Here is a 57,671-nt window from a genome sequence, read left to right as displayed (position 1 = left end):
GCGGCGCCAGGTCGCCAGGACGCAGGTCATCGGGTACACGGCGAGCACGGGAGATCCCACCGCGGGTCACGACGCAGCGTTGAGACAGGCAACCGCCGCACTGGCTCCCTCAACGAGTACCGGCCTCATGACGCCACGCCCTCGGCCGCTTGGAGGAACGCACCGTGCGACGACTGGGCCAGGCCCGCGAAGTCGGTGTAGGACATCATCAACGTCATCCCGGCCTCGGCCGCGGCTCGCACGTCCGCGGGCGGGACGAAGCTGCCGACGGCGATGCCTGCGCCTCGCCCATGGCCCACCACCGTGCGCGTCGCGTCGGTGATGACCGGGTCGTGGTCGTCCACGCCCAGCTCGGCGGCGAGATCGTGCGGGCCGAGGAAGATCCCGTCCAGGCCCTCCACGGTCGCGATCTCCTTCGCGTTGGCGACACCGGCCTTCGTCTCGATCATGGCGAGGACGACGACCTCGTCGTTCGCCGTTGCTCGGTAGGACCTGCTCGCGAGTCCGTAGCGAGCGGCACGACCGGTCCCGGTCCCGCGCATACCGAGCGGCGGGTACTTGCACGCGCTGACGAGTGCCGCAGCCTCATCGGCGGTGGAGATCGAGGGCGCGAGGATCCCGGCGGCGCCGAGCTCGAGCACCTGCTTGATCAATCCCGCCTCCGCCGATCGCACGCGCACGACGGCCTCTGCCGGCGTGGTCGACACGGCGTCCAGGCAGTGCCGCAGGCTCTCGAGGGTGAAGGGCCCGTGCTCCCCATCGAGGATGACGGCGTCGAACCCACTCCAGCCCAGGATCGTCGTGATCGCCGGATCCGGGATCGACTGCAGGGAGACGAGCAGAGGGGCGCCGGATCGCATCCGGTGCCGGAGGGTGCTGTGGGTCGTTTCCGCCCGAGTGGTGACGTCAGCCATCGAATCCTTCTTCCCGTGGTTTCGCCACCCCGTGGTGGCATTCAGAGCCGTCGTCGAGCTCGAACGTCATTTCCGGAGGTGGTCGTGCTTCTTCATCCGCCGCCGAGGGCGACCCTCGCCGGCGCGCTCACTGTCCGGGAGAGGCGATCCGGAGATGGGCGGCCGGCGCACGGCAAACGGCCAGCAGGGCCTCGAAGAGCTGCTCGACGACCACCTCGTGCGACCAGCCGAACTCCCGGCGCAGTTCCAGGAGGAGTCGCTCGTCCAGCAGGGTGAACCACATGAGGATCACGTAGTCGGCCGACTGCTCGGGGATGGCCCGCTCCTCGATCAGGGCGTCGACGACCGGGCGCAGGGCCGCGTAGAGCTTGGCGGTCCGAGGGTTGCCGGATCGCAGCCTGGCGACCACCGCCGTCGATGGGCGCACCCGCGCGGCCGCCGCCCCCCACCTTTCACCTTCCGCGACCCAGACGTCGCACATCCGCCACAGGCGTTCGGTCGCCGCTCCCCCGTCGGGCACAGCGTGCAGCGCGTCGGCCAGGCGGGCGACCAGGCGTGACTGGTAGGCCTCGATCGCGGCCGCAACGTCCTTGAAGTGTCGGTACACCGTCGGCGCCGACACGCCCGAGCGCCGGGCCAGGTCGGGGATGCCGAACCCGGGCCCATGCTCCTCGATGAGCTCGCCGATGACGTCGAGCAGGTGCTCGCGCGTGCGAAGCGCGTCCTTGCGGTGAACCGACCGCTCCCGCACCACGGCCCCTCCTTCCCGGTCCCCGACCGCACATCGGTGGCGGCCTGGCTAGTGATGAGCGCTCAGAGCCCGCGTCAGAGCGACCCGCGCGTCGTTCCGGATGTCATGATCTCCTATCGGACGTCCCTCCTGTCCGGCGGATTGACGAGATCTCCGGCCAGCTGTCAACAGCGGCGAGGAAGAGGTCGTTGTCGCTTGGCGTCGCGATGGTCACGCGACAGCCGTCCGACGTGTACGGACGCACCAGGACCCCCTGCGCCTCGCAGTGCGCCGCGAAGCCGGGGGTCAGGTCACCGAGCGGGAGCCAGACGAAGTTCGCGTGGGACTCCGGAACGCCGAGCCCTCGCCCCCGCAAGGCAGCGATCACACGCCGGCGTTCCGCCCGGAGGCCGGCCAGGCGGTCGCGCAGGTCGCCCTGACAGCCGAGCGCTGCGGCCGCGGCGGCCTGTCCGAGGGAGTTCGCCGCGAAGGGCACGGCGGCGGTCCGCAGTGTCCCCGCCACCTCCCGGGACGCGATGGCGTAGCCGATCCGCAGGCCGGCCAGCCCGTAGGCCTTCGAGAACGTCCGCAGGATGCAGACATTCGTGTGCTCGCCGAGGATCGAGACGTCCCGGATCGCGTCGTCGTTCACGAACTCGGCGTACGCCTCGTCCAGCACGACCAGGATGTGCTCCGGCACGGCGCGGCAGAATGCTCGGATCTCCTCCGGGGACAACAGGCTCCCCGTGGGGTTGTTGGGGTTGCACAGGAAGATCGCCTTCGTGCGCGGGCCGATGTGATCGAGGATCCCGTCCAGGTCCAGGCCGTGGTCCTTCAGCGGGACCGGCACCGGCCGTCCTCCCGACAGCCGGCTGAAGACGGGATAGGCCTCGAAGCTGCGCCAGGGGAACAGGATCTCGTCGTCCTCCGCCCCGACCACCAAGCGAAGCACCTGCCCCAGCAGCGCCACCGAGCCTGTGGCGACGACGAACTGGTCGGCTGACACGTCATAGTGCTCAGCCAGTCGTTCGCGCAGAGCGCCGGAGTGGGAGTCGGGGTACCGGTTGATCCGGCCGAGCTCGAGCGTCAGGGCCTCGGCCACGCCGGGAAGCGGCTCGTACGGGCTCTCGTTGGCGGCGAGCCGCGCGTAGGCTCGGCCCGCTTCGGGTCGCTTGGCGGCGGTGTAGGCCGGAAGCCCCGCGAGGTGCTGGACGAAGGCGAGGGTCATCGAGTCCGCCCGGCGTTCAAGGGGCGCAGCCACGCCATGCGACTCGCCACCCGGCCGTGCTGCACGTCGAGGAGCCGCTCGCGCAGCGCCGAGGTCACCGCACCCGGCGTCCGTTCACCACCGATCCGTGTGTCGTGCTCGCCGTCCTTGATCCGGCCGATCGCGGCGACACCCGCCGCCGTCCCGCAGGCGAACATCTCCCGCAGCCGGCCGTCCTGGGCCATTTCGTGCAGGTCCGCGATCGCCAGACGGTCCTCGACGACGCGCAGACCGAGGTCACCCGCGAGCTCGATGACGCTGCGCCGAGTGACGCCGTTCAGGATCGTGTCCGAGGCGGGTGGGGTGCGGAGCACCGTCTCGCCGTCCTCGACGACGACGCAGAACACGTTCATGCCGCCCAGCTCCTCGACGTACGCGCGATCGTGGGCGTCGAGCCAGAGCACCTGGTCGCAGCCCTCGGCGACCGCCCGGGTGTGGGCCAGGAGGCTGCCGCCGTAGTTGCCCACGCACTTCGCCGCGCCCGTACCGCCGGGAGCCGCTCGCACATGCTCGTGGCTGACCCAGACACTCAGCGACCCGACGCTCTCGTCGTAGTAGCTGCCGGCCGGCGTGCCGAACAGGCAGAAGCGAAACTGCCGGGCGGGCCGGAAACCGAGCGTCTCCTCCGTGCCGAACATGAAGGGCCGCATGTAGAGGGACGTGCCACGGCCCGAGGGCAGCCAGTCGCCGTCGACCGAGGCGAACATCTCCAAGGCCTCGATGAACAGCTCTGCGGGCAACGGCGGCATGGCCATGCGCTCGGCGGAACGACGGAACCGGGCCGCGTGCAGGTCGGGCCGGAACGCGACCGCGCCGCCCTCCTCCGTGCCGAAGATCTTCATGCCCTCGAAGATGCCCTGCCCGTAGTGGAGCGCCCGCGAGGTGGGGACCACCTCGAACGGTCCGTAGGGACGAACGCGGGCCTCGTGCCACCCGCGATCAACGTGGTACTCGATCGTGATCATGTGGTCGGTGGGTGCCGCTCCGAAGGAGAGCTCGCGGAGGGCGGCGTCGCGCCTCCTCTGATCCGTCTCCGCTCGGTCGACGATGAAGGTCAAGGTCATGGGGCTCCGCTTCCTGAGCTGCGTGTGGGGCGTGCCGGCGAGGAGGCGTCCTTCAGACACCGATGATCCGATCGGTGATCTCACCGCCGGCGAGGTCGCGGAACCGCGCGATGAGCCTGTCCTCCGTGAGCGCGGTGCGCTCCCGCCCTGAGATGTCGTCGACGATGCGGCCTTGCGTCATGATCAGCACGCGGTCGCCGTACAACGCGGCGTGGCGCATGTTGTGCGTCACCATGACCGCGGTCAGGCCGCGTTCGCGGACCACGGTGTCCGTCCTGTTCATCACCAGCTCGGCCATGCTCGGATCGAGCGCGGACGTGTGCTCGTCGAGGAGGAGGACGGCCGGATCCCCCATGGTGGCCATCACCAGCGACACCAGCTGTCGCTGGCCACCGGACAGGAGGCCCGCCGGCCGCTTGAGACGATCCTCCAGGCCGCAGCCGAGATGGCGAAGCTCGGAGTGGAACTCAGCCGTGCGCCGGCGGCTGAGGATGCGCCTGAAGGGCGAGCGCCCGCGCTCACGAAGCGACGCCAACGCCATGTTCTCGGCGATCGTGAGGTCTGCGCACGTCCCGGCGGTCACGTCCTGGAAGACGCGGCTCACCCGCCCCGCCCGTCGATTGTCGGGCAACCGCGTGACGTCCGCCGACCCGATCCTCACCTGGCCGGCGCTCGGGATGACGGCTCCGGCGATGACGTTGACCAGCGTGCTCTTGCCCGCACCGTTGGATCCGATCACCGTCACGTACTCGCCGGCCTCGATCGAGACGTCGATGTCGTCGAGCGCCGTGACGCGCTCGGCACGGGTGCCGTAGGAGACGGTGACTCCGTGCAGCGCGACGGACGAGCTCATTTGACCGCGCCTTTCGGGAGGAGCCGTGATGCGATCGACGGGCGGAATCGCCACCGGACGCCGGCACTCTTGCGGACGAACACGGCGGAGAAGACGACCACCGCCGTGATGGCGTTGAAGTAGTTCGGGTTGACGCCCAGCCGCAGGACGTAGCTGATCAGGCACCGGTAGAGGATCGTGCCGATCACCACCGCGATGACGCCGTGGAGCACCACGCTCCGACCGCGCAGGACCAGCTCTCCCAGCAAGACCGCCGTGACCCCCACGATGATGGTGTCGATCCCCATGTTGACGTCGCTGAACCGCTGCTGCTGTGCGACCAGGCTGCCGGCGAGACCGCACAGGGCGTTGCCGGCGACGATGGTGATGAACAGCATCACCGCCGGGGAGACGCCGACGCTGCGCACCATGCGGGGGTTCATCCCGCTGGCCCGCAGGGCGGCACCGGTCTCGGTGAGCAAGAAGAAGCTGAGGATGGCGACGACGATGGCCGTGATGCCCCCGCCGAGCAGGATGTTGGCGTATTGGGTGTCGTGGATGCCGGTCGCCCGGGACCAGGAGGCGAAGATCGTGCCGGCGGAGAAGAAGTTGGCCTGCGGAGCACCGAGGATCGCCAGGTTCACCGAGAACAGGCCGACATTGACCACGATGCTGGCGAGCACGAGCGAGAGCCCCAGCAGCCGCATCGCGGCGAAGGTGATGGCGCCGGCGGCGCCGGCCACCACTGCCGAGATGACGAGGGCGGCCCACGGGTTGTGCCCGTGGAGGAGCCACGTCCCGGTGAGGCAGGCACCCATGGTGAAGGTGCTGCCCACGGTCAGGTCGAAGTCGTCCTGGAGGCGGAAGACCATCCATACGCCGAGGTACGCGATGGCGAAGGGCATGCCCGTCTCGAGCGCGTCGAGGAGGACACCTATGTAGTTCATGGCCGTGCCTCAGTCGCCGACGGCAGTCGCTTTGGCTGCCAGTTCGTCGGATACCTTCAGGCCGAACGAGGCGGCGACCTTTCTGTTCACCGTCGCCTTCACGAGGTTGAGCGCGCTCGGCAGCGCGACGGGGATGTCGCCCGGCTTCTTCCCCTCGAGCACGTCGGCGGCAAGGTCACCGGCGACCTTCCCCAGCTTCGCGTAGTCGGGGCCCAGTCCGATGAGTGCGCCCTTGCCCGCCTCGGCCGAGCCGTTGAAGACGACCGGGATGCCGGCGTCGGTGGCCGTCTTGATGACGACGGCGTCGGCGCTGGACAGGGTCGAGTCGGCTCCGATCAGGATGACGTCCGCACGGCCCTTGAGTGAGCGGATGGCGGGGACGATGTCGTTGGTCGTCGGCACCGGCGCGGTCACCGGGTCGAGGCTTCGCTTCCTGGCCTCCGCCGCGAAGGCCTTGATCTGCGTCGCCGTGTTGGACTCGCCGATGTTGCCCATGAGCGCCACCCTCTTGGCGCCGGGCACGGCGAGCTGCAGGTAGTCGAAGTAGGTGGCAGGGTCGATGAAGTCGCTCGTACCCGTCGTGGTGCCGCCGGGGTGCTTGAGGTCGGGGATGAGGCCGGCGCCCACCGGATCGGTGGTCAGCCCGAAGATCACCGGCGTCTTCGTCAGCTGGGCGAAGGCGAGGTTGAGGTCGGTGCCCAGGGCGTAGATGAGGGCCGCGCGCTGGCCGACCATCGAATGTGCGAGCAACGAAATGTTCGACCGCTGGCCGTTGGCGTCCTGCTGGACGAACTTGACGTTCTTGCCGTCGACGTAGCCCCGTTGGGCGAGCTCCGCCTTGAAGGCGGCGACGTTGTCGTCGATGACGCTGAGTCGGCTGATATGGGCGATCGCGATCGTGCGCTTGCCCTTGGCAGTTGGGGCCCCGCCGGAGCAACCGGACAGCGCTGTTGTGGTGAGTGCCGTACCTGCCAACACGGCGGCGAGGCGGCGGAGGAGACGTACTCTAGGTTCTGCCATGGGCAGGCCTTTCACCCACGAGAGGCAATGACCCTCTCTACTAGGGGCCCAATCTCACGCCTCACCGCCCCCATAGTCAAGAGAAAGCTTAAAAATCTTTGTGCTTCTCGTGGGCTCTTAGTCGGCCCGGGTGCGGCGACCCGGCCCGCCGATCGGTCCTCCACGCCGACCGAGGCGGAACCACGCGAGCGGGCCGAGCACGAGGAGGACAAGGGTCAGGATCTCGAGTCGGGCCGCACGCTCACCCCGACCGCGAGGCCATGGCGACGCGCCGTACGGCTCGGTATCTCAGCAGTCGACCAGTTCGGGTTTCTGGTTAAGGATCTGAGCGCGGGCGGTGATGAACTGCCGGTACGCGCGGTCGGCGCCAGGCCGGAAGACGGCGACGCGGTGGCAGTTCTGGAAGGCCAGTCGTACGCCGAAGTGGTTCTCCAGAGCGGTGCGCATGGCGATACGGTCGAAACACCACTCTTGTCAGATGACCGACCGGCCGGAGCGTCGCCCATGACCTCGCACTCGACCGAAAACCGAGAGCGGCGCGTCCCCGCGGTCGGCCGGGGAACCCGTGTGCGAGGGACCCGGCAGGCCGAGGCATTGAACCAGGTGCTGACGGACCTGCCGGGGTTCAGCAGTGCCCAGGACATTCACGCCGAGCTGCGCCGGCGCGGCGAGCGCGTCGGACTGACCACCGTCTACCGCCATCTGCAGGTCCTCAGCGAGGACGGTGCGGTCGACACCCTCCGCGACGAGACCGGCGAGACGCTCTACCGTCGCTGTGAAACCAGCGTTCACCACCACCACGTGACCTGCCGCTCGTGCGGCCGCAGCGTCGAGGTCGAAGGGCGCACGGTCGAGCGCTGGGCCGAACGCGTCGCCGCCGAGGCCGGTTTCACCGATGTCGACCACACCGTGGAGATCTTCGGCCTGTGCCCCGACTGTGCCGGCCGGCGCCACTGATCTCCCCCGGGCGATGAAGTCGCCGCCGGAGTCGTCCTATGCGCGCTCGGCGTGCTCGGCATCGCCACCACCTGGCGCCCCAACGACACGGGAGCCATTGCCGAGAGAACCCACGAGCACGATCACAGCCATGGACGGGCTGCATGGCTGCTCCTGCTCCCGCCGCTCCTGATCGCCGCGATCGCGCCCGCGGCCTTGGGCTCCTTCACCGCGTCACGCGCCACCGACCAGGCCCCACCGCCGGCCGGACACGACCTGGCCGCACTGTCCACAGGCCGCCCTGCCCGGATCTCGCTGACGGAATTCATCGCCCGCGCGTTCCAGGCCAAGGCCGGGCACGACACCTTGAGGTGTGTTCGCCGGGCAGGAGGAGACGCCGGCGCCTACGCCGCGACGTATCCGGCAAAGTGGGGAAGCATGCGGGTAGGCGTTTTCTTGCTGGCGGCCAAGTTCCCCGGGCATGGCCACAACGGTAGAACGCACCGGCATCCGCCACCTGATCCTCATGGTGGAAGGCACCGGATCCCCGGACCGGACCCGCGAGAACATCACGCGACTCGGCACCGAGGTCCTCCCTCACCTCCGCGCACGCTTCGGAAGCCGATAACAGCGAAACAGGATTCGAACTCATCGATCAAGTCGTCGCGGCCACCGGCCCGTATTTGACGCACGCAGGGAGCGGAATCTGCGCTCCCGCTCCCCGCGGCCCCATCGGCCTGGCCCGTCCCGTTCAGTACGGGTCAGGTGAAGTTGACGCCGTTCATGGCGGGCTGGAGGGTCCCCAGGGTGAGGCTGTCGCAGATCGGCGGCTGGTAGCCGTCGTCGAGGCCGTGGTAGGTGAGCGGGATCCAGGTGCTGTGCCAGGCGACGCCGAGGCCGTCGGTGGTGCCGCCGGGGCAGCCCTTCGTGGTGTGCCACTTGGTTCCGGCGAAGGCCGAGCGCCCGGGCCGCAGCGTGATCCTCATCCCCGCGCCTGGGTAGCTCACCCGAGTCGCGGGAATCGCGGTGTAGTTGTTCCGCCCGCCCTTACCGAGCGGCGCCCAGCCGGCCGGCAGGTAGCAGGTTTCGCCCGACCGGTTGGTGAGGATCAGCGTGGCGATCGCCTTTTCCGCTTCCGATTCATTGGCACCGGGATCCTGAAGCTGGAGATCGGCTTTCAGCTCGGATGCCATGCAACTCGGCGTGTCACTCTGACCGGTGTACGCCGCCGCTTGCTGGTCAGGCGTTCCATTGGCGGCCGACGTCGTGTTCGTCGACGCACTCGACGCCGCCGGCGCCGCCTCCTTGTCGTCGGCGTTGCAGCCGGTGAGGGCGAGAGCGATCATCCCGCCACCACAAGCCAGAGCAGCGGTCGTACGCAGGCGCTTGAACGGCATCGGTAAAACCTCTCCGGTTGTTTACTGACTCGGTTGATAACTCCGATGCCCGGTAACGGCATGAGGTTCGCCGGAGAAGCCGAATCCTTCGTTCCCTCTGCCGTGATGGATGTCACCCGAACCCGGAGGGCCGACAAAGCATCCACAAAGAGGACTACGGCCCATAATCCCGGGTTCAGGTGGCGAGGACGGCTCGCTCGGCTCAGCGCTCGACGACGAGGTGCTCCTGGCCCGCGTGGCGGGCGGCAGGACGCGACTCCGCGAAGGCGCCGAAGCCGAGGAGCAGGGACGCCACCAGGAACGAGACGGCTCCCGAGACGATCACCCCGGCGAGGACCCCGATCCAGTCTCCTCGTGGGGTCTCCGCGATGAAGGCGAAGATGCTCCCGGGCGCCGGGGTCGCGATCAGTCCGACGCCGGTGACCATGAAGATCGTGATCCCGGCCGCGCCGCCGGCGATGGTGGCGAGGATCAAGCGCGGCTTCATCAGCACGTACGGGAAGTAGATCTCGTGAATGCCGCCGAGGAACTGAATGATCATCGCTGCGGGGGTGCTCGGCCGCAGCGCCCGGGGACCGAACAGCAGGTAGGCCAGCAGCACCCCGAAGCCGGGCCCGGGGTTGGACTCCAGCATGAACAGGATCGACTTGCCGTGCCCGCTCGCCTCGGCGACTCCCAGCGGCCCGAGCACGCCGTGGTTGACCGCGTTGTTGAGGAACAGCACCTTGGCCGGTTCGATCAACACCGAGGCGAGGGGCAGCAGGTGGTGGTTGATCAGCCATTCAACGCCGGTGCCCGCGGCGGCGGTGGCGTGGCGGACGACCGGTCCCACTCCCCAGATCCCGAAGAGCGCCCCCGCCGCGCCGACGATGCCCGCGGTGAAGTTGTCCACGAGCATCTCGAAGCCCGAGGGGGTCACCCGGCCGGTGAACTCGTCGACCCGCTTGACCACGTAGGCCGCGAGCGGGCCCATGACCATCGCCCCCAGGAACATGGGGATGCCCGAGCCGACGACCACGCCGACGGTCGCGATCGCGCCGACCACGGCGCCGCGCTGGCCGTGCACCATCCGGCCGCCCGTGTACCCGATGAGAACCGGCAGCAGGATGTTGATCATCGGGTCGACCAGCACGGCGAACTGCTTGTCGGGCAGCCAGCCGGTCGGGATGAACAGCGCGGTGATCAGCCCCCAGGCGATGAATGCGCCGATGTTCGGCATCACCATCGCGGCGAGATAGCCGCCCAACCGCTGCGCTCGTACCTTGAAACCGCCGTCTGTCGCCTCGGGGACGTTCGCCATGGCCATTCGGTTCTCCTGAATGAGTCGGCACGGAGGGGTGGCGGCTGGGCGCTGTCGCACCCACCGCACCCGTTACCAACGCAGGTGTGACTCCGGGGACGGACAAGGCGGTCTGGTGATCGAAGGGTCGATCACCAGACCGCCTGACCGCGTCCCCGCATCGGACGGGACATTAGGAATTCCTAGAACTGACCTTCATAAGGCCGCACGATGCGCCCTACTATGCACCTTCGGACGGAGATTAGTCGACCCTCTCGCCCCAGCGACCGACCAGCCAATCGCCCAGGTCACCGCCGACAGCGGGGCAGCGGCCGAAGCGGACGCCCCACGCCCGATCCATTGACGTGCACTACCAGGGATCCCTATCCTCGGATTTCTGTTGCATGGCCCCGAGGCCATGCAACAGAGGTTTGCATACCCCTCGTGCAATTGCTGGAATGATTTTCCGGTCCAGAGAGCAAGCGAACGGTGGCGACGCGAATGCCATCCAAGGATGGTCTCGGCCCACTCCGGTTCGGTGGCTGGTACAGCTACCGCGAATGGGCTGAGCATGGCTTCACGCCGCGGGCTGCGCACGCCGATTCCGACGAGCCGGAGACGGGGCGGCCCGGCGGTGCCGGAAAGAAAAATCCTGCGAGTGCACTGAAGCCGGAAAAAGATCACGCTAAGGCGACCAAGAAACGCCCGGCACCGCCTAGCCCGGCGCCGCCCAGAGGCGTTCCTCCCATGGAGGCCGTCCCCGACGCCGGCCACGCACCGCCCGCACCCGCCCCGCCCCCGCCCCCGGCGCGATCCAACCCTGCCGCCCCCTACCGGCTCCCGCCCGGCCAGACATCGCCGCCGCTCCCGCCGGCGCCCCCGGTCGCCGCCCCGCACGCCGCGCCAGGTGCTGCCGCCCCCTACCGGCTCCCGCCCGACCGGACATTCCCGCCGCACCCGCCGGCACCCCCGGACGCCGCCCCGCACCCCGCCCCGGGTCCTGTCGCCCCGCCCGTCCAGAACCGGCCGGACGAGCCACTGATCCGCCCGTACGTCATCACCGGCGGTCGCACCCACGCGGGACGCGAACTCGCCATCGAGGCGCTCACGCTCACCACCGAGAAGGGCCGTGCGCTGGCTCACATGCTGGTCAGCGAACAGGCGGCCATCTGCCGGATGTGCGAGACCCCCATCTCGATCGCCGAGGTGTCCGCGCTGCTGGCCGTCCCGCTGGGCGTCGCCCGGGTCCTCATCGCCGACATGTCACACGAGGGGCTCGTCTCGGTCATCACGCCGCGCCAACAGGACGGCCACCCGATTGAGGTGCTGCAGAAGGTCCTGGAAGGACTGCGCAGACTTTAATCTTCGAGGTCCGCCGAGCCGACGAAACCACCGGCGAACGGCCAGGTGAGTGGCAGGGCGCCCGGGACTCGAACCCGGAGCCGGCAGCCCGACGGGACACCGGGTGCTGCCGGGGCGGTACCGCGACATGCGAGCACCCACGGAGCACCTGAACCGGCCATTGGCCGTGGACGGCCATGCATCGCACCTCTCCTGACCAGGTCACCCTGCGCGCACGGCAGCCGAAGTCGCGGACCTGCCGGCCCCAAGTCCAAGAACGCCTCACCAAACAGGTCGCGGACTGGCTACAGACCCACCTGGAACCCAAAGGCGTGGGCGTGGTCATCGAAGCCGAGCACACCTGCATGACCCTGCGCGGGGTCCAGGCCACCGGCTCCCGCACCCTGACCTCCACCCTGCTCGGCGCGCTGCGCACCGACGCCCGCTCCCGCAGCGAATTCCTCGCACTCACCGAGCTACGCAGCCAGTGAGAGCTTGTAACCGCGCTCTACCGGGAACTCGGACTTCTTCGACCACCCTGGCCCCGTACTGTGCCGGCGCCCGTGACGAACCGGCCGGTCCATGGGCTCTTTCGGTGTGGGCGTGCGCGCGGCATCCCGCCGTCACCCAACGGCGGATCGGCCTGTGGCCTGCGCTCGGTACCGCCCCGGTGTCGTGCCGAACTCCCTCTCGAAGGCGTGTGAGAGTGCGTACGGGCTGCCGTAGCCGACTCGGCCGGCGATGGTGGCCAGGGTCTCCTTGGTGTCGCGGAGCAGGGTGGCGGCGAGGATCACGCGCCACCAGGTGAGGTAGGCCATCGGACTGCGGCCGACCAGGGCGGTGAACCGGCGCGCCAGGGTGGGACGGGAGACGCCCGCCTCCGCGGCCAGGCGCTCGATGCTCCACGGCGCGCCCGGTTTCGAGTGCATCGCCCGCAGGGCGGCGGCCGTCACCGGGTCGCCCAATGCGGTGGGCCAGACTCCGCCGGCCGTCTCGGCCTCGGTTTCGGTCATCCAGGAGCGGATCATGTAGACGAGAAGGAGGTCGAGCAGGTTCGGTAGCACCGCGCAGGAGCCGGGCCGCGTCTCGTCCAGCTCACCGGCGAGCAGGTCGATCGCGGCACGGAGTTCGAGGTGGCTGCCCACTCGGCTGGGAAGGTGGACGATCTCGGGCAACTCTGCCATCAGCGGGTGCATGCGGCTGCAGTCGAGCCAGTACTTGCCGCAGAGCAGCTCCGTGCCGTCGCGGTCGGGCCGGGCTCGCGCCCCTGTCTCCCCGAGCCATTGCTCGAACGACACCGTCTTCTGCGCCACGACCGCGGCATCGATGGGGGCATCGGCGATCACATGGCCGGTGCCGTGAGGCAGCAGCACCGCATCACCCACGCCGAGGGACACCTGTGCGCCGCCATCGGTCCGTAGCCAGCAGTTGCCCTTCAGGACGACGTGAAAGCCCGCACCGTCGTACGGGTCCAGCCGCGCGCACCAGCTCCCCCTCGTCCGCACTCGGTGGAACGACGGGTGCCCGAGGCGCACGGCAGAGATCGCGTCACTCACCACGTCCATCTGTCCAGAATACCTATCTCGCCTAAGGCGTGAGACGAATTCGTATTTTATTGAGCTTCACAGGCATCGAGGGAATCATTCGATCTCTCTACGGTCGAGCACATGACGAGCGAGAACGAGCGTGTGCAGAGCATGGTGCTGGGGGATGTCGAGGTCATCCGGGTCGTTGAATGGCACGAGCCGTTCCTGCCCACCTCAGGCATGTTCCCGGCGGTCGCCGCCGAGGTGTGGAAGGACAACGAGGGCTGGCTGGCACCGGACCACTGGGAGCCGGACGGCGACCGGGCGGTGCTCGCTCTGCAGACCTGGGTACTGCGCAGCGGTGGGCGGACCGTCCTGGTCGACACCGGCGCGGGCAACGGGCGCGAACGACCGGGCATGGGGCCCTTCCACCGGTCTCAGAGTGATCTTCCCGGCCTTCTGACGGAGGCCGGTGTTCGCCCGCAGGATGTGGACGTGGTCGTCAACACCCATCTCCATGTCGATCACGTCGGCTGGAACACCGTCGACGCGGACGGGCAGTGGGTACCGACGTTCCCCAACGCTCAATACCTCATTCCGGCCGCCGACGACTTCCATTACGGTCCGGACAACGCGTACGGCAACGGCGCGCAGGAGGTCGACCGTCTGATCTACGAAGACAGCATCGCGCCCATCCACCAGGCCGGACAGGCCGTGCTGTGGGACGGCCTCCATCGCATCGACGAACACCTCACCCTGGAGTCCGCGCCCGGCCACACCCCCGGCTCGTCCGTGCTGCGCCTCGCATCCGGGAGCGACCGGGCGGTTTTCGTCGGAGACCTGCTGCACAGCCCGGTGCAGATCCTCCAGCCCTGTTGCAACAGCAGCGCCTGCCTGGCCCCGGAACAAGCGGTGGCCAGTCGCCGTCGGATCCTCGGCAGGGCGGCCGATGAACGGGAGCTGCTCGTCCCCGCGCACTTCGGTGGTGCGGGCGCGGTGGAGGTCCGGCGGGCGGGTGATGGATTCGCCCTCGGCGCATGGGCGACAGGCGGCCCGGAGAAAAGTGGATCCGCCTCTGAGTGAGCTCGGCTGGCACCCCGCTCATCACTCCCGAGCGCGAGGCCCGCAACGCCTCGACGGACGGCGCGACCGTCGCCACCTGGCTCAGCCTGTGAAAGTCCACGGGCCGAGCCGGGTGGACCCGGCATCCCGCACGGAACAACCCACCCCCCGGCCTGGAGACCGTCCCTCATGACGCACACGTCGACCGACCGGCCCGCCCCCACAGCGAGCGGAGCCTTCGTCCCGGTGCTCGCCTTCATGGGCATGAGCAGGCGGTGTCGACGCTGACCGACGGGCAACTCGATCGCCTCGGCGAACGCGGGTTCCTCGGTGAGGAGCCGGTGCGCCATTCCGGGCCACTGCGCGCCGTATCCGGAGAACACCCAGGCCGGCGCCGAGGCTCCGACGTCCGTGCCGGTGACGACGGCGGGCGAGGGACGCCCGGTGTGCAGCGCTCGCAGGCCTGCGGCGAGCGTGTCGCGGTCGCGTCCCACCACGGCCGCGCCGTACCGGCCCCGGCCGAACCGGCGCGCGAGCGTGCACGCGACGTCCGCCGGCTCGCCCAGGTCACCGGCGAGCAGCCCGGCGTACTCACCGACCCGGTCGGCCGCGACGTCGGAGAGCAGGAGCGTGTGCACCGTTGTGCCCGTTGGTGCCGGCCTCGCCGATCGAACAACCCGCCACGGCGACGAGGGTCACGGCCGCGGCCAGATGGGTGAGCTTCATTCGAGGGGTCTCCAGGATGTGCTACGAACTCAAGTAGAAGGTCAGGGGCGTTCACAGCCAGGCAGTCCGAACCGGCCGCCGGCAAGCACGGTGCAGACCCGGACGCCCGCGGGAGGCTGGTCGGTGCTCGCCCGCGCGACCGTCGTCTCCGAAACCGGCGCCGTTCGCGGTCCAGGCGTGCCGCTCCCGTGTACCCGGCAGCCGGACGTGCGAGCCGAGCAGCGGATGGGACGATGCCGCCTGTGGGCGGCCGGTCCGCGCCCAGTGCCGTTGATGCCGCCAGGGCGGGCTCGGCAGGTCGACGATCCGCCCGCCGGTGGGCAGCCGGACGGGCAGGCCGCCGAGCCGGAGCGCGGCCAGCCGGGTGTGGAAGGTGATCGTGTCGTCGGCCCGCTCCCCCTCCGCGGGACGCCGCAGGGTCGGGACGACCAGGGCGTCCTCGACGGTCTCGGTGAGCGCGTGGGTGAGCAGGGGATGCGCGGAGATCTCGACGAACGTCCGGTGCCCGTCTTCGGCGGCCGCCTGGACGGCGTCGACCAGCCGGACCGGATTGCGCAGGTTGGCCGCCCAGTAGCCGGCGTCGAACGACGGGACGCGTCGCGGGTCGTCGAGCACGGTGGAGTAGAACGGCACCCGGGGGCGGGCGGGCCGCAGGTCGGCCAGCCGCAGGCGCTGTGCGGCCTGCTCGGCCTGCCCGCCCGCGCCACCTCCACCGAGGTCTCCGCCGCGGTCACGCGCCGCATCGTACGGCCGCTGACCGAGGGCGCACGCCGGCACTCGGCGGGCGACACGACGTCCGGGCCGCTGCCGTTCTTCTGCGTGCACGCGGCGGGTGGCGACAGTGGCGTGTACCGGCAACTGGCGGCGCTCCTCGGACAGGACCAGGTCTTCTACGGTCTCGACCGGTTCGACGACGCGCCGGAGGTCGACGAACGCGCCGCTTTCGCCTGGCATCTCGCCCGTCGACGGCCGATGGTATGCGCGGTCTCCATGCCGGGTATCACGGGATCATGGGGACCGGTTCGATCGACGGGGACGGCGGGCGGTTGAGGTTCTGGTTGCAGGCGCTTCGCTGGAGAACTACTTCTTGAGCGCGCCTGGATCCGCCGTCCCGTCCGCCGCCTTGCGGTGGCTGGCGGGCGCTGTACGGCCGCTGACCACTCCGCTGGTTCCAGATGACTATCTCGCGCTATTCGACCCACTATGGTGCGGACGGGAGTTGCGGGGCCGAATTGAGGCGATCCATCCGGAGACCGCGGACGCGGCGACGCTGGTGATCCGTCCGGGCCGTGGTTGGGTTCGGCACCGGGCGGGGCAGTGGGTCCGGGTCGGTGTCGATATCGAGGGGGTGCGTCACTGGCGGACGTTTTCGCTGTCCTGCCCGCCGGGAGGCCCGGACGAATGCATCACCATCACCGTCAAGGCGGTCCCGGACGGGCTGGTCTCACACCACCTGGTACGGCAGGCAGCGCCTGGCATGATCGTCCACCTGGCTGGGCCGGACGGGGAGTTCGTCCTCCCGGAACCGCCACCGCCGCGTCTGCTGTTCCTGACGGCCGGCAGCGGCATCACGCCCGTACGGGCGATGCTGCACGGCCTCCTGTACGGCCCGGCCACGAGGGGTGCGGCCAGGCCCGGAGCCGCCTCACCTCGCCGAGATACCGGGTGCCGTGGGCTGCCCGATGTGGTCCTGCTGCACTCGGCGCCCACACCGGCCGATGTCATCTTCGGCGCGGAGCTGCGGGCCTTGGCGGTGCGATTCGCGAATCTGCGGCTGTACGAGCGGCACACGCGAACCGGGGGGCGTCTCAGGCCGTCCGACGTGCCGGACCTGTGCCCGGACTGGACCGAACGCACGGCCTGGGTCTGCGGGCCGCCCGAGATGCTCCAGGAGGCCGAGGACCACTGGGCCGGATCGGCTGATCGGCTGCACGTCGAGCGCTTTCGCCCGGCCACGCCGACGGCGGGGGGCGAGGGGGGCCGGATCCGGTTCACCAGAAGCGGGCGGCAGACCGACGCCGACGGCGGCACGTCGCTGCTGATCGCCGGGGAGCGGGCGGGTGTCCTGATGCCGAGCGGCTGCCGGATGGGGATCTGTCACACCTGCGTGGGACGGCTCGCCTCGGGGCAGGTCCGTGACCTGCGCACCGGCCAGATTCACGGCGAACCGGGCGACCTTGTCCAGACCTGCGTGTCGGCCGCCGCCGGACCAGTCGAAATCGAGCTATGACGCCGAGGGGGACCATGTCGACCACCGCGCTTGCCAGTCCGACCGACATCGAGGACTTCGGACGTGAGCTCGACGAACTCCGCGACGAGATCATCGGGACCCTCGGTGACAGGGACGCACAGTACATCCGCGGCGTCATCGCGACCCAGCGCAAGCTGGAGCTGGCGGGCCGGGCACTGCTGTTCGCCTCCTGGCTGCCGCCCGCCTGGATCGCCGGGACCGCGGCGCTGGCCACCGCGAAAATCCTGGAGAACATGGAGATCGGCCACAACGTTCTGCACGGGCAGTGGGACTGGATGCGCGACCCGAAGATCCACTCCACGACCTGGGAGTCGGACCTCGCCTCACCATCCGCCCAGTGGAAACACTCCCACAACGTCGTCCACCACACCTGGACGAACGTGCTGGGCAAGGACCGCGACATCGGCTACACGCTCTTGCGGGTCAGCCCGGAGCAACCCTGGCACCGGGTCTACCTTCTCCAACCGGTCTACAACGTGTTCCTCGCGCTCGTCTTCGAGTACGGCATCGCGCTGTACGACCTTGAGGTCGAACGCATACCGGCCGGGGACAAGAGCCTGAAAGAGACCTGGACGCAGCTGCGCGCCATTGCCGGCAAGGTGCGGCGCCAGATCATCAAGGACTATCTCGCGTTCCCGATGCTGGCCGGCCCCGGCTTCATGCCCGTCCTGCTCGGCAACCTCACCGCGAACCTGACCCGCAACGTATGGGCGCACACCATCATCTTCTGCGGCCACTTCCCCGAAGGCGCCGAAGTCTTCACCGAAGACCAGTTGGAGGGCGAGACCCGCGGCGAGTGGTACGTCCGCCAGCTGCTCGGCTCCTGCAACATCGACGGCGGCCGCCTCTTGCACCTCATGAGCGGCAACCTCAGCCACCAGATCGAGCACCACCTGTTCCCCGATATGCCGAGCAACCGGTACGCCGAGATAGCACCGCGAGTCCGCGACCTGTGCGAACGATTCGGACTCCCCTACACCTCCGGCTCACTGGCCCGTCAGACCGGCTCGGTCTACAAGCGGATCCTGCGACTCGCCTTCCCCGGGCCCCGACATCACCGCACCGCACCGGCAGAACCACCAGCCACAGACCTCCGGGCGCTCGCCTGAAGCACGATGCGTAAGCCGCGTAAGCCCGCCGGCACCCTTCCAGGACTCGGAGACCCACGGCGGCCACATCGTTTCGTCACCTGGTGGACGGGCGCAACAGCGGCATGCTGCGGTCGACACCGGTGATACGCAGCAGCCGGGACATGCTCGGACGGGGCGCGGTCAGGGCGACGGTGATCCCCATCGATCGCGCGCGGTTCTGGATGCCGACCAGGATGCGCCAGCCCGAGCCATCGCAGAACGTCACGCCGGACAGGTCGAAGATAAGCGTCCTCCTACTACGCAACAGGACGCTCAGCAAAGCCTCGCGCAAGGGCCGGGCCGGTGAAGCGATCGATCTCACCGGACAACTGGATGGTCGTCGGGGCCGACGGGTCGGCCCTGCCGAATGGGGCGGTATCGACGATGGTCACTCGCGGTGCCCCTCTCGAAGACGGGTGACGGGTGCCGGCCAGTCGGCCGCCGGCGGTTTCGGGCACAGTCCGAGTCACCGCAGGCGATGCCCGTGCCAGGACATGGTGTGCCCTGTGGTCGTCGTCGCGATCCGCTGTGTCGTTCTCATCACCGGCCGATCCATGACGGTCCGGCGTGCCAAGGCCGGACGAAGCAGACGGCGGGCGGTGGTGAGAAAGATCGAGCGGACGCAGGTCAAAAGTGCCCCCGAATGCAGTGCCGAACCCAGCCGCCACCGGACCGCCCGTCCTGTCCGACGGCATGGTGACCAGGTTGACGGCGTCGGTCCCCGCGAACATCAGCGTGACCAGGCGGGGATCAGTGCCGTAGAGCCGGCCCACTTCGATCTGGCGTCCCCGGGCCGGGATACAGCCGGGGACGTGCTCCCAGGCGTCGGTGTGCAGGCAGATACGAAGCGTGGTCCGGCCCAGCCGTTGATCGACAGCGGCGATGAGGCCGGGTAGTTCTGCCGCGGCGTCCTGGGAGTAGGGCCACCATGCCCCGTCCAGCGAGCCTCGCCCGGCACGTACGGGATCCAAACCCAGTCTCACCGGGGAGTCGACCACGGGGAGCGCACTCGCGACCGCGTTGAGCGGCGTGCGGTGAGAAAGTAGCGTCGGCATCATGACCGCCTGGCCTGTCCAGAGCCTGCGAAAGGTTCGATCTCGGGTATCGCCGGGGGCGACGCCGACCTGAATGCCAACGCACGAAAAGTCCTCGGTGGTTAAAGACTATCTCTGATCCTCTTGATCACTTCGGTTCGAGAGGTAAAGACCGCGTTGAGCACACGTTCGCCTCGTCACGGACTGAACGCGCAGAACCAGAGGGCGATGGGACCGCCGACTGCGCCGCGGAGTCTCCGGGGCGGATGCAGGTCTACGGCGCTGCGCTGGTCCGCTCGCTGAGGCGTTGGCCCGCGGCGTGGTTGCCGACGGTGCCACCGCGCCATTCGACCAGGAAAAGGGTCGCATCATCGGTGGTGATCCCACCCCGTTCCCTCATCAGCGCATGAGACAAAGCTCGCACCATCTCCCGCACGCCCTGACTGACGCGCCCAGCGCTCTCAACGAAGTCGATCAAACGTTCCTCACCGAACTGCTCTCCACCCGCCTTATGCTCCTCGACGAGACCGTCGGTGAAGAACAGGACCCGGTCGCCACGATGGAGCATTTGCTCGCTGATCCGCGGCTGGTCGCCCCCGAATCCGACCGGCAATGTTCCGGGGCCCTCCAGCCTCTGGATCACCTGGTGATCGCGGATCAGCAGCGGTGCGGGATGCCCGGCGTTGACCCATTCCAGATGACCTGTTGCGATGTTCAGTCGCATCATCTGCGCCGTAACGAACTGGTCCGGACCGAACTGCTCGTCGATAGACCTATCCATGAAGGCGTACAGTTCAGCGAGCCCGATTCCGGCGCGCCTGGCGTGCCGATAGGCGCCGATGGCGACGGTGGCCAGTACCGCCGCGTTCAGACCGTGGCCCATCGCGTCGATGACGGCCATGTGAAAGGTGTCGTCGTTGAGCGCGTAGTCGAAACTGTCGCCAGCGACGTCGTAGGCCGGCTCAAGGATCCCCGCCGCCGCGACCTGCGGGGTGACCATGGTCAGCGGGGGCAGCAGTGACCACTGGATCTCCGCGGCCACGCTCATCTGCTCGCGGCGCCGGGTCCTGAAGAACTGATCGGTGTAGCTGTTCTTGGTGACCAGCATGTCGGCGACAAGGCCGGCCAGTCGCCACAGCAACCGCCGGTCCTCGTCCTTGACGGCGTCGAAGGTGACCGCCATGACCCCCACTTCGTCGCCGCCGTCCAGGAGCGGCAGGAAGATTCGTACGCCGTTGGGCACTGGCTGTTCGACGGGAATCGCGTGGAGGAACGCCCAGCCGGCCGGGGAGCCATCGATACTCTCAGCGGCGCCCACTCTGAGTCCTTCGCCTGGTAGAGGGACGAGCATCAGCTGGTCATAGTCCTGCAGTAGGACCGAAATGTCCCGACCGCCGATTCTGGTGACCTCTTCCGCGACCAGTGGGGCGATCGATTGGGGCGTCATCCCGTGAGCCCGGTCCAACAGCACGCCCAACAACCGCTCGCCGAACCCTTCCGAGCGGTCCACCGCGGCCTGGTGAAACATCGGCTCATTTTCCATTTGCCCACACCAGCCTTTGTTATCAACGTCTCCTGGGTCAGCGAAGGGCGGGACATCGACGCATCTCGGTGCCTCCAACCTATACTCATCGGCGGACCTGCAGCTGATGGAAGACCTTTGATCGCAAGCTCATCGATCTTGTGCCACTCTTCCGGACTCCTGTATTCGCTGACTGTGGTGAGCACCTTCTCCTCTTCGACGGTCAGGTGCTCGACGAGCTTTCGCTCCAGCCGATCGAGACAGTCGGCGAGCATCTCCCAGGTGGCGACGTCAACGGCGTCACGCCATGCCGTGCGGAGCGCCGCTGACTCCGACAGCAGCCGATCGATCTCTTCGCAGCGCCATGGCCAACAGGCTCTCCCGCGTCTTGGACGGGCCGGCAGCCCGCTGTGCCGAAGGAAGTTCCCCTCGTCCGCTGGCTCAGACACGCGTTGGTGACCACCATCCGTTCAGGCACCGGACCGATGGCCAGCCGGAGCGCGACCATGAGAGCCTCCCGCTGATCCTCGCGCAGCTCGTCGAACCGGGAGGGGATGTTCCCATGGCGGCAGCCCGGTCGGCCGCGGCGTCCTGCAGGACGGTCTTCCCCACCCCTGCCTCTCCCGGGCGGCGGCAGGCACTCGCGGGTGCCGGCCAGGATGAGCTCCCGGATGAACTCCGCCAAGGCTGCGAAGACGTGGACGACTAGCCCCCGCCGGGCGTGGTGGTGTCGAGGTTCTCATGCAGCAGATGAACCCGATCTCGGGTGGGCTCGACAAGGTCCGCCAACCTGAAGGAACCACAGGTCAACGGCCAGATGAGCCTGGGACTCGAACCCAGAACCTATGGATTGAAAGTCCACGGAAATGCGCGATGCCTACTCGATGCGCTACCGCGTCTTCCTCCACAGTGCCACTACGTGTCACCCGGTCCGCGTTCGCCATTCGCTTCACGGCATACCAGCCCGACGGGGTGCCGCGTGGTGCCGGACGATACCGCGACGTACGACCACCCGCCGAGCACCCGAACCGGCCGTTGGGCTTGGATGGCTATGCATCGCGCCTGCTCCTCCGCCGGCCTTGGCTCGGCGGTCGATGACATGGCGAGCGGCTCAGCGCGGCTGCCCGTTCGGATGCAGAACGACCTTCGTCCAGCCGGGGTCCCGGTGGTCGAAGTGCTCATAGCCCTCCGGCGCCTCCCCCAGCGGGAGCTCGTGCGAGACGACCCACGACGGCCGGGCCCGGCCCGTATGAATGAGGCGCATGAGTTCGCGGTTGTATGCCTTGACGTTGCACTGGCCGTTTCCGACGCTCTGGCCCTTGAACCAGAACAGGCCATAGTCGAAGGCGACCTCGCCCTCCTTGTAGAGCGGGTCGGGACTCCCCGGGTCCTGCGGCAGGTACACGCCGACGACTCCGATGGAGCCGGCGAAGCGTACGGACCTGACCAGGTTGTTCAGCGTCAGGTTCGGGTGCTCATGCCCCTCCGGGTCATGTGCCTGGTAGCCGACGCACTCGCAGCCGCGGTCGGCGCCCATGCCGTCGGTCTGGTCCAGGATCGCCTCGACGGGCGCCACCTTCGAGTCGTCGATCGGGATGGCGCCGATCTCCTCGGCGAGCTTGAGCCGGTCTGGATGCCGGTCGACGACGAAGACCTTGCTCGCGCTCTTGAGCGTCGATGACAGGGCCGCCATCAGGCCGACCGGCCCGGCACCGTAGATGACGACCGTCTCGCCGGCCCGTACGCGGGCCAGCTCGGTAGCGTGCCAGCCCGTCGGGAAGATGTCGGCCAGCATGACGTAGTCCGTCTGCCGCTCCTCCGCCTCCGGCGGCAGGATAAGGCAGTTGAAGTCGGCGTAGGGAACGCGGAGCAGTTCGGCCTGGCCGCCGTTGTAGGGCCCCATGTCCGCGAAGCCGTACGCGGCCCCCGCTATGTTCGGATCCGGGTTCGCGATGAGGCAGAAGGCGGTGAGCCCCTTCTCACAGTTCTCACAGAAGCCACAGCTGACGTTGAAGGGCATGCACACCAGATCGCCGACCTTGACCCGGTCCACGGCCTCGCCGACCTCCACCACCTCACCGAGGTTCTCGTGGCCGAGCACGCGACCGGTGTCCAGGTCCGTACGGCCCTCGTACATGTGCAGGTCCGAACCGCAGATGTTGGTCGTGGTGATCCTCACCAGCGCGTCTGTGGCCCGTTCGATCCTCGCGTCCGGCACTTCCTCGACCCCGACCGTACGCGGTCCCTCGTAGACAACGGCTCTCATGGCGAATACCTCGATCTAGTCGATCAATGGAATATCGGCCGCCAAGTAATGTCGCCGACTGTCGGCGACACCCGACAATCACCCAACGCCTGCCGGAAATAGAGATATCCGCAGGCCAATGCCCCTATTTCGAGGTTCCCACCTCTCGTACCGATGTCAATGTAGACGGGAAAGCTTTACTCTCCGGCATGGCCGTCCGGCGAGCACCGATGCCCAGCGCCGGCCGCCGCCGGGCGGTACCCGGTTCCCCGGTTCCCTGTTCCTCGCGAGCTGCCATCGACGCGACCGAAGCCGCCGATGTGCCGCGCCGTCACCCTCCGCCGGGCCGGCCGGACACCGTCGCGCGGGGCCGACGAGCCCCGGCAGGTGCGGAACGGACGCCCGGCGTTGCTCGGCGGTGGTGGTGACACGCTCGCGCGGCTCGTCGCTGTCCAGGCGCACGGGCGGGCTGTCGCGCCGCCCCTCGGGGATCACGGCGACGCCCATGGCGCCGCGGTTCGGGCAGGTCACCTCTCCTCGGCGGCACCGGCACGCCGTCAAGCCGATAGAACGCGAACGTGGCGCCGACGTCGTCGGTCACGTACTGCACGTCGTAGTCGGCGGTCCAGGTGTGGCCGCAGCGCCCGCGGACGGACCTGTAGCGCTCGACGGCGACGTCGGCCAACATCGCCATAACAACCCCTGTTCATGGACCGGCTCTGCAGGCTTCACGCCTCATGGGCGCCGGCACGGCCAGGCAAAGGCGCCACCGGTGTTCAGGTCACTCCGTCAGGGCAGGGTCAGGCCATTATGGGCCTTTGACCAGGTCCGATGCCAGAACACCGGTCGGCCCGCCCGAATCGGACTTAGGAGGCCTCGTGACCACATGGGATGCCCATGGCCGCCGCACCGGACCGCGTTCCGGCCGGCGCGGGCCGGCCGGAAGATCCCCCACCGGCGGTGCGCTCAGGTGACACTCACGGTGGCCCGAACAATGACGGTCCGAGGCCAAGCTGCTGCGCGCTGACCCCGCCCGTCGGGTGGCGGAAGCGCGCCGAGGACCGCTGCGCCCGGAACGTGCCGCCGGGGCGGCTCAGACCCGTCCGGTCGTGGGATGCCGGAGGCGGACCACCGGACGATGCTGGAGGCAGGAGGTGGTACCCATGCCCCCGACCGGCATCCCGCAGTTTCAGCGCCTGTTCCGTGCCGCCGCGAGCCTGGACGTCGACAAGGACGACCTCAAGCGCTACGACGACTTCGTCGACGGCAAGATCTACGACCTGATCCTCATCGGCCAGGCACGCGCCAAGGCCAACGCCCGCGACATCATCCAGCCGCACGATCTACCCGTGACCAAGGGCCTGCAGGAGTGCATCCACGAGTTCCGCAAGCTCGAGGAGGAGGTCGAACTCGAGTCGCTCCTCGAACGGCTCGCCAAGCACCCGCCGCTCGAGCTGATGGTCGCGGACGAGACCGAGGCCGACCTGCCGCAGATCGCCGGAGGACTGACCGTCGCGCTCGCCCGCGCGTTCAAACTGATCGATCCGAAGCTGAAGAACCCGCACACCGAGCACTGGGAACGCGTCGCCCGCGTGTTCGACCTCCTGCTGTAGGCCACTACGAGAGCACCCGACGGCGGCCGTACTACACGATCGAGGACGTCACGCGAGCGCCCACCGGGGCGGAGTTCGTCCGGCGTCGATCCCCACCCTCGGCACGGCCCGGAAGACCGCGCCACCGCCGAGACGCGGACGCCATGTCTACCAAGGCTGAGGATGCGAGCGGCCATGCGAAGGGCGAGCCTTGGATGGTGTAACGCCATCTTGATGCAGGAGCTCCGAACGTCCAGCCGATCACGCTGTTCTCCGTCGAAGGCCGGGGCTCCGTCGGTCCGGCGAGGAGGAGAGCATGGCCAAGGCAGTCGGAATCGATCTCGGAACCACGAACTCGGTCATCGCTACCACCGAGGACGGTCACCCCACGGTGATCCCCAACAGCGAGGGGTCGCGCACGACGCCGTCGGTGGTGGCCTTCACCGAGCAGGGTGAGCGCCTGGTCGGGCAACTCGCGCGCCGGCAGGCGATCCTCAACCCCAAGGGCACGATCTACTCGGCGAAACGGTTCATCGGCCGCCGGTACGACGAGGTGGCCAGCGAGATCAACGCAGTGTCGTTCGACGTGGTGTCCGGTCCGGACGGCGCGGTCCGCTTCGACGTCCGCGGCAAGCAGTACGCTCCGGAGGAGATCTCCGCGCTCGTGCTGCGCAAACTCGCCGACGACGCGGGCAAGTTCCTCGGTGAGCGGGTGACCGAAGCCGTCATCACGGTCCCCGCCTACTTCAACGACGCCCAGCGCCAGGCCACGCGGGACGCCGGCAAGATCGCGGGCCTGGAGGTCCTGCGGATCATCAACGAGCCGACCGCCGCGGCGCTGGCCTACGGGCTGGACAAGGGCGCGAACGAGACGGTGCTGGTCTTCGACCTCGGCGGCGGCACGTTCGACGTGAGCCTGCTCAGCATCGGCGAAGGTGTAGTGGAGGTCCTCGCGACCGCCGGTGACGGGCACCTCGGCGGCGACGACTTCGACCGCCGCATCGTCGATCACCTCGCCGATGAATTTCAGCGGGACACCGGCATCGACCTGCGCCGCGACCCCCAGGCGCTGCAGCGGCTGTTCGAGGCCGCGGAGAAGGCGAAGGTCGAGCTGTCCTCGGTGACCCAGACGACGATCAGCCTGCCGTTCGTCACCGCGGACGCGACCGGCCCCAAGCACCTGAACACCACCCTGATGCGCTCGACCTTCGAGCAGATCACCGGCGACCTCATCGAACGCACCAAGGGCCCGGTGCAGACGGCGATGGCCGACGCGAAGACCACGGCGAACGACATCGACGAGGTCATCCTCGTGGGCGGGTCCACCCGCATCCCGGCCGTGCAGGAGCTCGTCCGCAGGATGACCGGCGGCAAGGACCCTAACATGACGGTCAACCCGGACGAGGTCGTCGCCCTCGGCGCGGCCGCCCAGGCCGGCGTCATCAAGGGCGAGGTCGAGGACGTCGTCCTGCTGGACGTCACCCCGCTGTCGCTCGGCCTGGAGACGCTCGGCGGCGTCATGACCAAGATCATCGAGCGGAACACCACCATCCCGGCCCGCCGCACGGAGACCTTCAGCACCGCCGAGGACAACCAGACCGCGGTGGACGTCGTCGTCCTGCAGGGCGAACGCGAACGCGCCGCCGACAACCGGGTCCTCGCGCGATTCCGGCTGGAGAACATCCGGCCCGCCCCACGCGGCGTACCGCAGATCGAGGTGACCTTCGACATCGACGCCAACGGGATCCTCAACGTCTCCGCACGGGACAAGGACACCGGCGTCGAGCAGACGGTCACCATCAGCGAGACCACCAACCTCGACCAGTCCGAGATCGAGCGGATGATCCAGGACGCCGAGCAGCACCGCTCCGAGGACGAGCGCCTGCGCGAGGCGATCGACGCCCGCAACCAGCTCGACTCCATCGCCTACCAGGTCGAAAAGCGGGTCCAGGAGCTCGGGGAGGGTGTGCCGGCGCACGAGAAGGCGCGCGCCCAGATGCTCGTCGGCGACGCCCGCCAGGCGATCAAGGAAGAGGCGCCGGTCGAGCGGCTCCGGAATCTGACCGCCGAGCTCCAGCAGGTCTACTACGGGCTCGGCACCGTGACGGCCGGCGCCGGACCGGGTGCGACAGGGCCGGGAGGCCCCGGCGGTCCGGGCAGTCCGGGCAGTCCGGGCGCCGGTGGCGGAACCACCGGAGGCGACGAGGACGTGATCGACGCGGAGTTCACGACCGATGAGTGACATGCGGCCGGAACAACCGGCAGAAGAGGACGGCGGCCTGGCGACGAAGCTCGCCGAGCTGGAGGACCGGTGGAAGCGCGCGCTCGCCGACCTGGAGAACCACCGTAAGCGCGCCGCGCGCGACGCCGAGCGGCTGCGGTCCGATGAGCGGGCCAGGACCGCCGCCGAGTGGCTGCCCGTCGTGGACAACCTCGAACGGGCCATCGAGCACGCCGGCGCCGAGCCCGACGTCCTCCTCGATGGCGTACGCGCCGTTCGCGACCAGGCGCTCACGGTGCTCGCCCGGCTCGGCTATCCACGCCAGGACGACACAGGGCGCCTATTCGACCCGACCCGGCACGAGGCGGTCGCCGCCGTTCCCGACGCCGACGCCCCGGAAGGAACGATCGTGCAGGTGACCAGGCCCGGATACGGCCACGGCGAGAACCAGCTGCGTCCGGCGCAGGTGGTGGTCTCGAAGGGGCGGCAGGCCGATGGCTCCGGCCCGTGACTTCTACGAGATCCTCGGCGTGCCCCGAACGGCCGGGCAGGACGAGATCCAGCGCGCGTACCGCAAGCTCGCCCGTGCATACCACCCCGACGTCAACAAGACCCCCGACGCGGAGGACCGCTTCAAGGAGGCGTCCGAGGCGTACGCCGTGCTGTCCGACCCCGAACAACGCAAACGCTACGACGCCTTCGGCGAGGACTTCCGGCGCGTGCCGCCGGACGTCGACCCGGAGGCCTGGGCGCGAGCCCGCGCCGGCGCGGGGAGGCGGACGCGTGCGGGCGCCGGGGCCGACGGGTTCGGCGGGTTCGGTACGGGGGGCGAGGAGGTCGACCTGGAGGATCTGCTCGGCGGCATCTTCGGAGGGCGCGCCGGCCGCGCCGGGCGGGGTCACCGTCCAGGCGGTTTCGGCTGGGGGCCGATGCCCGGCGCCGACCAGGAGGCCGAGCTGGAGATCGGTCTGGACGAGGCGTACCGCGGCGGGCATCGCACGATCGGTCTCGATGGCCGGACCATCGACGTGGACATCCCGGCCGGGGTCACCGACGGCCAGCGGATCCGGCTCGCCGGGCAGGGCGGCCGCGGCGGCAACGGTGGGCAGTCGGGCGACCTGTACCTGATCGTGCGGATCAGGCCGGACCCGAGGTACCGCGTCGACGGCCGTGATGTCACGGTACGGCTGCCGCTCGCCCCGTGGGAGGCGGCGCTCGGCACCAGGGCCCCGGTCGAGACGCCGGCCGGCGAGGCGAAGGTGAAGGTGCCGCCCGGTTCGTCCTGCGGCAGGCGGCTGCGGTTGCGCGGCCGCGGCCTGCCCAACCCCCGCGGTACTCCGGGCGACCTGTACGCCGAGGTTCAGATCAAGGTGCCGCCCGAGCCGGGCCCCGAGGAGAGGCGGCTCTTCGAGGAGCTGGCCGCCACGTCGACGTTCGATCCGAGGAGGCGGTGATGAGGTACGCGCTCATGCGGCCGGTACGGGTCGACCTGGAGACCTTCGCCCGCGACGCCCACGTCCACCCGGAGCTGATCCGCCGGTTCGTCGCGCTGGGCATCCTCGATGCCGACCGTGACGCCTCCGGCGGGCTCTGGTTCCTCCGCGAGCAGCTCGCGGTCCTCGCGCGCGTGCAGCGGCTCCGCGCCGGGTTCTCGCTCAACTACGCGGCGGTCGGCCTGGTGTGCGACCTGCTCGACCGCATCGCCGCCCTGGAGGCGGCCCAGAGACATCGCGCTCACCAACGCTCCGGAGATCGATCATGGACCTGAACCGACTGACCGAGAGGTCCCAGGAGGCCCTGCACGACGCGCAGACCAAGGCCCTGCGCTTCGGGCACACCGAGGTCGACGCCGAGCACCTCCTGCTCGCACTGCTCGACCAGCCGGAGGGCCTGGCCCCCCGGCTGCTGGCGGGGGCCGGCGTGAACACCGACCTGCTGCGCAAGGAGACCGAGTCCCGGCTCCAGCGGCGTCCGCGGGTCACCGGCCCGGGCGCGGCGCCCGGTCAGGTGTACGTGACCCAGCGGCTGTCCCGGCTGTTCGACACGGCCGAGCGCGAGGCGAAACGGCTGAAGGACGAGTACGTCTCGGTCGAGCACCTCGTGCTGGCCCTCATCGAGGACGGCCTGATCCCGGGGGTCACGCGAGACCGTTTCCTCGAGGAGCTGACGAAGGTCCGCGGCAACCAGCGGGTGACCTCGTCGATGCCGGAGGCCGCCTACGAGGCCCTGGAGAAGTACGGCCGGGACCTGGTCACCGAGGCACGGACCGGGAAACTCGACCCGGTCATCGGCCGGGACACCGAGATTCGCCGCGTCGTCCAGATCCTGTCCCGCAAGACGAAGAACAACCCGGTGCTCGTCGGCGACCCGGGCGTCGGCAAGACCGCGATCGTCGAAGGGCTCGCCCAGCGCATCGACCAGGGCGACGTGCCGGAAGGGCTGCGGGACAAGACCGTCTGGGCTCTCGACATGGGCTCGCTGGTCGCGGGCGCGAAGTACCGCGGCGAATTCGAGGAACGCCTCAAGGCGGTGCTGGGCGAGGTCAAGGCCGCCGAAGGGCGGATCCTGCTGTTCGTCGACGAGCTGCACACGGTCGTCGGTGCGGGCGCGGCCGAGGGCGCGATGGACGCCGGCAACATGCTCAAGCCCATGCTCGCCCGCGGTGAACTCCACATGATCGGCGCCACCACGCTGCAGGAGTACCGCAAGCACATCGAGAAGGACGCCGCCCTCGAACGCCGCTTCCAGCCCGTCATGGTCGACGAGCCCTCCGCCGAGGACGCCATCTCGATCCTCCGTGGCCTGCGTGAGCGCCTGGAGGTCTTCCACGGCGTGAAGATCCAGGACTCCGCGATCGTCGCCGCGGTGACCCTCAGCCACCGCTACATCTCCGACCGGTACCTACCGGACAAGGCCATCGACCTGGTCGACGAGGCGGCGGCGAAGCTGCGCACCGAGATCGACTCGATGCCCGCCGAACTCGACGAGCTCACCCGGAGGGTGACGCGCCTGGAGATCGAGGAGGCGGCACTGTCCAAGGAAGAGGACCCGGCCAGCCGGTCGCGGCTGGAAGACCTGCGCAAGGAACTGGCCGATCTCAAGGCCGAGGCCGACGCCATGCGCGCCCAGTGGGAGGCCGAACGGCAGACACTGCGCAAGGTCCAGGACCTGCGCCAGGAGATCGAACGCGTCCGCCGGGAGGCCGACCAGGCCGAACGCGACTACGACCTCAACCGCGCCGCCGAACTGCGCCACGGCCGGCTGCCGGAACTGCAACGCAGGCTGCAGGCCGAGGAGGAGCGGCTGTCCGCCAAGCAGGGCGGCCGGCGGCTGCTGCGCGAGGTCGTGACCGAGGACGAGATCGCCGACATCGTGTCCCGCTGGACCGGCATCCCGGTCAGCCGCCTCAAGCAGGGCGAACGCGAGAAGCTGCTCCGGCTCGACGAGGTCCTGCATGAACGCGTCGTCGGCCAGGACGAGGCCGTGCGGCTGGTCACCGACGCCATCATCCGGGCCCGGGCGGGGATCAAGGACCCGCGCCGCCCGATCGGCTCGTTCATCTTCCTCGGCCCGACCGGGGTCGGCAAGACGGAGCTGGCCAAGGCGCTGGCCGCGGCGCTGTTCGACACCGAGGAGAACATGATCCGGCTGGACATGAGCGAATACCAGGAACGGCACACCGTCAGCCGCCTGGTCGGCGCCCCGCCCGGTTACGTCGGCTACGAAGAGGGCGGCCAGCTCACCGAGGCCGTCCGGCGCAAGCCGTACTCCGTCGTGCTGCTCGACGAGATCGAGAAGGCGCACACCGACGTGTTCAACACGCTGCTGCAAGTCCTCGACGACGGCCGGCTCACCGACGCCCAGGGCCGTACCGTCGACTTCCGTAACACCGTGCTGATCATGACCTCCAACATCGGCTCGGACTACCTGCTGGTCGGCGTCACCTCCGACGGCGAGATCAAACCCGACGCGCGCGATGCGGTCATGGACGCGCTGCGCACCCACTTCCGGCCCGAGTTCCTCAACCGGGTCGACGACATCGTGCTGTTCAGACCGCTGACACAGCGCGAGATCGAGCAGATCGTCGACCTGATGTTCAGCGACCTGCGGGGCCGCCTCACCGACCGCCGAATGACGCTGGAGGTCACGCCGGAGGCGTGCGCCTTCATCGCCCGCCAGGGCTTTGACCCGGTGTACGGCGCCCGGCCGCTGCGGCGGTTCATCGCCCGCGAGGTCGAGACCCGGATCGGCCGCGCGCTGCTGTCCGGGGAGATCCTGGACGGCGCGGTCATCCGCGTGGGCCTGGAGGACGGCGAACTCAAGGTCTCCCACCAGAACCCATGAGGGGGCATCGATGACCGTCCAATGCCCGCACTGCGGCAAGCGCAACCGCGTGCCGGCGGTGGCCGACGGTACGCCGCGCTGCGGGAACTGCCACCGGCCGCTTCCGTGGATCGCCGACGCCGGCGATGACGACTTCGCCGACGTCGCCGAGCGCGCCTCCGTGCCCGTCGTGGTCGACCTGTGGGCGACCTGGTGCGGCCCGTGCCGCATGGTCAGCCCGGCGCTCGAACAGCTCGCCCGCGAGATGGCCGGCCGGATCAAGCTCGTGAAGGTCGACGTCGACCGGGCGCCGAAGATCCAGGAGCGGTTCGCCGTCCAGGCCGTGCCGACCCTGCTCCTCATGGGGGACGGCAAGGTGATCGATCGGCAGGCCGGCGCCGCGCCCGCTCCGGTCCTGCGCGCATGGGTGGAGAAGAGCATTGCAAGAGACACCTGACCTGCACGGCGCGTGGCCGCGGCTGGACCCCGAGAAGATTCAGCGCCTGTCCACGCACGGCGAGCGGATCCCGACCCGGCAGGGCGACGTCCTGTTCCGGCAGGGCGAGCCGGACTACGACTTCTTCGTGGTCCTGGAGGGCTCGGTCGCGATGGTCGACGCCGACGAGGTCATCCGTGTGCACGGCCCGGGTCGGTTCCTCGGCGAGCTCGGCCTGCTCACCGGGCAGGCGGCGCTGGTCGGAGCCGTGGTCGATGAGCCGGGAGCGGTCCTGCGGATCCCGGCGGAGCGCCTGCGCCTGCTGATCGCCCGGGACTCCGCGCTCGGGGACCTCGTCCTGCGTGCGTATTTCATCCGGCGCTCCCTGCTGATCGAGCTCGGTGCCGGACTGCGGATCATCGGCTCCCGGTTCTCCCCCGACACCCGCCGGCTGCGGGACTTCGCGGCGCGCAACCGGCTCCCGCACCGGTGGATCGACCTGGAACAGGACACGCAGGCCGAACAGGCGCTGCGGCGGCTGTGCGTCCGGCCCGAGGAGACCCCGCTGGTGATCCTCAACGGCGACCGGATCCTGCGCAACCCGAGCAACGCCGAGCTGGCCCGCGCGATCGGCCTGCCGACACCGGCCGCCCACGGCGACGTCGCCGACCTCGTGATCGTCGGTGCGGGGCCGGCCGGGCTGGCCGCGGCCGTCTACGGCGCGTCCGAGGGCCTGAACACGGTCGTCGTCGACGCGGTCGCCACGGGCGGCCAGGCCGGCACGTCCTCCCGCATTGAGAACTACCTGGGGTTCCCCTCTGGAATCTCCGGCGCCGAACTCGCCGAGCGTGCGGTCATCCAGGCCGAGAAGTTCGGTGCGCGGCTCGGTGTCCCCGCGGAGGCCACCGCGCTCGAGGTCGAGAACGCCGGCTACGGCGTCGCCCTCGGCGATGGCGGCCGGATCAGCGCCCGCACGGTGGTGCTCGCCACCGGCGCTCGCTACCGGTCGCTCGACGTCCCTGGCCTCGAACGGTTCGAGGGCGGCGGCGTCTACTACGCCGCCACCGAGGTCGAGGCGCTGCAGTGCGTCCGCCTGCCCGTCGCGGTCGTCGGCGGCGGCAACTCGGCCGGCCAGGCCGCTCTCTATCTCGCTGAGCGCGCGAAGCGGGTCAGGCTGTTGGTTCGGGGCGGTGACCTGGGCAAGAGCATGTCCCGCTACCTGATCGACCAGATCGAGCGCGCTCCGGGCATCGAGGTTCACCTGCGCACCGAGGTGCGCGAACTGATCGGCGACGAGACGCTGGAGGCGGTCGTCGTCGAGGACGGCCGCACCGGCGAACGGCGCGTCCACGAGGCCCGGAACCTGTTCATCTTCATAGGCGCCGACCCCTGTGTCGGCTGGCTGGCCGGCCAGGTCGAGCTGGACGGGAAAGGCTTCATCCGCACCGGCGACACGCTGCCCCTGGAGACCAGCCTGCCGGGCGTATTCGCGGTCGGCGACGTCAGGAGCGGGTCCATCAAGCGGGTCGCGTCGGCCGTGGGCGAAGGCGCGATGGCCGTCCGGCTGGTCCACGAGCGTCTCAGCGGGTGATTCGGACGGTGTGGCGGAGGCCGCCCCGCCACACGGCCTCCACCGGCGGGCTCAGGGAGGAGGCAGGGCGGGTCCGGACGCAGGCGCAGCAGGGTCGCGGTCCCGTCCCCGCCGACGATCCGGACGTCGGTCTACTTCAGCTCGTCGAGCATGCCGTGCAGGTGGGCCGCGGCGACCTCGATGTCGTCGTACTTCCGCTGCGCCGCCCGCACCTCCGCGGCGATCACGCCGCACCGGTGGGCCCTCTCGAAGTCCCCGTAGGGGAACTCGTACCTGGATTTCTCGTCCTTGGAGTAGTCGTCGTCTTCGCCGAGGTACCACCTGCCGTAATCGTCGAATCCGAACGTCTCGATGAACTCGTTCTCCTGCTGCGTGGACGGCTGGTGTTCGCTCCATTCGCCCATCTCGTCGACGGCGGCTCTCCCCTCGTCGATCAGTCTCTTCGCGTACGCGAAGGACCGCTCACTCAGCTTCACTGCCATGGCTCCCCCTAACGTGGCCAGGGAGGTGTGTGCTGACCGGTGTCGCCGCGCCGAGATGTGCGTTGGACGGCGTCCGTTGCCGGTTCTCCTCCATGACCCGCCTGGCCAGCTCGAAGCGTGAGCCGATTTCGAGCTTGCGGAAGATGTGACGGAGGTGGAAGGCGGTCGTGTGCACGCTGATGAACAGCTGGTCGGCCACCTGCCGGTTGGTCAGTCCTTGGGCGACCAACTCGGCGATCCGGCTCTCGGTGTCGGTGAGGCTGCCCCAACCCGAGACGGGGCGGTCGCCCTGTGTCCAGTGCCGACGCCGCACGCCCAGCCGGCGAAGCCGGCGGCGCACCCGAGCGGCGTCCCAGGCCGCGCCGATGCCGTCGTAGCCGGCCAGCGCCTGGTCCAGGCTGGTGATGGCCGACTGCCGTGACCCGGTGCCCCGGCTCGCGGCCAGTGCGCCGAGGTCCTCCGCCGCGGACGCGCGCGCCCACGGGTCGGCGTGGTCCAGGGACGCGCGGTCCAGCGCGCACTCGTCGCCGTCCAGCAGGCCGCGGGCGTGTTCGGCGGCCGCCGCGACGCTGGGAAAGCCCGGGTTCTCGCGGGCGAGCCGTTCCGAGGCGCCGACCACGCTCTCGGCTCGCACGCGATCGTCCAAGGCGAGTGCGGTGCGTACCAGCCAGGCCGCCGCGGTGGGATCGCTGACCAGCGCCCAGGAGTGCTCCGGCACCTGCTCGCACAGCTCCGCGAACGCCGTCGCCACGGCACCGGCACCATCGCGCGCCATCGCGATCTGGCTCGTCACGAGCGCGAAGCGGGCCTCCGCGTGTGGCGATCCGTACTGCGACAGCCCCGGCCGTACCCGGTCGACGTACCGCTGTGCGGTGTTCGGGCCCCCGGACCGCAGCGCGGCGACGGCGAGCACCGCCAGCGCGGACGACATCAGCACATGCGGGCCCGACCCGCTGGTGGCCGCCAGGCCCGCCTCGGCCTCGGCGATCGCGTCGTCGAAACGGCCCGCGGCCAGATGCAGGCGGGCGCGGAGCACGGCGGGCGCCGCCGCCCACACGAGACGTCCGCGCACCTTGATGTCGTCGCCCGCGCTCGCCATCACCGAACTTGCCTCGTCCAGCCGCCGGACGTCGGTCAGGAGCATCGCCAGGATCATCCGGGGGTGCAGGCACCAGGCGTCGATGGACGCCGCCCGGCTGACGGCCTCGCGGGCGAGCCGCAGGCCCTCGGCCAGGTCGTCCGTGTCCCACGCGGCCAACGCGAGCGTGATGAACGCTCCGGTGACGAGGGCGTCGCCGTGCTCGTCGGCGGCCTCGACGATCGCCTGCGCGTGCCGACGCGCGAGCGTACCGTCACGGGCAGCGACCTGCGCGTTGAGTAGCGCGAGTTCAGCGGCGTCGCGGAGCCGGTCCGGTAGGCCCGGTTCGGCCAGTATGGTCGCGGCGTCCACCGCGGCCTCGGCCGACCGGCCCTGCATGTGCAGGATCTCCGACCGGAGACAGCACAGGCGCGCGTGGGCGGCGGCGGTCATCGGCCGGGTGAGGGCCGATTCGGTGAAAGCGGCGGCCTCGTCCAGCCGGCCCGCCTCGATGAGCGTGCGGACGGCGGTCAGCGTGCGATCGGTTCGGGCCGGTTCGGCGGGACCGGTGAGGCGCACTACCCGCAGCGCGATGTCCACCGCGGTCTGCGGTGAGACCGGCAGGATGTCGTCGACCAGCCGGTCCAGCTCGGCGAGGCCACGGGGATCGCCCGTGCGGGCACCCTGCATCAGGTGCGCCGCGGCCGCCGTCGCAGGCCCGCCCCGGTCGAACAGGACCTCGCCGATCTGCTGGTGCAGCGCCTTCCGGATGGGAACCGGAACGGCGTCGGTGACCGCCTGCCACAGCAGGCCGTGCCGGAAGGCCAGTTCCTCGCCCGCGACGGCGAGCACGCCCGCCGACAGCGCCTCGTCGAGCTGCGGGACGATCGCGGTGGGGGTCGTGCCGAGCACCGCGGCCGCGGCGTCCGGCGAGAACGAGCGTGCCAGGACCGCGGTCACGGTCAGCAGATGGCGCGTCCGCGGACTCAACCGGTCGAGCAGATGCCGTGCCGCCGCCTGGGACCGCCGCGGCAGGCCGGCCGCGACGAGACGTGCGCTGCCGTCGCGAATCTGGATCCCATTCTCGCCGCGCAGTCCGGCGATGAGCGCGGTGAGGAGGTACGGGTTGCCGCCTGACTGGCCGGCGAGCGCCGCCAGCCGCGGGTCGGGCACGGCACCGAGCATGTCGATGACGATCCTGGTCAGCGCATCGTCGTCGAGGGGCGGCAGGGTGATCTGCCGCACGCCGTCGTATTCGAGGAGGCCGAAGAGGCGGCCGGCGGCCTTCCCCTCCTTCACCGTGCTGCGGGCCAGCAGCCACGCGACGGGCCGGCCGGCGAGCTGTGACGTCCAGGCCCGCAGCGTCGCGAGGGCCGTCGGCGTCACCAGCTGAAGGTCGTCGAGGCTGACCAGCACGGGGCCGGCTCCGGCTCGTTCGTCGAGACCGGCGCGGATCCTCTCGACCCGCCACATGTGCCGGTCCTGCTCGGCGGACGGTCCCTCGCCGTCGGCGATCACGTCCTCGCCGAGCGCCGAGAGCAGCGACTCCACGAGCGGCATCCGGTCGAGCTCGGGGGCGCCGACCGTCACCGACAAGACGCCCCGCGCGCGGGCCGTTCGCGTCGCCTCGCGGAGGAGGAGGCTCTTGCCGATGCCGGGCTCGCCCTCGACGAGCAGGACTCCAGAGCGCCCGTCCTGCGCCGCGGCCAGCAGATCGAGGACGGCGCTCCATTCGGCCGCACGGCCGCGCATCGTCACCGGCCTATGAGCATCCTCGGTGCAGTGCGTCGGAACGGTGGACATCATGGCTCCGGCAGCAGCGCGTGGTAATCCATCGGCGGCTGGTCGGCCACGCCGGCGATCTCGTCGCGGATCTCCGCCCGCCCGAGCACGCTGCCCTTGCGCTGCCTGACCTGGACGGCCTCACGGTATTCCACGATCGTTTCTCCCCCGATCAGGAGCCGGTCTCGGCGGTGTGCGCGGCGAACGCGACACACGCCCGCGAGCGTTTTTCAGGCAATCGGTCAGGGGCGGCGCGGAGACCTCGATGGCCGAGCGGCCCGCATCGGCCAGACCAGCCGATACGGCATTACTCCACCGTAGTCGCCGCCCAGCTACCCCCCATCCTGCGGTAGGTCACCCTGCGAAGGCGGCCCGCCGGGGGTACCGCGGTGGGAGTAAGCGCCACCAACGCGCACATCGGGACGGTAGAGGTGAACGTGCATGGACGACCAGCCCGTCGTCCAGCAGCGCACGTACGTCCGTGACGGACCAACCGACCAGGCGTCTTCTACGGCGCATCCAGCAACCCGACACCGTCGACGTGAATAGCTATGCAGTAGAGAGCACACCCGTGGAGGCCCCGCTGCACAAGATCGCGACAAACGAGCACCCACGGAGCACCCACAAGCCCGTAATGATCACTGAAAGATCAGTTGGACCGGAGAAACCGCTGGCCAACGACCAGATGAGTGGTAGGGCGCCTGGGACTCGAACCCAGAACCTATGGATTAAAAGTTCACAGCTCCGCAAGAGTCCCCTGCTCAACGCGCTACCGCGTCCTGTTCCACAGGGTCACTACGTGCCACTTGGTCCGCGTTCGCGATTCACTCCCCCCGTATCATCCCGACGGCGTACCGGGTGCTGCCGGGCGGTACCGCGACATACGAGCACCCACGGAGCACCCGCGTCGACCGTTGGGCTTGGATGACTATGCATCGCATCTACCTCTGAGCCCCCACGCCCGACGCCATTTCGTGATTCTGCCGGGAACCATCAGGCGGCCTAATCGAGCAGTGCGCACGCCGACCAGCGCGTGCCTGCGCGTAGGACCATCGTGATCACGGCGCTCCGTCAGCCCCCTGGAGGTCCTCCGCCCAGATCTTCACCGCACCCGTATGGGTGTCTGACCGGACGGCCGTCGCGCTTCCCACCCGTCCGCGCCTTCTACACGACGAACGGCGCGAAGCCACGGCGGCCCGGCTCCGGTCCCGTCTTGGCGACCTCGGTTACGCCTAACGGTTCGCAGGGGGTACCGACGAAGCTCCGCTTATCCGCCAGTGCCGTTGGTGGAGCGCGAAACAGCGGCCCGTGGGTGGTGCGCGTAGACCGTCTGGGCTCGCACCATATTCCGCGCGGCCGACAGCGGGGTCTGGGTTCGGCAGGCGGGGTTTTGCGGGGCGGTCATCGCGCAGGCCGGCAGCGTCAACAGGCGGAGCCGGGAGCCGTAGTTGCCGCCGAAGGCGTCGCTGAATTTCCGGTAGTCCACGCCGAGGTTAACCGGGCCGGTCCCGCCGCGTTCGGTCGCGCTGAACAGCACGCCGTTCACGCCCGCGGCCGCGGCGGTCTTACGGTCCCTCTCTGTCAGACTGTTGCGAGACATGGGACGAGCGTCGGCGGATCGTCTCGGGCATGGCCGAACTCTTCGTCGTCCCCGTTGCTGGATTCGGGGACCACTACAACGACGCCCTGGCGATCGAAATGGAAGGCGCCGGTGTGGCGCAGCGACCGCAGGAACCGGAACCAGCGCAACAGGTCCAGCCCATAGGAACGCACCGTGGCTGGGCTGCGCCCGGCCGCCTGCAAGTCACGGAAGAACGACGTCACCGCCTCGACCACCGCCCCGCTACCATCGAAAAGCCGGTACGGCTCCCACCGATCGCCGGTCACGACTAAAGACCCGGCCGCAGGAACGAGCAAGGACGCCCCACTGTACTCCTCATCGAAGTCCACGGGCATCAACCCTAGAGGAGCGAACCAGAACATGCCGCTTGATCTGCAGAAACAGCGCTTTTGATTCGGTCAACGGGTAAACGGATCCTACTGGCGTGACCGAGCGTCACCGGACCACAAGAAGTGGACCAGAGCCGACCCACATAACTGCCCGGCTCTTTTGGCCTGGCAGCCGGCCTCTGGCGCTCAGAATGATCACCGTGCGCAGAGACCGTACCGGGTGGTCCACTTGAGCGGTCGCTGTTCCCAGCAGTTAGCAGAGATAGGGAGTTGACCCCATGCACAATCAGGACGCGGCCTCGCCGGACGGCGGTGGCGAACGGCTGGTCGCCGGGCGGTACCGGTTGTTGTCCGTGCTCGGCGAGGGCGGTATGGGCACAGTGTGGCGCGCCCGCGACGAGGTGCTGCACCGCGAGGTGGCCGTCAAGGAGGTGCGTGCCTCCGCCGAACTGCCGGCGGACCGCAGCGCGCGGATGTACGCCCGGATGGAGCGGGAGGCGTGGGCGGCGGCGCGGGTTAACGCCCGTGGGGTGGTGACCATCTATGACGTGGCCACCTTCGACGGTCGGCCGTGGATCGTGATGGAACTCGTTCGCGGCCGGTCGCTGGCCGACGTGATCGGCGCCGGGGGAGCCTTGCCGCCGAAGGAGGCCGCGCACATCGGTGTCGAGGTGCTGGCAGCACTGCGCGCGGCGCACGGTGCGGGAGTGTTGCATCGTGACGTGAAGCCCGCCAACGTTCTTCTCGCCGACGACGGCCGGGTCGTGCTGACCGACTTCGGCATAGCCGCGGTGGAGGGGGACACGGCGTTGACGTTGACCGGCGAGATCCTCGGCTCGCCGGAGTACCTGGCACCGGAGCAGGCGTTGGGCCAGACGCCTGGCACCGCGTGCGACCTGTGGTCCCTGGGCGCGCTTCTCTACACGGCCGTACAGGGCCGTTCGCCGTTCCGTCGGACGACGGCTCTTGCGACGCTGCGCGCCGTCGTGGAGGACGAACTGCCTCCGCCGCACCGGGCGGGCCCGCTCACGGCGGTCATCGAGGGCCTGATGCGCAAGGATCCCGAGGAGCGGATGACGCCCGAGCAGGCCGAGCGAGAACTGCGCCTGGCCCTCCGGGAGTCGGTGGCCCCTTCGGAGGCGGACACCGCCAACGACACCGCTGTCGCCGCGACCACAGCCGGGGTCACGACCTCGGCCACGGGCGCGATGACGGCCGAGGTGATGGCGGCGGAGGAGTTGCCCACCGCCGGATCCGCACCGGGACAGACCGCACCGACGGCGGCCGATGGGGAAACGACGGCCACGGGAGTCACGGCCGGCACGACGACCGTCACCCCGACGGCGGGGAAGCCCACGCCGGAGGCGCCCGTGACCAGCGGAACGGAGACCGCGTCGGTGCCGGAGGTCGCCGCAGCGGCCCCACCGGCGCCGGTGTCGTCGTTCGGCCCCCCCAGCGGAGCGGTTAGCTTCGGATCCGTGATCGAGGCTCCCGGCGCCGGCCCCAACACTGGCGCCGCGCCCGCCCCCGCGCGGCGCAACCGCAGTACCGCGTACCTGATCGGAGCGGGAGCGGCCCTGCTGATCCTGCTCGGCGGGGGTCTGGCTTACGCGCTCGTAGGCAGGGGAGGTGACGGCGAGACGGGAAACGGCGCGAGCGCGTCGCAGCCCGTGTCGGTGACGGTGGCGGGCGGCGCGACCACCTACGACGGGAGCTGCCCTCCGGGCGACGGCCAGGCGCCCTGGTTCACCGCGACGTTCAGGACGGCCCGGCCGCCCGTCCAGTTCTCCTACCGGTGGGTCTCGGAGAACGGGTCGGTGGTCGACCGGCAGTGGCGGACGCTGTCGTTCCGGGAGGGCGAGTCGACCACCAAGCAGGAGACGGTGCGGCTGTCGACGTACGCGCAGGCGGGGACGCTGCGAAGCGCCATGGCGGTGGAGATCCGGTCGCCCTTCGACGCGAAGTCCAACTCGGTGCCCTTCTCGGTGACGTGCCGTCCGAGCAGTGGGTGAGTGACCTCGCGGCGCATCGTACATAATCCAACCACGCTGGCATCCCCTAAGGAGTTTCCGTGTTGTCGGTCATCGTGGGACGCACCGGTCCCTTCGCCGGTCAGAGCGTGGTCCTCGGCGACGCTCCGCTGACGTTCGGACGCAAGAGTGATAACGACATCATCGTCGTCAGCGTCAGCGCCTCCCGGCTGCACGCCGAGATCGTCGCGGAGAACGGCGCATACGTGCTCCACGACCGCGACAGCAGGAACGGCACGTACGTCAACGACAAGCGCGTCACCCGGCACGAGCTGACGCCCGGCGACACCATACGCATCGGCGACGAGACGTTCCTATTCGAGACGCAGGAGGCCATGCAGACGGTCATGGACCTCTCCCAGCTCGCCCTGCCTCGTGCCGACGCGGCCGTGGACCCCGGCGTGCTACGGGTGACGGTGACGGGCGGCGGTCCGGTCGGCCTCGCCTTCGCGTTGTTGCTGGAGGAGGCGCTGCCGGGACGGACCTCCATCACCGTCTACGACGGCAGATGGGTTCGTAGCGGCAGCACCGTAGCCTGGAAGGACGAGACCCACGGCAACGTCCGCCGCCAGCAGGTCGTCACCGTCCAGAGCCGGCAGTACATGGCGCTGACGGAGGAGATGCGGTCGGCTTTGTTCGGGGACGGCCAGTTCTCCGAGATGTGGCCGGTGGGCCCCGACTCCGTGGACGGGCGGCCGCCCCGCAACATCCGGATCGCCTACATCGAGGATCAGCTGCTGGAACTGGCCAAGCGTAAGCCCGCGATCCGGCTGGTGGCCAAGCGGTTCGACCCGGTAGAGCACGAACATCTCATCGCCCGCGACCACGTGCTGGTGATCTGCGAGGGTGGCCGGTCGCGCACTCGTGACCACTTCACGGACCGCTTCGGCGTGGCCGACGCCTCCATCTACTCCCTCCACGGCGAACACCTCCAGGACGTGGTTCTGGGGCTGCGGGTCAAGTCCCGGCTCTCGGACCCGATGAGCGTCCTGCTGACGGTGGCGCAGAACCGGTTCCTGCTCAATTCGCTGCGCGGCGAGGGCTTCCTGAACATGCGACTGACCCGCGAGGAGGCGCGTAACGTCATAGGCATCGACCCGGTGCGGCAGGTCTTCGAAGAGTGCATCGCGGCCCGGCCGTGCGTGATGAGCCGCCACGAGGACAACGAGTTCGTCTGCCCGACCCACGGCACGCTGTTCCTGCCCGCCCTGATGCGCAGCTCGCCGCTGTGGAAGCGGATCCAGGAGGGGCTGCGGCTGTTCGCGGTGGCCGAGGATGACCTCAGCGCGATCACGTCGTTCCGGCTGGACATGGTGCAGCGCCCGCGGTTCACCGCGCAGCTCACCCGCCCGGCCGCCGACCGCCCCGGGACATACGGCTTCCTGCTGGGTGACGCGGCCAACGCCATCCACTTCTGGCCCGGCCGCGGCCTGAACAGCGGCCTCGCCTCCGCCGTCTCCTTGGCGCTCTCCCTCAGCCGCGTCTGGCAGGGCCGCCCGCTGCGCGACGCGGACTTCATCCGCCACGAGGCGGCGATGTCGATGCTCCAGTACCGTCACAAGAGCCGCGCGTGGAACGCGATGGTCACGACGGACGAGCGAGGCGTGACCCGAGCGATCAAGGACATCATCGACCGCAGCATGGACGATACGGCAGGCCCGGCCAAGGCCGGAGTCGCCGGATCGGCCGCGCGGGCTGGCGGGGGCTCTGTGTCTCCCAGATCAGCGGAGGCGGACCTGGAGATCCTCCTGGACCGCATGCACGCCATCCGCGACCGCCTCGCGGCACGCCTTCCGGGCCTGCCCGACGACAAGGAGCTGCGGGACCACCTCTCCGCGCTGGCCCCCGCGACCCTTCGGACGCTCCAGGAGAGCGGCCCATGGGACACGCTGATCGTCAGCGGAGAGGAAGCGGACATCGACATCTTCTACCAGCAGGACGCCCCGGTATTCGTCCCCGCCACCCCCGGCGCGACCGACCAGGCCCTGGGCCCCCGCACGCCGGCCTGACGGCCAAGAGCCCGCCCTGCGACCCTCGTTATCGAGATACTCGTACTTCGCCACCAGCTGGCGGTGTTACGCCGTCAGGTCGCCTGGCCAAAGCCGTCGTGGGCCAGCGGGCGTGATCTCCGCGCTGGCCCGGCTACTCCCGAAATCACGCCGGGTCGGCCTGCTGGTCCACGCCTGGCACGCTGCTGCGCTGGCACACCGACCTTGCCCTCGCCCCGGCGTTCCAGGGCAGCAGCGCGATGACGACGGCGATGGAGCCCAGGTAGAAGACCAGGATCCGCCAGATCACGCTGTTGACGGCGCGGGTCACGGCCCGGCCCGGGTCCTGCGACTCGCCCGCCGCGATGGTGACGATCTCACTGCCCATGAACGCGAACACCACGGTGAGCAGGCCGGTGATGACCGCGCCGTACCCGTGCGGGAAGAAGCCGCCGTGCCCGGTCAGGTTGCTCATGCCGACGGCGTGCGTGCCGGGCAGCACCACGAAGATCGCGAGCAGGCCGAGCACGATGAACACCGCGATCGCGACGACCTTGATGCAGCTGAACCAGAACTCGAACTCGCCGTAGCTGCCCACCGAGAACAGGTTCGTCGCGGTGAGCAGGGTCATCAGGATGAGGGCCAGCAGCCACTGTGGCAGGGCGGGGATCCAGCCGTTCACGATCTTGGCGCCGGCCGTCGCCTCGACGGCCAGGACGACGGCCCAGAACCACCAGTACAGCCAGCCGATCGTGAAGCCGGCCCAGCGGCTGATCGCGCGGTCGGCTCACGCGACCGCCTCGGCGCGGTCGAACAGCCGTTCGGTGATCTCCTCAACGAGCGGGTCGTCAAGGTCGACGCGGCCCGGGCAGCCCTGCGGGTGGGGTCCGACGCCGATGTAGTACTCGGCTTCGGTCGGCAGACGGAGGGCGCGGGAGAACTCATCGTGCCGCATGCAGGCAGAGGGCATGACGCATCAGCTCCAAGGAACTAACGCCGCTTCGAATATAGCGCCACGGCAGCACTCTTGCACTCGATGCGCAGGCTTGACGGTCCGCGGCACTGCTGAATTGACCGTAGACACTGACTCTTGTGGTGATCTACGGTGCCGATGGGCGGAATGACTTCTGTGACCGATTCTGGTCGGGAGGTTTCCGCCCGGGTGATCTCCGCGCTGCGAACGTCCCGATCCGCAGCGCCATGCTCGAAGGAGAGAAGTGTCGAGGACGGCCGTTACGAGACTCTCTCGGTCATCTGGGAGGTCAAGCCGGCACGCCGGAGACTGCCGAGCGGCTCCCTGCCCGACATCACCAAGGATGGGTTCGATTTTTCCGAACGGGCCGGCGCGGGGCCTGTACGACGTGCCGACGCTGACCGGCTCCTGGGAACGCGCGTCCGCCGGCTGCTGGGAGAAACTCCCCGCCCCCGGTCAGGAGCCGAAGCAGCGGCCGGTCACGTTCGATCAGCGGATCGCGAAGGGCCGCGACGACGTGGTAGCGCTGCCGTCCGCTGGTCGGCATGTCCGCCCGGCTGCTGTCCGCGCAGCTCGACAAGAGCGACGAACAGGATGCGCTGTTCTCCACTGTCGAAGTGCAGAGCAAGGACGAGATCGCCCCGTACCACCGGGACCGCCGGTCCGGGGAAGAACGCCTGCGGCGGCTCGAAGGCGAGCGAGATCGGGAGCTGGAGCAGCCGGTCGCCCGGCACGCCGATCCGCAACCGCTCCTTCCACGTCGCAGTGATCTTCGTCGTAACGCAGCGAGAGGCAGTTTGAGAGTGGCCCGCTTCCCCGTACCCCCGACAGCTTTGACCACAACACGTGGCTCAGCCTCATCCAAATCTCGGACCCAATCTTCTCCATCCCGGTGCTGCATAGGGCCCGGCCGGCGCACGGCACCGGCGGCCGGGCGTGGATCGACTACATGCTGACGGAGCTGCTCGGCTGGGACGATGCCCTGGTCGGCTCCGGCCTGGATGAGCCGAACATGCACAGGGCCGAGCACGACACCACCGGCACGCCCTCTTTCGCCCTGCTCGAGCCGGGCGCAGATTTCAAGCCCGACGCCGTACTACCTGGGCGATTACGCGTAGCGGGTGCGGAGCCAGCAGTGTTGAACCTGGCCGAGGACGCTCCTTGCTCTGAACGGTGCACGTAAACCCCGACTCAAAACACAGGTCGCTGCGCCGATGGACGCCCGCCCGGCCTACTCCTACCTGCGCCGATGGTACGGATCTCCTGTCAGGTCGACGCGGCCTGGATGGCTGAATTCATCGGTTTGTAATCGTTGCGAAAGAAAGTTCGTCGAATGTTCACTGGGATGGAATCTATAATCGGTCTCTTCCCCGGCCAGGGCTCCTACCGTCCGCACCATTTGCGGGCCGCCTGGTATAGGGGAGAGGAAGCGGTCTGCACGGTCTTCGACGCCGTCGATACCGCGGCGCAGGAGATCCTCGGCAAAACCGTCACCACGACCGTATTCTCGGAGGACGCGCCAGGCCCCGACGAGCTGCTGGCGCAGGACCCCGACATTCTCCAACTCGCCGTCTTCGGGCTGTCGGCAGCCGCGTACAGGCTCCTCAAGGACCGTGGCGCGCGCATGTCCGCACTGGTCGGTCACAGTATGGGGGAGGTCACCGCGCTGGCCTGCGCAGGTGCCTGGACTCTGACGGACTCGGCCAGAATCCTGTGCCACCGCATCTCCGCTCTGCGCCAGTTCGACCACAGCGGTGGGCAGATGCTCGCGCTGTCATGCGACGAGGAAAAGGCTCGGCAGTTCATCGCCCTGGTCGCCGACCCGGATCTCCTCGTCGCCGTTCGGAACAGTGCGGGGCAGACGGTGCTCTCCGGACCGGACGCGAGCATCCGGACGGTCGCCGCCCTCGCCTCCACCATCGGGATCACCGCCATCCCGCTGCGCTCCCCCCATCCTTTCCACAACCCCCTGCTGGCTGCGGCCCGAACCGCCTTCGCCGGTGCCATCGGCGCTTACAGCCGCTATCCGTTGAACATCCCTGTCTACTCGCCGATCCTGCAGCGTTGGTATCGCGACGGTGATGACCTGGCCGCGCTGCTCGGTCTGCACCTGGTGACTCCGCTGTACTTCGATACGGCCGTGGACCGGCTCCATGAGCATGGTGCCCGCGTCTTCGTCGAGTTGGGTGCCGGCGCGGTCCTCGGCAGGCTCGTAGAGTCGAGCCATCCGGACTGTGTGGTCCTCCAGCCTCTCGATGGGCGGTACGAGGAGCGGGCTCTCGCGGACACCGTCGCCTACCTCCCCGGATCGACGGCGGCGATAGGGCGGGGTGCTCCGGCCGAGAAGCCGGCGCGGCCCGTCCTCCCGCCTCAGCCGTCGAGCCACGCTCCAACCCTGACGAACGGCGCCGCCTCGGCACAGGTCCTGGTACCGGACGCGCCCCCGGCACCCGCCGCCCCGTCGGCTCCCGCCGCAACGGCAGCACCGGCGGCATCCCGGGCACCGGCGGCGCCCCCGGCGCAGGTTCCGCCATCGGAGCCGTCCTCCTCGTCCCGGCCCGCGGAGCCGGTCGGTTCCCGCGAGGCGATCCTCTCCCGGATCCAGACGCTCTACGCCGAGGCGCTCGAATACCCGGAAGAGGTCATGACCGAGGACGCGCTTCTCGAAGCCGAACTCGGCGTGGATTCCGTCAAACAAACCCAACTGCTCGGTCAAGTACGGCAGACATTCGGGCTGGAGGCCGACAGGGGTCAGGCCCTGTCCGAAGGCGAGACGCTCGGCAAGATCGTCGACTACGTGTGGTCGCGAGTCGGCCGCGCGGAGGTGTCGGCGTGACCGATCTGTCGGGCAGAGTCGCACTGGTCACCGGTGGTGCGGGAGACGTCGGCCGGGTCGTCGTCGAACGCCTGGCCCGGCGCGGAGCCAAAGTGGCGCTGAACTGCTTCCACTCCTACCACGCGGGTAAGGAGTGGGCTGCCCGGCTCCGCGACGAGGGTCTGGACGTCGAGGCCATCCGTGGCTCGGTGGCTCGGCCCGAGCAGGTCACGTCGATGTTCGAAAAGGTCGAGTCGAGATACGGGCGACTGGACATCCTCGTCAACAACGCGGCGGCCGGCGCGTTCGCCTCGTTGTCGAACGTGACGGAACAGGACCTGGACCGCGCGTTGAACACCAACCTCAAGGGAGCGCTGTGGTGCACACGCGCCGCGCACCCGTTGATGGTCAAGGCCGGCGGTGGGGCCGTGGTCAACGTGTCGTCGATCGGCGCGCCGTACGTCCTGGACAACTATCTGGCCATCGGCACGTCGAAGGCGGCGCTGGAGGCCGCGACGCGTTACCTCGCCGTCGAGCTGGCGCCGGACCGGATCAGGGTGAACACCGCGTCCTGCAGCCTGATCGACACCGTCTCCGGGCGGTTGTTCCCCGGCTTCGACGCCATGGTGGCCAACACGATCGCCAACACGCCGCTGGGCCGGCTGGCCACCGAGGAGGACCTGGCCAACGTCATCGTCTTCCTCGCCTCACCCGAGTCCGGGTGGGTCACCGGGCAGACCATCCTCGCCGATGGCGGCATCTCTCTCGGGAACGCCGCCATGTCGGCCCCTAAGAGCTTCGCGGCCATCTCTGATGACCGCGGCAACGATGCGCAGGCGCAGGTCCACCCGCACACACTCGCAACGGAGGTGGATTCCGAACCGGCGCCCGGCCGAACGCCCGCCGGAGCCGCCGCCGCTCGGATGGCGCCCGCCGTCCCGCCGTCCGGCGACGCTCCCGTGACCTCCGCGGCGCCCACCGCCCCGGCCGCGCCGGCCGCGCCGGGCGCCGTCGTACCCGACGATTCCGATCCGGTCGCCGTCGTCGGGATGGGGCTGGCCGTTCCCGGAGCCTCCTCCCCCGAGCAGCTGTGGACCCTCCTGAACCAGGGGGCCGAACTCTTCGTCGAGCCACCGGCCGAGCGCTGGACGGTCGACGAGTACTACGACCCCGATCCGCAGGCGCCGGACAAGACCTACCAGCGCAACAGCGGCTACATATACGATTTCACCCCGCATCCCCGGCTGAGCGCCGAAATGGACGTCGACGACCCGGCGTACGACCCCACCATGGTGTGGTTGCGGCACAGCCTCTACCAGTCGCTGGAGTCGGTCGCCTCCCGCCCGGGAGATCGGTTCTCCCTGAGCGTCGGCTACACGCCGGACAGCAGCCAGAACCTCGATGAGGCCCTTGTGGTCGGCGCCGTGCGAAGGGCGCTGCGCGGCGATCTGGCCGAGGGGGTGGATCCCTCGGACGCGGCCCGCGCCGAGGAGGCGCTAGGACGGCGTTTCCGGCGCGGAGCGGCCGGGCCACAGGGGTTCACCCCCCACCGGATCGTCGCCGACGCCATGCGGGGGATTCTTCCCGATGACTCGCGAACCCACGTTCTCGACACCGCCTGCTCATCGTCGTTGTACGCGATCGACCTCGGCGTACGGGACATCGTGTCCGGCAAGGCGGACATCGCGCTATGCGGCGGGTCGCACGCCGTCATTTCCGCTACCCCCGTGTTGTTCTCCAAGCTCAAGGGGCTGTCGACGGGCGGGGTGGTGCGCTCGCTGGACAAGGGCGCCGACGGCGTGCTGTTCGCGGATGGGGCCGCACTGATCGTGCTCAAGCGGCTGTCGCGTGCCCTGGCCGACGGCGACACGGTCTACGGGACGATCGCCGGGATCGGCCTATCCGCGGACGGCAAGGGCAAGGCCATCTATGCCCCGTCCAGCGCCGGACAGAGTCTTGCGGTGCAGCGGGCGCTGGCCAAGGCCGGAGCCCGCCCCGAGGACGTGAGCTGCATCATCGCGCACGCGACCGGAACGCCGACCGGCGACGTCGCCGAGTTCGCCGCCCTGCGTTCCTGCTACGCCGGGTCCCGGCCCGTTCCGGTGACCTCCAACAAGTCACTGTTCGGCCATACCGGGTGGACCGCCGGCGTCGTCTCGGTCATCCACCTTCTCCTCGCGATGCGGTACGAAGTCATTCCGGCCCAGTACCGTTTCTCCTCGGCGCCCGACGCCTTCGAGCTGGACACGACCAACCTGGTGATCCCGGACAGGCCGGTGGCATGGCCCGCCGACCGTGCGGAGGCTCCGCGGCTGGGCGCCGTCTCGGGGTTCGGATTCGGTGGGACCGACGCCCATGTCCTGCTGCGGGAGTACCGGCCGGACGTGCCGTCGAGCGGCGGGTACGGCAGGCGTCGCGGTGATGACATCGTCATCATCGGATGGTCCGGTCGGCTTCCGGGGATGGGCGACTCCGAAGACCTCGCCCGGTGGGCCGCCGGCGGCAGCGAAGCGCCACCGCGCTCGTTCGGGGACGCCTACCCGGCCCCCCCGTTCCAGCGGTTCAGAGTGCCGCCGACGACGGTTCGTACCCTCGACCGGGCCCAGCTCATGCTCGTCGAGTGCATGCAAGACCTCGCTCCCGAGATCCATGACGCATGCCTGCGTCGGGGCGAGCGGGCGGGAGTGCTGGTGGGTCACATGGGCCTCACCCGCCATGCGCACCTGTACCACATGCGGGCTCATATGGACGCCATCGAGGAGGTTCTGACCACCTCCGGCGGTGCGGGGATGGCCAAGTTCGCCTACCGGTTGCGGTCCGCCGTCGACGATCTGCTCGCCGCTCCCACCGAGGACTCCTTTCCCGGTGAGATGCCCAACATCATCGCGTCCCGGATCTCGAACTACTTCGATCTGCGGGGTCTGAACATGACGGTCGACCTGGGCGAGGCGTCGCTGATCGAAGCGTTCGAGGTGGCCGTCGGCTATCTGGAGTTCGACGATCTGGACATCGCCCTCGTCGGGGGCGTGAACGGTAACAGCCTTCCGGAATGGGCCGATCCGATCGGCGGCATGCTGTCGTCGGAGCCCGAGGGCCGGGATGTCTCCGAGGGCGCCTTCCTGTTCGTGCTGACCAGGCGATCGGTGGCCGACCGGGACGGCCTGCCGGTGCTGGCCGTCATCGAGCGCGACAAGACCCAGGGTGGTGACGGAAGATGAGCCGATCCACATTCGGCGCCCACGATCCGACCTTCCTCGGTGGTGAAGGCGGCCGTGATCTCATCGCCTTCCTCACGGGGGACAGGCCCCGCACGGAGCTGCGGCTGCGCCCCGACGCCCGTCGCGGCGAGCGGATCCTGCGGCTCCGACGCCCCGACGCGCCGTCCGGCGGGACCGCTGAGGCGACCGACGGTCAGACCGCCGCGGACGGCTCGGCCGCACGGGAGGAGCACGATCCGGCCACAACCGTGCCCTCCTCGTATGCCCAGGAACGCCACGTGATCACGATGATGCCGACCACGCTCCCGCCGGGGACCGAGCGGGACTGGTCGTTCGAGTCCGGCGCCGTCGTCCTCACGGAGGACGCCGCACTGCTCGACGGCGCCGGCGTCCCGGAGGACGCGACGGTCATCGAGATCGACGGCGCGGTGACGGCCCGGCGCGGTGGCCGATCGACGCCGCTGGAAGAGTTGGAGAGCGGAATCGCCGAGCTGCTATCCGAGGCACGGCCGCGCCAGGTGTGCGTGGTCGTCGACCTCGGCGTCCCGCGGCCGCTCGCATCCGACACGCACCGGCTGCTCCGCCTGCACGACGCCACGTTCCTCGCCGCGCGGGAATGCGCCGCATGGATGGACGAGGACTCCTCCTTCTTCATCGTCCTGCTGCGCGGTGTCGGGGCGGAGGCGGTGCCGCATCCGTACAGCGGCCTTTTCACCGGCCTGGCCAAGGCGCTCTCGGCGGACCTGCCGGGAGTCCGCGTGCTGGCCGTTGCCCATGACGCCGACCGGCTGGCGGTCGCCATGCCGGATCTGCGGGCGGAGGCCGAGTCCGCCGAGCGTCTTCCGGCCGTGTATTACGTGGACGGCCGGCGGATCGTTCAGCACGCCGAACGTCGCCCGGCCCGTCGCGGCGCGGACCGGCTGAACGGCGATTCGGTGGTGGTGGCGGCGGGTGGCGGCCGCGGCATCGGCGCCGAGATGCTCAAGGCACTCGCCGAACGCTTCGGCCCCCGAATATACGTCCTGGGTTCCAACCCGATCGCCTCTTACGGCACCGAGGTGCTTGAGGAGGACGAGGCGTCGTTCGCGGCCCGGAAGCGGGACTTCCTGCGAGCTCGCTCCACCGGCCCGGACAGGGTGTCGGTGAAGCAGGCGAACGCCGAATGGCGCAGGATGGCGCAGGCCAGGGAGGTGCACGCCACGCTGGCAGCCCTCCAGAGGCACAGTGGTGCGGATCGCGTCACCTACATCGAGTGCGACCTGCGTGCCGCCGACGCCGTCAGTGCCGCGGTGGGGACGATCCTGGCCGCGCACGGCCAGGTGGACCTGCTACTCAACATCGCCGGGATCAACCGGGCCGCGGCGGTGCGGCAGAAGTCGCTGGCGGACTTCCAGGCGGTTCGGGATCTGAAGTTCGACACCTACACCAACCTCAAGCGTGCCTTCGCGACGTCGCCACCGAGGGAGTGGTGCAACTCCGGGTCCGCCACGGGGTTCGCCGGCCAGCGCGGCGAGACCGACTACAGCGCCGCGAACGACTTTCTGACGAGCGCCGCGATGGACGCGACGGCGAACGGCCATCGCGAATACACCATCGGCTGGAGCTTGTGGGGGGAGACGGGCCTCGCCACGGATCCGCTCATGCGATCGCAGCTGGCCGAGAACGCCGAGCTCACCCCCATGACCAGCGCCGAGGCCATCGACCACTTCCTCAACGAGCTCACTCAGGACCCGCACGTCCCGGGAACCGTGCTGTTGGGCGTCAACGAGCTGCGAATGCTCCAGAACACGCGACCGCACCAGTTCCAGCTGGTCATACGCGACCCGCTGCCACAGGACCCACCCGGCGTCGGCGGGCGGACCGGCAGGTGCTACGTCGATGACGTGGTCGACCGCTCGCCCGAGGCGCTCACCGTGCTGCGCGCCTTCGACCTGGCTCGCGACGGTTACCTGGAAGACCACCTGGTAAGCGGTCATCCGACGCTGCCCGGAATGCTCATGGTCGAGATCGGCGCCCAGGCCGCCGTCGAACTGGTCCCCCATCGCGTCCCGGTGGTGTTCGAGGACGTCCGATTCGAGCGCTTCCTGCGTGTGTACGGCACCGACGGTCAGGAGCCGAAGCGGACCACCGCCCGCCTGCTGTCGCACGATGACCGCGAATCCGTGATCGAGATCCGTATCCTCAGCGATGTCATCTCTCCCGACGGCCGCGTCCTGGTGAAGGACCGGGTACACGGATCGATGCGGGTGCACCTGCGGGACGAACCGCTGCCCGCACCGTTGTGGGAACCCTGGCCGCAGAGCGCCTCCGAACCGGTGAGCAACCCCTACTACGCCGAAGGAAGCGTCGTCAGGCTGAGCGGTACCTTCGCCTCCACCCGCGACGGTGAGCTCCACTCGCAGGGGAACCGGGCAAGGCTGGCGCTGGACCGTTCAAAGATCGACCGGTGGTTCCCCGACACGCTCGTTCCCGCGGTGTGCCTGGACGCGCTCGCCCAGGTCGGGGCCTTCGGCAAGGTCGCCAGCCGGTGGAGCCCCATCGCGGCGCCTCTGGGGATGCGGCGCATCGACGTGTACGACGGGCACACCGACAGCGCGCTGGCCCGTGCCGGCACCGCCGTGTGGTTGTACTCCGTACCGGGGCATCTCGACATCGACGTACGGGACGCCGACGCGCCGAACCGGTCGGTGGCGGCGGATGCCGACGGTCGCATGATCTGCCAGCTCAAGGACGTCAGCGCGGAGATACTCGGCTACGTCGACCAGGAGAGCGGAGAGTTCATCCGGCGGGAGCGTGTCACGGAGACGTACCCGGGCGTGCGGGAGCCGAGGGCCCAAGACAGATGAGCACAATGACCAAGCCCATGAACGGTGCGGCCGCAGGGCCTGACTTCGCGGTCTGTGAACCGTGGTCGTCCACTCATCCGTTGCAACGGTTGATGTGGGCTCCCGAACCCGTGCCGCCCGTGGATACCGTGGGCGGCTCTGCACTGGCCGGGCGCCGCGTTGTCGTGCTGGGGCAAGAGGCAACGCTGATCGACGAGGTCGTCTCGGCGTTGCGGGCGCGTGGCGCTCGGGCCGAGACGTACTCCGGGTCCTCGGCGCCGCCGGCCGCGCACGCCTGGGACGGTATCGTGGACCTGAACCTGACGGGCACGGTGTACCGGTTCGGGGACTCGTGTTGGCGTGAGCCCCTGCGCATCACCACGGCGGCGCTGCAGTCCGTGTATCCCGCCTGGGTGCGTGAGCCACGTTACGGTCACCACTTCTACCTCGCGGTGACCCATCTCGGCGGGCTCATGGGCTACGACGAGATCCCTCTTCCCCAGCCCCTCGGCGGGATCTGGGCTGGGCTCGCCAAGGGCCTCCGTTTCGAACTCCCCGCCATCGGGATCAAGGTCGTGGACCTGGACACCGCGTCCGCCCCCGCGATCGCACGGGCGGTGGAGAGCGAGTGCGCGGCCTGGGACAGAGTGGAGGTCGGATACCGTGCGGGACGGCGCCATGGCCTCACCGCGGGACCGCGGGACGTGCCCGCGCCGACCATCGACCTGGGGCCCGCAGACACCGTCCTGATCAGCGGCGGTGCCCGTGGAGTCGGCTTCGCCGTCGCCCGGGGGCTCGCCGAGTCCTTCGGCTGCCGTGTTGTCGTCACCGGCCGCGGTGAGCTCCCTACGACGGAGCCCTGGCTGTCCATGAACGGCGAGCAGTTCGCCCGCTGGAAGAAGGAACAGTTGGGACGCGCGGCCACCAGCGCGCAGTTCGGTCGCCTGCGCAAGACCCTCGCGCGCGTTGAGCACTTGCGGGAGATCGACCACAATCTGAGGGACGCCGCGCGGGCCGGCCTGCGGGTGGAGTACGCGCGGTGTGATTGCACCGACGCCGAGCAGGTGGAGGCGTTGGTCGCCTCGTTGACACCGGGCCCGTCCATGGTGGTGCACAACGCCGTGGCCGACGAATGGCGGCGCTTCGACAGGCGATCGATCGAGGAGGTGCAGCGCTCCGTGGAAGTCAAGATCGACGGTTTCGCCACCCTCCTCGGGGCGGTGACCTCCACCCCGCGACGACGTGGCGCGCTGCGGCTGGTGTGCAACGTCGGCTCGGTGTCCGGGCGGGTGGGAGGCATGGTCGGCCAGGTGGCGTACTCCGGAGCCAATGACGGGCTGGCCCGTCTGGGAATGTGGGCGCGCAACGCGATGGACGTGCCGGTGCAGACTCTGTGCTGGGCGACGTGGGACGGCCTGGGCAACGTTCCGAACCATGAGGCCGCGGCCCGCTACGGTTCGATGGTGGATCCGACCGACGGCGTACGCCGCTGGCTCGACGAGATTCGCGCCGCGCATCGCGAGGAGGTCGTCTTCCTCGGCGATCTCGGGGAGGCCATTCTCCCGACCCAGCTGGCCGGCCTACGGGACCTGCGCGGGTTCCGCGGGCTGAAGCACCTGGTGAGCCTGGAGCACTACCTCGGAGAGGTCGAGTCTTATGAGGAGTTCCGCTCGATACGCTCCTCGACCCGATTGCGCGCCGGTGCCCATCCCTGCCTGTCGGAGTTCCGGGTGGACGGACGAGACGCGCTGCCCGTCAGCGTGCTCCTGGAGTACGGCGTGGCGACCGGTCACTGGGTGGTCCCCGCAGGCCGGCCGAGACTGCACCTGACGGAGATCCGTGACATCGGCATCAGACTCGACCGGCTCACGATCGAAGGCGACCACGTATCGATCACCAAGGAGGGTCACGGGGCCTTCCGCGATGGCCGATGGCAGGTCCGCGTGGAGATCACCCGGCGGACCGGCGAGCCGGTGGCCGCCATGACCCTGGTGTACGACGACTCGCCCGCCACCATCCCCCGTGACCCACTGGGCCCACCGGGTGGGAGACCGGCCGGTGCTCCCGCACGCGGCGGTCTCGACTGGACGGGGGTGCTCTTCCCGCCCCTGCCGTGGCTGCTGGACGCCCAAGGCGGCCGCGCGGCTCGGCTCCCGCTTCGCGCACCCGCGGACCTGTGGACGAAGGTGTCGGTGCCGGATGTCAGCGTGTCGCCCGGGGCCATCGAGGCGCTGGTCCAGGCCGTGGTGGGGGAACCGGGGAACGAGCGCGCCTTCCGGCTGCGCATGGAGCGCCTCGTTCTCGGCCCGGGGGCTCGCCGTGTCCGTGAGCTCCACGCCTCTGCGGACCTCACGGAGTGGATCGGAGCCGAAGCGGCGGGGCGGCCGCCGGCGATGCTCGCCGAAGGGGTGCGTGCCGCGCTTTCGTAGAGCCGCCATACTCCCGCTCAGCGCTGATAAGGGACTTCCTCCGACCCGGCCGCCGTCCAGGGCCTGATCATCCGGAGGGCGGCCCGAGAACCCGACACCACCAACGAGCGCCTACGCGACATGGCCGACAGCGTGACCGTTGCCCGGTGCGGCAGTGGACGGCTCGGCGAAGGAATCAGTCTGCTTGATGATGCCGTCGCCGTCGTGAAGGGCGGCACGGAAGCGCCAGCCCTGCCGGGTCAAGACCGCGATCAGGTCGTCCCAGCGGTCGGGATAGATCTTCCCGGCCAGTTGCACCACTCCGTCATCGGTCAGCGTCCGCAGTGTCGCCCAGTCCGTGCTGAACTCGAACTCACCGCCGTATTCGCCGTGCCCGGCCTGCCAGCCTTCCTTGACGAACGCCCAGGCGATCTCGTCGGGGCAGGGGCCGTAACCGTCCTTGTACCGGTCACCTGGTTCGGCATGGATCCCGATGTAGACGTTGGGCACCCGGTCGAGGGTCTTCCTCAGCCAGGCCGGTATGTGCTCCGGATCGCGGGGGAAGCGGGTGATCTCCTTGGCGTAATCCTCGGGCGCGAACCCGCCGGTCTCGGGTTCACCCTCGTAGTCGAAGCCGGTCCTGTACGAGCCGTCCGCGGACAGTTCATACGTCATGGTGAACCATGTGCCCACGCCCCGCCGGTACATCGTCGCCTTCAACCGTCTGCACAGCAAGCCGATCCCGTCGGGGAGGTCCTCGACCCTGGTGTTCCCCTCCTCGTCCACGACCGACAGCGACGACATCGAGCCGCCGACCACTCCGACCCACCTGAACCTCGCCCGGGACCAGCCCGGACGCAGGGCATCGGACAATCGCCGCCTGATCTCGTCGAGTATCTCTTCCTGCTGCACAATGCTCGATCCGAACCGCATCAGGAACTCCTTCGTGCTCGTCTCTTGAGGTTGGATGCACGTTCGGCGGAAAAAGTTCTGTCCATCACATCGAGTCGTCCTCCTCGTGGGGGTGTGTCCAGTTAACGGCTCTGTCGCACTTTCGGCTCTGTCGCACACTTTCGGCTCTGTCGCACTTTCGGTGGTAACGGAAGGTGTTGCCCTGTCACGCTGAGGCATGCTTGAGATCAACCAGCTCGTCGAGGTGGTGTTTTCGGGCCTGTCCGGCCTGGTCATCGACGATGTGACGGACGAGGGCGAGCAAATCCGGGTGCGGGCCCGTAGCCCGCAGGTGCCCGTGCCGTGCCCGGGATGTGCGCTCGAGACCGCCGATGTTCATGCGTGGTGCGAACGGACCGTGGCCGATGTCCCCGTCGACGGGCGGCAGGTCGTGGTGAACGTGCGAGTGCGCCGGCTGGTCTGCCGGGACTGGCAGTGCCCCCGGCGGACCTTCCGGGAACAGGTCGCTGGGGTGCTGGAACGTCACCAAAGACGGACAGTTCGCCTGGCAGCCCAGGTCGGGGCGGTGGCCCGGGAGTTAGCAGGCCGGGCCAGTGCCCGCGTGTTCTTGGCGCTGGGAGTGCGGATCTCCCGTCACACGGCACTGCGGGCCCTGCTGCGGATCCCGCTGCCGGCGGTGGCGACGCCGCGGGTGCTGGGCGTGGATGACTTCTCACTGCGACGCTCTCAGACCTACGCGACCGTCTTGATCGACGCCGAGACCCGCCGACGGATCGACGTCCTGCCCGACCGCAGGTCCGACACCCTTACAGCCTGGCTGCGTGAGCATCCGGGCGTTCAGATCGTCTGCCGTGATGGCGCCGCCGGCTATGCCGAAGCCGTGCGCCAGGCCTTGCCCGATGCCCTTCAGGTCGGCGATCGGTGGCACATCTGGCACAACTTCGCCCAGGCCGTCGGTAAGGAAGTGGCTGTTCACAGCGGCTGCTGGGCCACCGCCTCCCGGGTGCGCAAACTCGACGGCGGACAGACCACCACCCTTGCCCGGTGGCATCAGGTCCACGACCTGCTCGATGCGGGCGTCGGCCTTCTGGAGTGCGCCCGGCGGCTGAACCTCGCCCTGAACACCGTCAAGCGTTACGCGCGGGTCGCCGAGCCCGAACAGATGCGGCGGGCGCCGCAATACCGTCCTACCCTTGTCGATCCCTACCGCGAGTACCTGCGTAAACGCCGGGCCGAAGACCCCGCGGTCCCCGTCCTTCAGCTTCTTCGTGAAATCCGGGAACGCGGCTACTGCGGCAGCCAGAACCTCCTCTACCGCTACATCACCCAAGGCCGCGTCGAGGACGACCGGCCCGCCCTCTCACCCCGCAGGCTGTCCCGGCTGCTACTCATCCGCCCGGACACCCTCAGGCCTGACCAGCAGGAACTCCTCCACAAAACCACCAACGCCTGCCCGGAAATGAGCCAGCTCGCCTCACTGGTCCGCGCCTTCGCCCCGCTCCTCACCCCCGCCGACGACAACGGGGACCGGCTGGAGGAGTGGATCGGCACCGCCGAAGAGGCTGACCTGCCGCGCCTCCACTCCTTCATCCACGGTCTACGACTCGACCAGGACGCCGTTCGTGCCGCACTGACCAGCGAATACCACAACGGCGGCACCGAGGGCGTCAACACCAAGACGAAGCTAATCAAGAGGCAGATGTACGGCCGGGCAGGCTTCCGTCTCCTGCGCCACCGGATCCTCCTCCAATAGCCTCACAATCTGTTACCGCTGAGTAGGCCCGGGGCGCGGTGCCGGGATTGCTCCCGGTCCGTTTCCCCGGA

At 69.3% G+C, this 57,671-nt stretch carries 46 protein-coding genes and 1 pseudogene; 22 read left to right on the top strand and 25 right to left on the bottom strand.

Translation table 11 applies throughout. The features are described 5' to 3' along the window. Positions 1 to 125: 125 nt before the first annotated feature. From NE235_RS26330 to NE235_RS26295, 8 genes and pseudogenes are all read right to left on the bottom strand, one after another. A complete protein-coding gene (locus NE235_RS26330) occupies positions 126 to 914 on the bottom strand; it encodes an HpcH/HpaI aldolase family protein (RefSeq protein ID WP_252807641.1) in 789 nt (262 codons plus the stop codon). A gap of 127 nt (positions 915 to 1,041) precedes the next feature. Continuing rightward, on the bottom strand, positions 1,042 to 1,668 hold the full coding sequence (locus tag NE235_RS26325; protein ID WP_252807639.1) for a TetR/AcrR family transcriptional regulator: 627 nt from the start codon (positions 1,666 to 1,668) through the stop codon (positions 1,042 to 1,044). 100 nt (positions 1,669 to 1,768) lie between these two features. Next, positions 1,769 to 2,905: a histidinol-phosphate transaminase gene (locus NE235_RS26320; protein WP_252807637.1), complete on the bottom strand. Its 1,137-nt coding sequence runs from the start codon at positions 2,903 to 2,905 to the stop codon at positions 1,769 to 1,771. Further along, a complete protein-coding gene (locus NE235_RS26315) occupies positions 2,869 to 3,975 on the bottom strand; it encodes a branched-chain amino acid aminotransferase (protein ID WP_252807634.1) in 1,107 nt (368 codons plus the stop codon). Before NE235_RS26315 ends, NE235_RS26320 begins: the two co-directional genes overlap by 37 nt. A gap of 52 nt (positions 3,976 to 4,027) precedes the next feature. Next, a complete protein-coding gene (locus tag NE235_RS26310; RefSeq protein ID WP_252807632.1) occupies positions 4,028 to 4,828 on the bottom strand; it encodes an ABC transporter ATP-binding protein in 801 nt (266 codons plus the stop codon). Beyond that, on the bottom strand, positions 4,825 to 5,754 hold the full coding sequence (locus tag NE235_RS26305) for an ABC transporter permease (RefSeq protein WP_252807630.1): 930 nt from the start codon (positions 5,752 to 5,754) through the stop codon (positions 4,825 to 4,827). The genes NE235_RS26310 and NE235_RS26305 overlap by 4 nt, the downstream gene beginning before the upstream one ends. Positions 5,755 to 5,763: 9 nt before the next feature. Then, a complete protein-coding gene (locus tag NE235_RS26300) occupies positions 5,764 to 6,789 on the bottom strand; it encodes an ABC transporter substrate-binding protein (protein WP_252807628.1) in 1,026 nt (341 codons plus the stop codon). A 273-nt stretch (positions 6,790 to 7,062) separates the two neighbouring features. Then, a pseudogene (locus NE235_RS26295) lies at positions 7,063 to 7,224 on the bottom strand (SCO5389 family protein); the annotation flags it as partial. Positions 7,225 to 7,341: 117 nt separating this feature from the next. Here NE235_RS26295 and NE235_RS26290 point away from each other — a divergent pair. Continuing rightward, the gene (locus NE235_RS26290) at positions 7,342 to 7,731 is read left to right on the top strand and encodes a Fur family transcriptional regulator (protein ID WP_252807626.1); all 390 of its coding nucleotides are present in this window, start codon (positions 7,342 to 7,344) and stop codon (positions 7,729 to 7,731) included. Between the two features lie 740 nt (positions 7,732 to 8,471). Here the strand turns inward: NE235_RS26290 and NE235_RS26285 are convergent. Next, positions 8,472 to 9,107, bottom strand: coding sequence for a DUF4232 domain-containing protein (locus NE235_RS26285; protein ID WP_252807624.1), 636 nt, complete (start codon positions 9,105 to 9,107; stop codon positions 8,472 to 8,474). Positions 9,108 to 9,309: 202 nt separating this feature from the next. Further along, positions 9,310 to 10,413 carry a PTS mannitol transporter subunit IICB gene (locus tag NE235_RS26280; protein WP_252807622.1) on the bottom strand — a complete coding sequence of 368 codons (1,104 nt, stop codon included), beginning with the start codon at positions 10,411 to 10,413 and terminating at the stop codon, positions 9,310 to 9,312. 720 nt (positions 10,414 to 11,133) lie between these two features. On the opposite strand from NE235_RS26280, the gene NE235_RS26275 reads away from it, so the two are divergent. Then, positions 11,134 to 11,748 carry a DUF742 domain-containing protein gene (locus NE235_RS26275; RefSeq protein ID WP_252807620.1) on the top strand — a complete coding sequence of 205 codons (615 nt, stop codon included), beginning with the start codon at positions 11,134 to 11,136 and terminating at the stop codon, positions 11,746 to 11,748. A gap of 176 nt (positions 11,749 to 11,924) precedes the next feature. Continuing rightward, positions 11,925 to 12,218 (top strand): GTP cyclohydrolase I, encoded by a 294-nt coding sequence (locus tag NE235_RS26270; protein WP_252807618.1) that lies wholly within the window; start codon positions 11,925 to 11,927, stop codon positions 12,216 to 12,218. 132 nt (positions 12,219 to 12,350) lie between these two features. On the opposite strand, the gene NE235_RS26265 is transcribed toward NE235_RS26270, so the two are convergent. Then, positions 12,351 to 13,292: an AraC family transcriptional regulator gene (locus NE235_RS26265; RefSeq protein ID WP_252807616.1), complete on the bottom strand. Its 942-nt coding sequence runs from the start codon at positions 13,290 to 13,292 to the stop codon at positions 12,351 to 12,353. 102 nt (positions 13,293 to 13,394) lie between these two features. Here NE235_RS26265 and NE235_RS26260 point away from each other — a divergent pair, with 102 nt between their 5' ends. Then, positions 13,395 to 14,336 carry an MBL fold metallo-hydrolase gene (locus NE235_RS26260; protein ID WP_252807614.1) on the top strand — a complete coding sequence of 314 codons (942 nt, stop codon included), beginning with the start codon at positions 13,395 to 13,397 and terminating at the stop codon, positions 14,334 to 14,336. A gap of 756 nt (positions 14,337 to 15,092) precedes the next feature. On the opposite strand, the gene NE235_RS26255 is transcribed toward NE235_RS26260, so the two are convergent. Beyond that, on the bottom strand, positions 15,093 to 15,995 hold the full coding sequence (locus NE235_RS26255) for an acyltransferase domain-containing protein (RefSeq protein ID WP_252807611.1): 903 nt from the start codon (positions 15,993 to 15,995) through the stop codon (positions 15,093 to 15,095). Here NE235_RS26255 and NE235_RS26245 point away from each other — a divergent pair. Continuing rightward, positions 15,883 to 17,271, top strand: a complete 1,389-nt coding sequence (locus NE235_RS26245; protein WP_308206157.1) for a ferredoxin reductase — start codon at positions 15,883 to 15,885, stop codon at positions 17,269 to 17,271. The genes NE235_RS26255 and NE235_RS26245 overlap by 113 nt on opposite strands. Positions 17,272 to 17,285: 14 nt before the next feature. Next, entirely contained in the window at positions 17,286 to 18,401 is a 1,116-nt protein-coding gene (locus NE235_RS26240) for a fatty acid desaturase family protein (protein ID WP_252807609.1), read from the top strand. Between the two features lie 76 nt (positions 18,402 to 18,477). Here NE235_RS26240 and NE235_RS26235 read toward each other — a convergent pair whose 3' ends face one another. The 4 genes from NE235_RS26235 to NE235_RS26220 all read right to left on the bottom strand — a co-directional run bounded on the left by NE235_RS26235 (position 18,478) and on the right by NE235_RS26220 (position 23,244). After that, positions 18,478 to 18,744: an STAS domain-containing protein gene (locus NE235_RS26235; RefSeq protein ID WP_252807608.1), complete on the bottom strand. Its 267-nt coding sequence runs from the start codon at positions 18,742 to 18,744 to the stop codon at positions 18,478 to 18,480. Then, positions 18,680 to 19,480 carry a DUF5994 family protein gene (locus NE235_RS26230; protein ID WP_252807606.1) on the bottom strand — a complete coding sequence of 267 codons (801 nt, stop codon included), beginning with the start codon at positions 19,478 to 19,480 and terminating at the stop codon, positions 18,680 to 18,682. The genes NE235_RS26235 and NE235_RS26230 overlap by 65 nt, the downstream gene beginning before the upstream one ends. Before the next feature lie 250 nt (positions 19,481 to 19,730). Beyond that, the gene (locus NE235_RS26225) at positions 19,731 to 20,999 is read right to left on the bottom strand and encodes a PP2C family protein-serine/threonine phosphatase (protein WP_252807604.1); all 1,269 of its coding nucleotides are present in this window, start codon (positions 20,997 to 20,999) and stop codon (positions 19,731 to 19,733) included. Between the two features lie 1,090 nt (positions 21,000 to 22,089). Further along, positions 22,090 to 23,244 (bottom strand): glutathione-independent formaldehyde dehydrogenase, encoded by a 1,155-nt coding sequence (locus NE235_RS26220; protein ID WP_252807602.1) that lies wholly within the window; start codon positions 23,242 to 23,244, stop codon positions 22,090 to 22,092. A 1,142-nt stretch (positions 23,245 to 24,386) separates the two neighbouring features. On the opposite strand from NE235_RS26220, the gene NE235_RS26215 reads away from it, so the two are divergent. From NE235_RS26215 to NE235_RS26180, 8 genes are all read left to right on the top strand, one after another. After that, positions 24,387 to 24,836, top strand: coding sequence for a DUF1931 family protein (locus NE235_RS26215; RefSeq protein ID WP_252807600.1), 450 nt, complete (start codon positions 24,387 to 24,389; stop codon positions 24,834 to 24,836). A 295-nt stretch (positions 24,837 to 25,131) separates the two neighbouring features. Beyond that, positions 25,132 to 27,057 carry a molecular chaperone DnaK gene (dnaK, locus tag NE235_RS26210; RefSeq protein ID WP_252807598.1) on the top strand — a complete coding sequence of 642 codons (1,926 nt, stop codon included), beginning with the start codon at positions 25,132 to 25,134 and terminating at the stop codon, positions 27,055 to 27,057. Beyond that, entirely contained in the window at positions 27,050 to 27,547 is a 498-nt protein-coding gene (locus NE235_RS26205) for a nucleotide exchange factor GrpE (protein WP_252807596.1), read from the top strand. Before dnaK ends, NE235_RS26205 begins: the two co-directional genes overlap by 8 nt. Then, positions 27,531 to 28,490, top strand: a complete 960-nt coding sequence (locus tag NE235_RS26200; RefSeq protein ID WP_252807594.1) for a DnaJ C-terminal domain-containing protein — start codon at positions 27,531 to 27,533, stop codon at positions 28,488 to 28,490. Before NE235_RS26205 ends, NE235_RS26200 begins: the two co-directional genes overlap by 17 nt. Beyond that, positions 28,490 to 28,804: a chaperone modulator CbpM gene (locus NE235_RS26195; protein ID WP_252807592.1), complete on the top strand. Its 315-nt coding sequence runs from the start codon at positions 28,490 to 28,492 to the stop codon at positions 28,802 to 28,804. Before NE235_RS26200 ends, NE235_RS26195 begins: the two co-directional genes overlap by 1 nt. After that, positions 28,795 to 31,380: an ATP-dependent chaperone ClpB gene (gene clpB, locus NE235_RS26190; protein WP_252807590.1), complete on the top strand. Its 2,586-nt coding sequence runs from the start codon at positions 28,795 to 28,797 to the stop codon at positions 31,378 to 31,380. The genes NE235_RS26195 and clpB overlap by 10 nt, the downstream gene beginning before the upstream one ends. A gap of 10 nt (positions 31,381 to 31,390) precedes the next feature. Then, a complete protein-coding gene (gene trxA / locus NE235_RS26185) occupies positions 31,391 to 31,816 on the top strand; it encodes a thioredoxin (protein ID WP_252807588.1) in 426 nt (141 codons plus the stop codon). Then, positions 31,800 to 33,386, top strand: a complete 1,587-nt coding sequence (locus NE235_RS26180) for an FAD-dependent oxidoreductase (protein WP_252807586.1) — start codon at positions 31,800 to 31,802, stop codon at positions 33,384 to 33,386. The genes trxA and NE235_RS26180 overlap by 17 nt, the downstream gene beginning before the upstream one ends. Positions 33,387 to 33,517: 131 nt before the next feature. On the opposite strand, the gene NE235_RS26175 is transcribed toward NE235_RS26180, so the two are convergent. The 5 genes from NE235_RS26175 to NE235_RS26160 form a co-directional block, all read right to left on the bottom strand. Next, on the bottom strand, positions 33,518 to 33,868 hold the full coding sequence (locus NE235_RS26175; protein ID WP_252807584.1) for a hypothetical protein: 351 nt from the start codon (positions 33,866 to 33,868) through the stop codon (positions 33,518 to 33,520). After that, complete coding sequence (locus tag NE235_RS26170) at positions 33,849 to 36,698, bottom strand: helix-turn-helix transcriptional regulator (RefSeq protein ID WP_252807582.1); 2,850 nt, start codon at positions 36,696 to 36,698, stop codon at positions 33,849 to 33,851. The genes NE235_RS26175 and NE235_RS26170 overlap by 20 nt, the downstream gene beginning before the upstream one ends. Before the next feature lie 50 nt (positions 36,699 to 36,748). After that, the gene (locus NE235_RS37705; protein ID WP_289849233.1) at positions 36,749 to 36,883 is read right to left on the bottom strand and encodes a hypothetical protein; all 135 of its coding nucleotides are present in this window, start codon (positions 36,881 to 36,883) and stop codon (positions 36,749 to 36,751) included. Between the two features lie 1,112 nt (positions 36,884 to 37,995). After that, positions 37,996 to 38,328: a hypothetical protein gene (locus tag NE235_RS26165; RefSeq protein WP_252807580.1), complete on the bottom strand. Its 333-nt coding sequence runs from the start codon at positions 38,326 to 38,328 to the stop codon at positions 37,996 to 37,998. Beyond that, positions 38,310 to 38,678 (bottom strand): hypothetical protein, encoded by a 369-nt coding sequence (locus tag NE235_RS26160; protein ID WP_252807577.1) that lies wholly within the window; start codon positions 38,676 to 38,678, stop codon positions 38,310 to 38,312. Before NE235_RS26160 ends, NE235_RS26165 begins: the two co-directional genes overlap by 19 nt. 278 nt (positions 38,679 to 38,956) lie before the next feature. Here NE235_RS26160 and NE235_RS26155 point away from each other — a divergent pair, with 278 nt between their 5' ends. Next, positions 38,957 to 40,690 carry a serine/threonine-protein kinase gene (locus tag NE235_RS26155; RefSeq protein WP_252807574.1) on the top strand — a complete coding sequence of 578 codons (1,734 nt, stop codon included), beginning with the start codon at positions 38,957 to 38,959 and terminating at the stop codon, positions 40,688 to 40,690. Between the two features lie 59 nt (positions 40,691 to 40,749). Further along, the gene (locus tag NE235_RS26150; RefSeq protein ID WP_252807572.1) at positions 40,750 to 42,717 is read left to right on the top strand and encodes an FHA domain-containing protein; all 1,968 of its coding nucleotides are present in this window, start codon (positions 40,750 to 40,752) and stop codon (positions 42,715 to 42,717) included. Positions 42,718 to 42,862: 145 nt separating this feature from the next. Here the strand turns inward: NE235_RS26150 and NE235_RS26145 are convergent, their stop codons facing one another. The 3 genes from NE235_RS26145 to NE235_RS26135 all read right to left on the bottom strand — a co-directional run bounded on the left by NE235_RS26145 (position 42,863) and on the right by NE235_RS26135 (position 44,415). Continuing rightward, a complete protein-coding gene (locus tag NE235_RS26145) occupies positions 42,863 to 43,471 on the bottom strand; it encodes an amino acid permease (RefSeq protein ID WP_308206159.1) in 609 nt (202 codons plus the stop codon). Between the two features lie 12 nt (positions 43,472 to 43,483). Further along, a complete protein-coding gene (locus tag NE235_RS26140) occupies positions 43,484 to 43,651 on the bottom strand; it encodes a hypothetical protein (RefSeq protein ID WP_252807570.1) in 168 nt (55 codons plus the stop codon). Between the two features lie 497 nt (positions 43,652 to 44,148). Continuing rightward, on the bottom strand, positions 44,149 to 44,415 hold the full coding sequence (locus tag NE235_RS26135; RefSeq protein WP_252807566.1) for a hypothetical protein: 267 nt from the start codon (positions 44,413 to 44,415) through the stop codon (positions 44,149 to 44,151). Between the two features lie 203 nt (positions 44,416 to 44,618). On the opposite strand from NE235_RS26135, the gene NE235_RS26130 reads away from it, so the two are divergent. The 5 genes from NE235_RS26130 (at position 44,619) to NE235_RS26110 (ending at position 54,956) form a co-directional block, all read left to right on the top strand. Continuing rightward, entirely contained in the window at positions 44,619 to 44,852 is a 234-nt protein-coding gene (locus tag NE235_RS26130) for a hypothetical protein (protein WP_252807565.1), read from the top strand. Positions 44,853 to 45,002: 150 nt separating this feature from the next. Next, a complete protein-coding gene (locus NE235_RS26125; RefSeq protein WP_252807563.1) occupies positions 45,003 to 46,505 on the top strand; it encodes an acyltransferase domain-containing protein in 1,503 nt (500 codons plus the stop codon). Next, a complete protein-coding gene (locus NE235_RS26120) occupies positions 46,502 to 49,702 on the top strand; it encodes an SDR family oxidoreductase (RefSeq protein WP_252807561.1) in 3,201 nt (1,066 codons plus the stop codon). The genes NE235_RS26125 and NE235_RS26120 overlap by 4 nt, the downstream gene beginning before the upstream one ends. Then, positions 49,699 to 52,548, top strand: a complete 2,850-nt coding sequence (locus tag NE235_RS26115; RefSeq protein WP_252807559.1) for an SDR family NAD(P)-dependent oxidoreductase — start codon at positions 49,699 to 49,701, stop codon at positions 52,546 to 52,548. The genes NE235_RS26120 and NE235_RS26115 overlap by 4 nt, the downstream gene beginning before the upstream one ends. Before the next feature lie 128 nt (positions 52,549 to 52,676). Next, the gene (locus tag NE235_RS26110; RefSeq protein ID WP_252807557.1) at positions 52,677 to 54,956 is read left to right on the top strand and encodes a KR domain-containing protein; all 2,280 of its coding nucleotides are present in this window, start codon (positions 52,677 to 52,679) and stop codon (positions 54,954 to 54,956) included. A 111-nt stretch (positions 54,957 to 55,067) separates the two neighbouring features. Here NE235_RS26110 and NE235_RS26105 read toward each other — a convergent pair whose 3' ends face one another. Beyond that, positions 55,068 to 55,868, bottom strand: a complete 801-nt coding sequence (locus NE235_RS26105) for a hypothetical protein (protein ID WP_252807555.1) — start codon at positions 55,866 to 55,868, stop codon at positions 55,068 to 55,070. Between the two features lie 196 nt (positions 55,869 to 56,064). Here NE235_RS26105 and NE235_RS26100 point away from each other — a divergent pair, with 196 nt between their 5' ends. Then, positions 56,065 to 57,600 (top strand): ISL3 family transposase, encoded by a 1,536-nt coding sequence (locus NE235_RS26100; protein ID WP_252807553.1) that lies wholly within the window; start codon positions 56,065 to 56,067, stop codon positions 57,598 to 57,600. Positions 57,601 to 57,671: the final 71 nt, after the last annotated feature.

The organism is Actinoallomurus spadix (assembly GCF_024055725.1).
Classification (GTDB): domain Bacteria; phylum Actinomycetota; class Actinomycetes; order Streptosporangiales; family Streptosporangiaceae; genus Actinoallomurus; species Actinoallomurus spadix.
This window is presented reverse-complemented; position numbering and strand designations above follow the sequence as displayed.

Bases quoted from the DNA above. Each gene is read 5' to 3' on its own strand.
- NE235_RS26265 (WP_252807616.1), bottom strand. From the start codon at position 13,292: ATGGACGTGGTGAGTGACGCGATCTCTGCCGTGCGCCTCGGGCACCCG.
- NE235_RS26165 (WP_252807580.1), bottom strand. From the start codon at position 38,328: ATGTCTCGCAACAGTCTGACAGAGAGGGACCGTAAGACCGCCGCGGCC.
- NE235_RS26230 (WP_252807606.1), bottom strand. From the start codon at position 19,480: ATGATGCCGACGCTACTTTCTCACCGCACGCCGCTCAACGCGGTCGCG.
- NE235_RS26115 (WP_252807559.1), top strand. From the start codon at position 49,699: ATGAGCCGATCCACATTCGGCGCCCACGATCCGACCTTCCTCGGTGGT.
- NE235_RS26270 (WP_252807618.1), top strand. From the start codon at position 11,925: ATGCATCGCACCTCTCCTGACCAGGTCACCCTGCGCGCACGGCAGCCG.
- NE235_RS26130 (WP_252807565.1), top strand. From the start codon at position 44,619: ATGCTGACGGAGCTGCTCGGCTGGGACGATGCCCTGGTCGGCTCCGGC.
- NE235_RS26220 (WP_252807602.1), bottom strand. From the start codon at position 23,244: ATGAGAGCCGTTGTCTACGAGGGACCGCGTACGGTCGGGGTCGAGGAA.
- NE235_RS26140 (WP_252807570.1), bottom strand. From the start codon at position 43,651: ATGCGGCACGATGAGTTCTCCCGCGCCCTCCGTCTGCCGACCGAAGCC.
- NE235_RS26315 (WP_252807634.1), bottom strand. From the start codon at position 3,975: ATGACCTTGACCTTCATCGTCGACCGAGCGGAGACGGATCAGAGGAGG.
- NE235_RS26195 (WP_252807592.1), top strand. From the start codon at position 28,490: ATGAGGTACGCGCTCATGCGGCCGGTACGGGTCGACCTGGAGACCTTC.
- NE235_RS26170 (WP_252807582.1), bottom strand. From the start codon at position 36,698: ATGCGCGGCCGTGCGGCCGAATGGAGCGCCGTCCTCGATCTGCTGGCC.
- NE235_RS26280 (WP_252807622.1), bottom strand. From the start codon at position 10,413: ATGGCCATGGCGAACGTCCCCGAGGCGACAGACGGCGGTTTCAAGGTA.
- clpB (WP_252807590.1), top strand. From the start codon at position 28,795: ATGGACCTGAACCGACTGACCGAGAGGTCCCAGGAGGCCCTGCACGAC.
- NE235_RS26205 (WP_252807596.1), top strand. From the start codon at position 27,050: ATGAGTGACATGCGGCCGGAACAACCGGCAGAAGAGGACGGCGGCCTG.
- NE235_RS26175 (WP_252807584.1), bottom strand. From the start codon at position 33,868: ATGGCAGTGAAGCTGAGTGAGCGGTCCTTCGCGTACGCGAAGAGACTG.
- NE235_RS26260 (WP_252807614.1), top strand. From the start codon at position 13,395: ATGACGAGCGAGAACGAGCGTGTGCAGAGCATGGTGCTGGGGGATGTC.
- NE235_RS26275 (WP_252807620.1), top strand. From the start codon at position 11,134: ATGGAGGCCGTCCCCGACGCCGGCCACGCACCGCCCGCACCCGCCCCG.
- NE235_RS26310 (WP_252807632.1), bottom strand. From the start codon at position 4,828: ATGAGCTCGTCCGTCGCGCTGCACGGAGTCACCGTCTCCTACGGCACC.
- NE235_RS26200 (WP_252807594.1), top strand. From the start codon at position 27,531: ATGGCTCCGGCCCGTGACTTCTACGAGATCCTCGGCGTGCCCCGAACG.
- NE235_RS26125 (WP_252807563.1), top strand. From the start codon at position 45,003: ATGTTCACTGGGATGGAATCTATAATCGGTCTCTTCCCCGGCCAGGGC.
- NE235_RS26215 (WP_252807600.1), top strand. From the start codon at position 24,387: ATGCCCCCGACCGGCATCCCGCAGTTTCAGCGCCTGTTCCGTGCCGCC.
- NE235_RS26255 (WP_252807611.1), bottom strand. From the start codon at position 15,995: ATGCCAGGCGAAAGCGGCGCGTTCGTCGACCTCCGGCGCGTCGTCGAA.
- NE235_RS26330 (WP_252807641.1), bottom strand. From the start codon at position 914: ATGGCTGACGTCACCACTCGGGCGGAAACGACCCACAGCACCCTCCGG.
- dnaK (WP_252807598.1), top strand. From the start codon at position 25,132: ATGGCCAAGGCAGTCGGAATCGATCTCGGAACCACGAACTCGGTCATC.
- NE235_RS26305 (WP_252807630.1), bottom strand. From the start codon at position 5,754: ATGAACTACATAGGTGTCCTCCTCGACGCGCTCGAGACGGGCATGCCC.
- NE235_RS26155 (WP_252807574.1), top strand. From the start codon at position 38,957: ATGCACAATCAGGACGCGGCCTCGCCGGACGGCGGTGGCGAACGGCTG.
- NE235_RS26225 (WP_252807604.1), bottom strand. From the start codon at position 20,999: ATGGAAAATGAGCCGATGTTTCACCAGGCCGCGGTGGACCGCTCGGAA.
- NE235_RS26240 (WP_252807609.1), top strand. From the start codon at position 17,286: ATGTCGACCACCGCGCTTGCCAGTCCGACCGACATCGAGGACTTCGGA.
- NE235_RS26100 (WP_252807553.1), top strand. From the start codon at position 56,065: ATGCTTGAGATCAACCAGCTCGTCGAGGTGGTGTTTTCGGGCCTGTCC.
- NE235_RS26105 (WP_252807555.1), bottom strand. From the start codon at position 55,868: ATGCGGTTCGGATCGAGCATTGTGCAGCAGGAAGAGATACTCGACGAG.
- trxA (WP_252807588.1), top strand. From the start codon at position 31,391: ATGACCGTCCAATGCCCGCACTGCGGCAAGCGCAACCGCGTGCCGGCG.
- NE235_RS26285 (WP_252807624.1), bottom strand. From the start codon at position 9,107: ATGCCGTTCAAGCGCCTGCGTACGACCGCTGCTCTGGCTTGTGGTGGC.